51 protein-coding genes, 1 pseudogene and 1 riboswitch (2 of these 53 only partly in view) are annotated in these 56,941 nt (G+C 65.4%); of the genes and pseudogenes, 33 read left to right on the top strand and 19 right to left on the bottom strand.

What is annotated here, in order from left to right:
- The 3 genes from ACVMB0_RS12350 to ACVMB0_RS12360 form a co-directional block, all read right to left on the bottom strand.
- A protein-coding gene (locus ACVMB0_RS12350; protein ID WP_461346396.1) for a hypothetical protein crosses the window boundary here: on the bottom strand, positions 1-98 show its 5' portion. The gene continues 706 nt to the left of window position 1, outside the view; only the first 98 of its 804 coding nucleotides appear in the window; the start codon lies at positions 96-98; its stop codon lies beyond the left edge, outside the window.
- Positions 79-1,557: an AAA family ATPase gene (locus ACVMB0_RS12355; protein WP_461346397.1), complete on the bottom strand. Its 1,479-nt coding sequence runs from the start codon at positions 1,555-1,557 to the stop codon at positions 79-81. The genes ACVMB0_RS12350 and ACVMB0_RS12355 overlap by 20 nt, the downstream gene beginning before the upstream one ends.
- Before the next feature lie 811 nt (positions 1,558-2,368).
- The gene (locus tag ACVMB0_RS12360; RefSeq protein WP_461346398.1) at positions 2,369-4,012 is read right to left on the bottom strand and encodes a hypothetical protein; all 1,644 of its coding nucleotides are present in this window, start codon (positions 4,010-4,012) and stop codon (positions 2,369-2,371) included.
- 737 nt (positions 4,013-4,749) lie between these two features.
- Between ACVMB0_RS12360 and ACVMB0_RS12365 the strand changes: the two genes are divergently transcribed.
- Positions 4,750-4,959, top strand: a complete 210-nt coding sequence (locus ACVMB0_RS12365) for a hypervirulence associated TUDOR domain-containing protein (RefSeq protein ID WP_456750512.1) — start codon at positions 4,750-4,752, stop codon at positions 4,957-4,959.
- Positions 4,960-4,970: 11 nt separating this feature from the next.
- Positions 4,971-5,519, top strand: coding sequence for a DUF488 domain-containing protein (locus tag ACVMB0_RS12370; RefSeq protein ID WP_461346399.1), 549 nt, complete (start codon positions 4,971-4,973; stop codon positions 5,517-5,519).
- A gap of 37 nt (positions 5,520-5,556) precedes the next feature.
- On the opposite strand, the gene ACVMB0_RS12375 is transcribed toward ACVMB0_RS12370, so the two are convergent.
- From ACVMB0_RS12375 to ACVMB0_RS12390, 4 genes are all read right to left on the bottom strand, one after another.
- A complete protein-coding gene (locus ACVMB0_RS12375; RefSeq protein ID WP_461346400.1) occupies positions 5,557-6,018 on the bottom strand; it encodes a hypothetical protein in 462 nt (153 codons plus the stop codon).
- Complete coding sequence (locus tag ACVMB0_RS12380; RefSeq protein ID WP_461346401.1) at positions 5,987-6,508, bottom strand: hypothetical protein; 522 nt, start codon at positions 6,506-6,508, stop codon at positions 5,987-5,989. Before ACVMB0_RS12380 ends, ACVMB0_RS12375 begins: the two co-directional genes overlap by 32 nt.
- A 475-nt stretch (positions 6,509-6,983) precedes the next feature.
- Complete coding sequence (locus ACVMB0_RS12385; protein WP_461346402.1) at positions 6,984-8,138, bottom strand: caspase family protein; 1,155 nt, start codon at positions 8,136-8,138, stop codon at positions 6,984-6,986.
- A 73-nt stretch (positions 8,139-8,211) separates the two neighbouring features.
- Complete coding sequence (locus ACVMB0_RS12390; RefSeq protein ID WP_456750509.1) at positions 8,212-9,444, bottom strand: hypothetical protein; 1,233 nt, start codon at positions 9,442-9,444, stop codon at positions 8,212-8,214.
- 207 nt (positions 9,445-9,651) lie between these two features.
- On the opposite strand from ACVMB0_RS12390, the gene glf reads away from it, so the two are divergent.
- Positions 9,652-10,860: a UDP-galactopyranose mutase gene (glf, locus tag ACVMB0_RS12395; RefSeq protein WP_461346403.1), complete on the top strand. Its 1,209-nt coding sequence runs from the start codon at positions 9,652-9,654 to the stop codon at positions 10,858-10,860.
- Positions 10,861-10,926: 66 nt separating this feature from the next.
- Positions 10,927-12,198 (top strand): serine hydrolase domain-containing protein, encoded by a 1,272-nt coding sequence (locus ACVMB0_RS12400; RefSeq protein ID WP_461346404.1) that lies wholly within the window; start codon positions 10,927-10,929, stop codon positions 12,196-12,198.
- A 101-nt stretch (positions 12,199-12,299) separates the two neighbouring features.
- Here ACVMB0_RS12400 and ACVMB0_RS12405 read toward each other — a convergent pair whose 3' ends face one another.
- Positions 12,300-12,587 (bottom strand): hypothetical protein, encoded by a 288-nt coding sequence (locus ACVMB0_RS12405; protein ID WP_456750506.1) that lies wholly within the window; start codon positions 12,585-12,587, stop codon positions 12,300-12,302.
- Positions 12,588-13,027: 440 nt separating this feature from the next.
- Between ACVMB0_RS12405 and ACVMB0_RS12410 the strand changes: the two are divergent.
- Positions 13,028-14,330: pseudogene (locus ACVMB0_RS12410) on the top strand (PQQ-dependent sugar dehydrogenase).
- Positions 14,331-14,344: 14 nt separating this feature from the next.
- On the opposite strand, the gene ACVMB0_RS12415 reads toward ACVMB0_RS12410, so the two are convergent.
- Both ACVMB0_RS12415 and ACVMB0_RS12420 read right to left on the bottom strand, forming a co-directional pair.
- Positions 14,345-15,199, bottom strand: a complete 855-nt coding sequence (locus tag ACVMB0_RS12415) for an alpha/beta fold hydrolase (protein ID WP_461346405.1) — start codon at positions 15,197-15,199, stop codon at positions 14,345-14,347.
- Between the two features lie 39 nt (positions 15,200-15,238).
- Complete coding sequence (locus tag ACVMB0_RS12420) at positions 15,239-15,943, bottom strand: alpha/beta fold hydrolase (RefSeq protein WP_461346406.1); 705 nt, start codon at positions 15,941-15,943, stop codon at positions 15,239-15,241.
- Positions 15,944-16,106: 163 nt separating this feature from the next.
- Between ACVMB0_RS12420 and ACVMB0_RS12425 the strand changes: the two genes are divergently transcribed.
- From ACVMB0_RS12425 to ACVMB0_RS12455, 7 genes are all read left to right on the top strand, one after another.
- Positions 16,107-16,712, top strand: coding sequence for a CGNR zinc finger domain-containing protein (locus ACVMB0_RS12425; protein WP_461349641.1), 606 nt, complete (start codon positions 16,107-16,109; stop codon positions 16,710-16,712).
- Between the two features lie 281 nt (positions 16,713-16,993).
- Positions 16,994-17,353, top strand: coding sequence for a hypothetical protein (locus ACVMB0_RS12430; protein WP_461346407.1), 360 nt, complete (start codon positions 16,994-16,996; stop codon positions 17,351-17,353).
- Positions 17,354-17,697: 344 nt separating this feature from the next.
- Positions 17,698-19,167 (top strand): phenylacetate--CoA ligase family protein, encoded by a 1,470-nt coding sequence (locus ACVMB0_RS12435; RefSeq protein WP_461346408.1) that lies wholly within the window; start codon positions 17,698-17,700, stop codon positions 19,165-19,167.
- A gap of 23 nt (positions 19,168-19,190) precedes the next feature.
- Complete coding sequence (locus tag ACVMB0_RS12440; RefSeq protein WP_461346409.1) at positions 19,191-19,988, top strand: ABC transporter permease; 798 nt, start codon at positions 19,191-19,193, stop codon at positions 19,986-19,988.
- Positions 19,989-20,000: 12 nt separating this feature from the next.
- Positions 20,001-20,825, top strand: coding sequence for an ABC transporter ATP-binding protein (locus ACVMB0_RS12445; RefSeq protein WP_461346410.1), 825 nt, complete (start codon positions 20,001-20,003; stop codon positions 20,823-20,825).
- Positions 20,825-21,418 (top strand): GNAT family N-acetyltransferase, encoded by a 594-nt coding sequence (locus ACVMB0_RS12450; RefSeq protein WP_461346411.1) that lies wholly within the window; start codon positions 20,825-20,827, stop codon positions 21,416-21,418. The genes ACVMB0_RS12445 and ACVMB0_RS12450 overlap by 1 nt, the downstream gene beginning before the upstream one ends.
- A 157-nt stretch (positions 21,419-21,575) precedes the next feature.
- Positions 21,576-23,522 carry a DEAD/DEAH box helicase gene (locus ACVMB0_RS12455; RefSeq protein ID WP_461346412.1) on the top strand — a complete coding sequence of 649 codons (1,947 nt, stop codon included), beginning with the start codon at positions 21,576-21,578 and terminating at the stop codon, positions 23,520-23,522.
- Between the two features lie 233 nt (positions 23,523-23,755).
- Here the strand turns inward: ACVMB0_RS12455 and ACVMB0_RS12460 are convergent, their stop codons facing one another.
- Complete coding sequence (locus ACVMB0_RS12460) at positions 23,756-25,249, bottom strand: sensor domain-containing diguanylate cyclase (RefSeq protein WP_461346413.1); 1,494 nt, start codon at positions 25,247-25,249, stop codon at positions 23,756-23,758.
- A 116-nt stretch (positions 25,250-25,365) separates the two neighbouring features.
- Between ACVMB0_RS12460 and ACVMB0_RS12465 the strand changes: the two genes are divergently transcribed.
- The gene (locus tag ACVMB0_RS12465; protein ID WP_456750495.1) at positions 25,366-25,623 is read left to right on the top strand and encodes a DUF7662 domain-containing protein; all 258 of its coding nucleotides are present in this window, start codon (positions 25,366-25,368) and stop codon (positions 25,621-25,623) included.
- Between the two features lie 159 nt (positions 25,624-25,782).
- Here the strand turns inward: ACVMB0_RS12465 and ACVMB0_RS12470 are convergent, their stop codons facing one another.
- Positions 25,783-28,659 (bottom strand): EAL domain-containing protein, encoded by a 2,877-nt coding sequence (locus tag ACVMB0_RS12470; RefSeq protein WP_461346414.1) that lies wholly within the window; start codon positions 28,657-28,659, stop codon positions 25,783-25,785.
- 120 nt (positions 28,660-28,779) lie between these two features.
- Positions 28,780-29,778, bottom strand: a complete 999-nt coding sequence (locus ACVMB0_RS12475) for an NAD(P)H-quinone oxidoreductase (RefSeq protein WP_461346415.1) — start codon at positions 29,776-29,778, stop codon at positions 28,780-28,782.
- A gap of 287 nt (positions 29,779-30,065) precedes the next feature.
- Here ACVMB0_RS12475 and ACVMB0_RS12480 point away from each other — a divergent pair, with 287 nt between their 5' ends.
- From ACVMB0_RS12480 to ACVMB0_RS12500, 5 genes are all read left to right on the top strand, one after another.
- Positions 30,066-30,257, top strand: coding sequence for a DUF1192 domain-containing protein (locus ACVMB0_RS12480; RefSeq protein ID WP_461346416.1), 192 nt, complete (start codon positions 30,066-30,068; stop codon positions 30,255-30,257).
- A gap of 481 nt (positions 30,258-30,738) precedes the next feature.
- Positions 30,739-31,251: a protease adaptor protein RcdA gene (gene rcdA, locus ACVMB0_RS12485; protein WP_074128824.1), complete on the top strand. Its 513-nt coding sequence runs from the start codon at positions 30,739-30,741 to the stop codon at positions 31,249-31,251.
- Positions 31,252-31,285: 34 nt separating this feature from the next.
- On the top strand, positions 31,286-31,879 hold the full coding sequence (locus ACVMB0_RS12490) for a hypothetical protein (RefSeq protein WP_461346417.1): 594 nt from the start codon (positions 31,286-31,288) through the stop codon (positions 31,877-31,879).
- A gap of 173 nt (positions 31,880-32,052) precedes the next feature.
- Positions 32,053-32,679 carry an FMN-binding negative transcriptional regulator gene (locus tag ACVMB0_RS12495; RefSeq protein WP_461346418.1) on the top strand — a complete coding sequence of 209 codons (627 nt, stop codon included), beginning with the start codon at positions 32,053-32,055 and terminating at the stop codon, positions 32,677-32,679.
- Between the two features lie 199 nt (positions 32,680-32,878).
- Positions 32,879-33,493: a LysE family translocator gene (locus ACVMB0_RS12500; protein WP_461346419.1), complete on the top strand. Its 615-nt coding sequence runs from the start codon at positions 32,879-32,881 to the stop codon at positions 33,491-33,493.
- A gap of 34 nt (positions 33,494-33,527) precedes the next feature.
- On the opposite strand, the gene ACVMB0_RS12505 is transcribed toward ACVMB0_RS12500, so the two are convergent.
- The 3 genes from ACVMB0_RS12505 to rpmE all read right to left on the bottom strand — a co-directional run bounded on the left by ACVMB0_RS12505 (position 33,528) and on the right by rpmE (position 36,309).
- Positions 33,528-34,022: a hypothetical protein gene (locus tag ACVMB0_RS12505; RefSeq protein ID WP_461346420.1), complete on the bottom strand. Its 495-nt coding sequence runs from the start codon at positions 34,020-34,022 to the stop codon at positions 33,528-33,530.
- Between the two features lie 432 nt (positions 34,023-34,454).
- Positions 34,455-34,961 (bottom strand): GNAT family N-acetyltransferase, encoded by a 507-nt coding sequence (locus ACVMB0_RS12510; RefSeq protein WP_461346421.1) that lies wholly within the window; start codon positions 34,959-34,961, stop codon positions 34,455-34,457.
- Positions 34,962-36,081: 1,120 nt separating this feature from the next.
- Positions 36,082-36,309, bottom strand: coding sequence for a 50S ribosomal protein L31 (rpmE, locus tag ACVMB0_RS12515; RefSeq protein ID WP_016845230.1), 228 nt, complete (start codon positions 36,307-36,309; stop codon positions 36,082-36,084).
- A 194-nt stretch (positions 36,310-36,503) separates the two neighbouring features.
- Between rpmE and ACVMB0_RS12520 the strand changes: the two genes are divergently transcribed.
- From ACVMB0_RS12520 to ACVMB0_RS12540, 5 genes are all read left to right on the top strand, one after another.
- The gene (locus ACVMB0_RS12520) at positions 36,504-38,360 is read left to right on the top strand and encodes an ABC transporter ATP-binding protein/permease (protein ID WP_461346422.1); all 1,857 of its coding nucleotides are present in this window, start codon (positions 36,504-36,506) and stop codon (positions 38,358-38,360) included.
- A gap of 169 nt (positions 38,361-38,529) precedes the next feature.
- Positions 38,530-40,020 carry an amidohydrolase family protein gene (locus tag ACVMB0_RS12525; RefSeq protein ID WP_461346423.1) on the top strand — a complete coding sequence of 497 codons (1,491 nt, stop codon included), beginning with the start codon at positions 38,530-38,532 and terminating at the stop codon, positions 40,018-40,020.
- A gap of 1 nt (position 40,021) precedes the next feature.
- Positions 40,022-40,945 (top strand): CobW family GTP-binding protein, encoded by a 924-nt coding sequence (locus ACVMB0_RS12530; protein ID WP_461346424.1) that lies wholly within the window; start codon positions 40,022-40,024, stop codon positions 40,943-40,945.
- A 53-nt stretch (positions 40,946-40,998) separates the two neighbouring features.
- Positions 40,999-41,194, top strand: a riboswitch (cobalamin riboswitch).
- A gap of 107 nt (positions 41,195-41,301) precedes the next feature.
- The gene (locus ACVMB0_RS12535; RefSeq protein ID WP_461346425.1) at positions 41,302-43,584 is read left to right on the top strand and encodes a TonB-dependent receptor; all 2,283 of its coding nucleotides are present in this window, start codon (positions 41,302-41,304) and stop codon (positions 43,582-43,584) included.
- 2 nt (positions 43,585-43,586) lie between these two features.
- The gene (locus ACVMB0_RS12540) at positions 43,587-45,086 is read left to right on the top strand and encodes a PepSY domain-containing protein (protein ID WP_461346426.1); all 1,500 of its coding nucleotides are present in this window, start codon (positions 43,587-43,589) and stop codon (positions 45,084-45,086) included.
- A 6-nt stretch (positions 45,087-45,092) separates the two neighbouring features.
- Here the strand turns inward: ACVMB0_RS12540 and ACVMB0_RS12545 are convergent, their stop codons facing one another.
- Positions 45,093-45,620: a tetratricopeptide repeat protein gene (locus ACVMB0_RS12545; protein WP_456750481.1), complete on the bottom strand. Its 528-nt coding sequence runs from the start codon at positions 45,618-45,620 to the stop codon at positions 45,093-45,095.
- A gap of 22 nt (positions 45,621-45,642) precedes the next feature.
- Complete coding sequence (gene gspD / locus ACVMB0_RS12550; protein WP_461346427.1) at positions 45,643-48,030, bottom strand: type II secretion system secretin GspD; 2,388 nt, start codon at positions 48,028-48,030, stop codon at positions 45,643-45,645.
- A gap of 322 nt (positions 48,031-48,352) precedes the next feature.
- Between gspD and ACVMB0_RS12555 the strand changes: the two genes are divergently transcribed.
- The 10 genes from ACVMB0_RS12555 to ACVMB0_RS12600 are packed head-to-tail and all read left to right on the top strand — an operon-like array spanning position 48,353 to position 56,569.
- Positions 48,353-50,029, top strand: a complete 1,677-nt coding sequence (locus tag ACVMB0_RS12555) for a GspE/PulE family protein (protein ID WP_461346428.1) — start codon at positions 48,353-48,355, stop codon at positions 50,027-50,029.
- A gap of 4 nt (positions 50,030-50,033) precedes the next feature.
- Positions 50,034-51,245 (top strand): type II secretion system F family protein, encoded by a 1,212-nt coding sequence (locus tag ACVMB0_RS12560; RefSeq protein WP_456750478.1) that lies wholly within the window; start codon positions 50,034-50,036, stop codon positions 51,243-51,245.
- A 17-nt stretch (positions 51,246-51,262) separates the two neighbouring features.
- Positions 51,263-51,781 carry a type II secretion system major pseudopilin GspG gene (gene gspG, locus ACVMB0_RS12565; protein ID WP_461346429.1) on the top strand — a complete coding sequence of 173 codons (519 nt, stop codon included), beginning with the start codon at positions 51,263-51,265 and terminating at the stop codon, positions 51,779-51,781.
- A gap of 22 nt (positions 51,782-51,803) precedes the next feature.
- Complete coding sequence (locus tag ACVMB0_RS12570; protein ID WP_461346430.1) at positions 51,804-52,268, top strand: prepilin-type N-terminal cleavage/methylation domain-containing protein; 465 nt, start codon at positions 51,804-51,806, stop codon at positions 52,266-52,268.
- On the top strand, positions 52,201-52,653 hold the full coding sequence (locus tag ACVMB0_RS12575; RefSeq protein ID WP_461346431.1) for a prepilin-type N-terminal cleavage/methylation domain-containing protein: 453 nt from the start codon (positions 52,201-52,203) through the stop codon (positions 52,651-52,653). The genes ACVMB0_RS12570 and ACVMB0_RS12575 overlap by 68 nt, the downstream gene beginning before the upstream one ends.
- Positions 52,650-53,360 (top strand): PulJ/GspJ family protein, encoded by a 711-nt coding sequence (locus tag ACVMB0_RS12580; protein WP_461346432.1) that lies wholly within the window; start codon positions 52,650-52,652, stop codon positions 53,358-53,360. The genes ACVMB0_RS12575 and ACVMB0_RS12580 overlap by 4 nt, the downstream gene beginning before the upstream one ends.
- On the top strand, positions 53,360-54,292 hold the full coding sequence (locus ACVMB0_RS12585; protein ID WP_461346433.1) for a type II secretion system minor pseudopilin: 933 nt from the start codon (positions 53,360-53,362) through the stop codon (positions 54,290-54,292). The genes ACVMB0_RS12580 and ACVMB0_RS12585 overlap by 1 nt, the downstream gene beginning before the upstream one ends.
- Positions 54,292-55,365, top strand: coding sequence for a PilN domain-containing protein (locus tag ACVMB0_RS12590; RefSeq protein WP_461346434.1), 1,074 nt, complete (start codon positions 54,292-54,294; stop codon positions 55,363-55,365). Before ACVMB0_RS12585 ends, ACVMB0_RS12590 begins: the two co-directional genes overlap by 1 nt.
- Complete coding sequence (gene gspM, locus ACVMB0_RS12595; protein ID WP_461346435.1) at positions 55,362-55,925, top strand: type II secretion system protein GspM; 564 nt, start codon at positions 55,362-55,364, stop codon at positions 55,923-55,925. The genes ACVMB0_RS12590 and gspM overlap by 4 nt, the downstream gene beginning before the upstream one ends.
- Positions 55,925-56,569: a hypothetical protein gene (locus ACVMB0_RS12600; RefSeq protein WP_461346436.1), complete on the top strand. Its 645-nt coding sequence runs from the start codon at positions 55,925-55,927 to the stop codon at positions 56,567-56,569. Before gspM ends, ACVMB0_RS12600 begins: the two co-directional genes overlap by 1 nt.
- 7 nt (positions 56,570-56,576) lie before the next feature.
- Here ACVMB0_RS12600 and ACVMB0_RS12605 read toward each other — a convergent pair whose 3' ends face one another.
- Positions 56,577-56,941, bottom strand: the 3' portion of a protein-coding gene (locus tag ACVMB0_RS12605) for a prepilin peptidase (protein WP_461346437.1). It continues 247 nt past the right edge of the window; 365 of the gene's 612 nt are visible here — the last part of the coding sequence; its start codon lies off the right edge, out of view; it ends in the stop codon at positions 56,577-56,579.

The raw sequence follows: 56,941 nt of genomic DNA on the forward strand, positions 1-56,941 counted from the left end.
GACTTCTTGGCCTCATAGGCCTTGGTCTTGAAGTCGGACAGCGTCTTGTCGATGCCGTGCAGCAACGCATCAGCGTCGTTATGCGGCTTTTCGGTCATGGGCGATCCAGTTCGACGTGAAATTGCGGCTCGCGGCATCGAAGCCGATGTCGAGCGTCCCGCTGAAGGCGGCATCCGCCATCGTCTTCTCGACGATCATGGCCTCGATGCGCTTGATGCGCCCGGGCAGGCCGCGGGCTCCGATCTCGGGCGAATAGGTCTTGTCGCAGAACTCGCGCAACTGGGCCTCGGGGAAACGAACCTCGATCGATTGCGCCGCATAGAAGGCGTTGATGCGCGAGATCTCGCGGAACACGATCTTCTCGATCGTCTCCATGTTGAGCTTGTGGAACAGGATGATGTTCTCGCGTCCCTCGAAGCGGTTCAGGAATTCGGTCCGGAACGACTTCTTGAGGTCGCGGATGGTGAGCTCATAGGCCTCCTCCTGGGTCAGATCGCCGGGACCGGTGCCGACCCGCAGCGCATGGTCCGCGCCGATATTGGTGGTCATCGGCATCACGACGTCGCCGAACTCGACCTTGCGGCCCAGATTGTCGCGGCAGCGGCCGTCGTCGAGGATGTTGAGGCAGATGTTGAAGATGTCGGGGTGAGCCTTTTCGATCTCGTCCCACAGCATGACCTGATACGGATTGGCCCGCACCGAGTTGGTCATCTCGCCGCCGGCCGCGAAGCCGTCATAGCCCGGAGGCGCGCCGATCAGCTTGGTGACGTCGTTCTTCTCCATGAACTCGCCCATGTCGTAGCGGTTCAGCGCCTTGTCGGTGTCGAACAGCGCCTCCGCCAATCCCTTGGAGACCTCGGTCTTGCCGACGCCGCTGGCGCCGCAGAACAGGAACGGCAGCGGCTTGTCGGTGCGCCGGCCGCGCCGCCAGACCTTGACCGCACGATCGACATGATCGAGCACCGCGTCCTGGCCGAACACGCGCCGCTTCAGCGAGCCGTGCAGATTGAGCAGCTTGACGGCGTCGTTCTGCTTCAGCTTGGAGGCGTCGATGCCGGAGATCAGCGAAAACTCGTCGATCACCATGTCTGCGGTAAACAGCAGCCGATCGTTGATCTCCTTGGTGACGGCCTTGTATTTCACCCGGTTCTCGTCGACGGCCGTCTGGGTCCGCGCGATCTCGCCGCGCAGCTGGAGAATTTCGGGCGTCGCATAGCCGGACGCCCTGGCGATCAGGTCGAAGTCGGCATCGCCGGCGGAGGCCTTGCCCGCGGGTTCGTCGAGGTGCCGCTTCTTCTCCTCTTCCTCGAGGGTGCGCAGCTGGGCCTCCATGTGCGCGATCGACTTCTCGCCCTCGCGTTGCGCCGCGTAATAGCCCTTGATCCTGGCCTGGTGTTCGGCGAATTCGGCCTTGTGGCGGGCGATGGCCGCGCGCACGGTGGCGGCCTTTTCTTCGTTTCCTGAAGCCGATCCGCCGGCCGTGAGGCGCGCGAGCTCGGCCTCCAGCTCCGCGAGCAGCGGCGGCGTCGAATGCGCCCGCAACAGATAGCGCGCCATGCCGCGGTCGAGCAGGGGTGCGGGTGCGCGCGGGCTGCGCCGCGGTGAGGCCGGTGTCGAGCGAACGGTACTTGCTCGACATGTCGATCGCCGCCCTGACCGCCGCCGGATCGATCCGGACCCCGTAATTCTCCTCGAGGTCCTTGGCGCCGTGCAGCGCGATCTCCTCCAGTTCGGCGCCGACCGGCTCGGTCAGGTCCATCAGCGTGAAGTGATCGCGGAAGTCGGAATGACATTTGAGGACCTGGGTCAGGTCGGCCTCGCGCACCTCGAGGAAGACCTGCGTCTTCTTCGCCTTCACCATCGCGGTCAACGCGTTGACGATGTGCATCAGCCCGCTGTTGCGCAGCGCGTCGATCAGGTCGAGCGTATCCTCGACGATCAGGACGCTGTCGGGCGTGCGGTTCAACCTCGCGAAGATGGTCTTGAACTGCTTGACGATGGCGTCGTTGTCGCCGAGGCCGAACAGGCCGTCGGTGTCGAGCCAGAACAGCCGCTTGTTGACGATGTCGAACGGCGCGTCGGGGTCGGCCTTGCGCGCCTGCAGCGCCTGCGCCAGGGTGGTGATGCCGACGCCGCTCGGACCGGACACGATCACGCTGTTGGCCTCCATCCGCGTCAGGATGGTGCACAGTTCCTCGAACTTGTCCGCGCAGCCAACCAGCTTGAAGTTCTTGCGCTCGGCGAGCTTCTCGCTTCCGGTGATCAGGAAGTTGTCGGCCATTGGGATGTCCATCGGTCAGGCTTGCACATCAAGGAGGCTTGCACATCAAGAAGGCCGGACCGGCGCTACCGGTCCGGCAGGCGGGCCTCAGATCCGCCCGAACGTGATCTCCTTGTCGTCGACCGGTTTCGGCGTCGCGGCAGCGGCCGGCGCGCCGGCATCCTTGGCGTCCATGCCGATGCTCTCCTGCAGCCGCGCCCGGACGGTCGCGGTGACGTCGCTGAGCTCTCCGAGCCGGCTCTGGATGTTGGAGAGCCCGTCTTCCCGCAGCTTGTTGGCGGCCTGCAGCGATTCGGCGATGTTCGACATCGACTCGACCTTCTCCATGATCCGCTTGGATGCCTCGTCGACCTGCAGCGCCTGGCGGATGACCTCCTTGTTGGCGACGTCGTCGGTCACCGCATTCATCGCCCGCATCGAATCGCGCACGCTCTCCGAGGCCTCGTTAAGCGCCGAGTTGTTGAGCGCCTGGATGGTGGTGTTCAGGCTGGTGGCGATGCTCGCGATGCCGTCGCTGGAGAGCTCGCGCAGGTTGACGTTCTGCTTGCCGAGCGCGTCGTGGAAGGTGTTGGCGTCGACCGCGTCCTTTTCGAGATCGGCCACGGTCTTCTTGGTGCCGCGGCCGCTGTCCAGCAGCGCGGTGACGTGGCGCTCGAAATCGTTCTTCTTGCGCTCGCGCTCGAGGCGGGCGAGCGTATCCTCGCCGTCCTTTGCGGTCGACAGCGCCTGCACCTTCTCCTTGTTCGCGGTGCAGGCGAGATCGATGCCCTTGTCGAGGATCGCGACCACCGTGATCATCTGCGAGTTGATCTTGACCAGCTTGTCGGCTTGCCCCTCGATGCCGCCGAGCTCGTCGCGCAATTCCGAGACCGTGACCTGCGACTTGTCGATGTAGTCGAGCGCCGCCTTGATGATGCCCTCGACGCGCTTGACGTGCTCGGGGCCGGAGATGTCGAGCATCTTGCGGACCTGGTCCTTCTCGGCCTTGAACTTGCCCTGCTTGGCGTCGTGCTCGGCCTTCTCCGTGACGATCGCCTGCGCCTTGTCGCGGCAGCTCTTCAGGGCCTCGATCCCCTTGGCGATCAGCAGTTCCTTGCCGGCGATTTCGGCCTGCGCGGATTTCTTGATGCCGCCGAACAGGCCGGTCTGGGTCTTCAGCTGCGCGATGTCGCGATCGAGCTTGTCCTTGTCGGAGTTGATCTGCCGCGCTTCGGACTCGACCTGCGCGGTACGGCGCTCCCAATCGGCCTCGCGCTTGCGATCCTCCTCGATCTCCGCGAAGGTATCCAGCACGACATTGTCGCCGGCGGTGCGCAGCGTGTAGAGCGCATCGAGATTGTCGACCAGCGGCCGGATCATCTCGCGGAAATCGAGCACGCCCTTGTTCATGTCGGCGAAGGTCTGCTTCATCTTGGCGAACACGGTCGTCGACGACAGCTCGATCAGCTTGCGTTGCATCAGCGTGCGCTGCTGCGCCAGATATTCCTTGTAGCTCTCGAGCTGCTTGATCGACGCCTTGCACTCCTCGGCGAGGTCCGGCGAGAGCAGCGCTCCGATCTGGCGGCTGCGCTCTTCCGGCGCGGCATCGGGATTGAACACGATCTTGGCGACCGGATTGGCCGTGATGTCGACCGGGGCTGCCTGCGCCGCCTGCTTCGGCGCCATCCGCGCCTTGACGGCCTCATTGAGCGCGGTCGATTCGGCGAGTTTCGGGGATGCAGAGGTAGACATTGCAGTCGTCTCCTGGTCTGGCGGTTCCAAAAGGGAGCCGCATGGGCAGCGCGGGCGTGAACGCCGCGCTGCGCGAAAAAATCGTCCTTAGGCAGCTAACATGAGAAATCCGGCCGATGCGGAAACTAGATGCAGCTCTTCAGCCGCACAACCATAGGGAGGCCCAATTCGAGCGGTTAACCAAACCAAGTCGCGACATTGTTTACGCATCGTTCTGCGGTTGCTGAGTGTTTCAGCCCGGAAGGAAGCTCATTGATTCATTTCGCTGGCTGATTTGTCCGCTTCGCGCCCTGTCCGGTTCGATTGAATCTTCGCGGGCCGGTCCTGAACTGATCATGGGTTGATCTGAGGCACACTTTGCGTTGGTCACCCAGGAGATGCGCTCTCGCCTTGTCGCCCGCAAGGGTCGACAGCGATTTGAAGTGAAGTCGGCGTGGCGCGCGGAAGCCGCGCGCCCAGAGCCTAAATATTTGAAACAGCTTCGGAAATGACCTCTTTATCCGGCTTTCGTCGACCGGTTGTCGACGCGAGAAAATCGCAGCGAGTTCAATGATATGCGGGTTCGAGATTTTATTTTGAATGGCGCATCATCGATGTCACGGCCGCCGTTTGGCGACAGGCGCGAGGGGCAGGAACCTGCATCGGATCCGCCGATTGTCGGGAAGCCAGATATGTCGGGGCGGTTAGGTTGGCCCGCCACGGCGGCCGGCATGCTCGATCAAGCTGGAGCGTACGACATGGCCAGGAGATTCAAGGTCGGCGATCACGTCGGATGGAATTCCGAGGCCGGCCGGGTCTCGGGCACCATCATCGCGGTTCACACCAGCGATTTCGATTACAAGGGTCACACGCATCGTGCCTCGGAGGCCGAGCCGCAATACGAGATCAAGAGCGACAAGACCGATCACGTCGCGGCCCATAAGGGCAGCGCTCTCCGACATGTGTAGCCGAGGGCGGCGTGGCGCTTCCGTTCTTCACGATCGGCCATTCCAACCGCGATCTTGAGGATTTCGTTGCGCTCCTCACCGAGGCCGAGATCGACCGTGTCGTCGACATCAGGACGGTGCCGAGGTCGCGAACCAATCCGCAGTTCAACAAGGACACGCTGCCCAAGCCGCTGGCCGCCGCGGGCATTTCGTATGAGCATTTGGCCGATCTTGGCGGGCTCCGCGGCAAGGCGCGCAGCGTGCCATCGTCCGTCAACGGCTTCTGGAGCAACGAGAGCTTTCACAATTATGCCGACTATGCGCTGTCCCCGCAGTTTCATGCGAGCCTGCAGCATCTGCGCGACGAGGGCCACCGGCAACGCTGCGCGATGATGTGCTCGGAAGCGGTGTGGTGGCGCTGCCACCGCCGCATCGTCGCGGATTATCTCATCGCGTCAGGAGAAACCGTCATCCACATCATGGGGGAAGGGCGCCTGGAGCCCGCCCGCCTGACCGAAGGCGCCGTCGTGCAGAGCGACGGCACCGTGGTCTATCCGGCAACGGGTGAACTGGGTTTTTGAGGGGATGGCGAAGCTTGCGATCGCCCCTTCGTGCGGACTAAGGTCTCTTTCCAAACGTTCTGGCCCAGCCGGGTGAGCTCTCGATCGTGTACTTTCTGATCTTATTTTCAGATTTCGCGCACATCATCTGCGTTTGATTGACGGGTTCTTCCACCCAGAGAACCTGCTTCGACTGCCGAGCAATGGTGATGGTCGTCTTGAAGCACCCAAACGAACCGTCATCGCCAGCAACAATCTCGCTTGAAGACCACTTCTTGATTTCATACGCGTATGGAGTGTCCATTCTTCCAATTTGCAATGCTCCGATGGCTTGCGCAGAAGTCAGCCAACACTCCTTTCGGTCTTTGAAGCAGCCGATGCTGTACGTGTTGTTTGGATATCCGATGCCTTCTCCGGATAGCGTGCCCGAAACAGTTACCGTATCGGCGGTCTCATAGTAGAGCTTGTCTGCGAAGACAATATCCATTTCACCAGCGCTTTTGTGCTTGCCCAGAAGCACGTATGCCGTACCTCCGGCGCCACTCGCACAGCCGATGATCAAGCCAATCAGGAAGAAAAGCCACCTCATGCGAAAATCCGCGCGACCTCTGTTCGCTAACTTCCTCCACGAACCAACAGCTAGGCTTGTCATGGAGGGTTGCTCTGTCGCCAGTCAAGCGTTCTCGTTCGTCGCCGATTGCTCGAATTGCAATCCGCGCCATAGTGGCGGCGTCCGAAAATTCTTTGCATAACGCGTTGGCATAATTGATCTTGAAATTTACGTCGGTGTAGAAATTGCGCTCCGTCGGTTGGGGGACTGGATTTTTCTGAAGCTTGTAACGATCTTCCTTGAGCATCTCTTTGGTGAGGTGGATGGGATGGGCGGAGTAGTTTACCGCTCGAAGAGCATTTGCGAGGCTGTCGCATATGGTCTCCATATTGACGCCCATCGGGCCAACAATTCCAAAAACTAACTCTGGCAAATGGCTTACTTTTTGCGTATCGGGCATTAGGAACTCAATTTTAACGGTTGAATTAGATTGTAACAGTGCGAAGTTCAGTGTTTACTGATTCGTGCTTCTACCGGGAGGAGAAGATGGCCAAAGTATCAATCCGGAAAGAAGATCTTGCTCGTGTACTACAGGTCGCTGAACGGACTGCACGGCGAACCAATGAGCGAGTCGTGGTTGCCCACGATCGTGTTGAGCTTCAGGCCGAGGAGCCCATCGAAGAACCATCGGGCTCTCAACGAACCCAAGGCTTAAATTTGCTTTGATTTCTCGGCCCAAGGGGCAGTTTGATTGCCTTGCTCTTGAGTCCTCGTCTTCGACGACAGTCGTGGTTCTTGTCAGAATTACTATAACCTTCCTGGTGGTTTAGGAGTTCATTCAATACAACCACGAGAGGAATGGATTGTCGAGGTTTGAATTGGAACTCGCCGCCGCTTTGCGTCGACCAGCCTGAAAACGATACCGTACAAAGTCCTCACTCCACGCTGCGTTTCCAGTAGCCCGTGCCGAGCTTGCCGGTGATCGCGGCAATGCTGTCGCGGACTTCATAGGAGCCGGCGTCGCTGTAGTTCCTCAGTCCCTTCAACGCATGCAGCGTCCAGCGGCCGTTGACGAAGGTGACGGTGCCTTCGTGGGCTTGTGCCGAGCGGAACGGCTCGGCGTGGAATTTGTAGGTGCCGTCGGCGATGATCTGCCATATCCAGCGTGACTGCCCGCGGCCGCTCGCCACCATGATCTCCCAGGTGCCGACGAGTGCTGGATCGATGGCGCCGACCGGGGTCGCCGGTGGTGGCGGCAACGCGGCGGCCACGGCGGCTGGCGCGGCGTTCGCCTGTTTCGCCGTCTCGGCCGGCGGCGCGCCCGCCAGATAGATCGCCTTGCGCGACAGCGAGCCGTACACGAACGGCTGCTGCTCGTTGCGGGTCGCCTCCATCACGTCGTCGCGGACGTTGCGGAACATGAAGGTGACCTCGACGCCCGGCGTCTCGATGTTGCGCAACAGCGCCGCGGCGAACGGGCTGTTGCGGCCGTCGCCGTCGAGCGCGGTGGTGCCGTCGCGTGCGGCATAGGCGACCAGCACGTTGCCGACCGGCTCGATGCGGCCGAGCCCGCTGGTTGTCGCCGCACGCATCGCGAGCGAGCGGCTCATCTTCGCCGCGAACGGATTGTTGCGGCAGGCATCGAGGATGACGAGGCCGAGACTTCCGGTGCTCGAGACCTGCAGCATCACGCTCTGCAGGCTGATCGCTTCATTGGCGGCATCGGTGTCGCGCTTCAGCTCGGCATCGACCGGGATCAGCCAGTTGTCGCCGTTGATCTCCATGCCGTGGCCGGCGAAATATACCGCGGCCATGTCGGCGCCGGCGGCATTGTGCCCGAACGCGATCAGGCCGCGCCGCATCTCGTCGAAGCTGCCATTGGTGATCAGCGTCACCGCGAAGCCGAGGCGCTTCAGCGCCGCGGCGATGTCGCCGGCATCGGTCGGTGGATTCGATAGCGCCGGCACGCTTTTGTAGGCGCCGTTGCCGATCACCAGCGCCACCCGCTTTCCGTCGGCCGCCGCCGGTGCGGCAAGGCCCGCGAGCGCCGCGACAACAGTCAGTCCCGAAACGAACGCGCGGCGGTTCATGCTGGACCCGATCGGAGGTGACCGGCACAGGGTATCGCAGCCGGCGCGCCGCGGCCATGGAAATGGCTGGCGGTCAGGCCGCCTGCTTCGGGGTCCAGACGCCGGCCGGCACCGGCTCGGCCGGCAGCAGATTGGCGCCGGCGGCACCCGCGATCGACATCGTGATCTCGTGGATGTCCTGCACCGAGCGCTGCATCGAGAAGCGCGGATAGAGTTCGCGCATCGTGGTCGCGGTCGCCGCCTGCGCGCTTGCGGGATCGGTCAGCACGGCCTCGACGGCGGCGGCGATGCTCGTCGTCTCCCGACCGAAGCTGTAGGGCGCGAGATGCGGCATCTCCCTGGTCGAGAAGCGGTTGGCGTCGAACACCGGCACGGTGCCGGCGCCGAGCGCGAAGAACACCCGATCGTGCACCGACCCGTCGATATTGGGATTGAGCGAGACCGCGCCGAGATAGCTGCCAAGGCCTTCGCGCATCGCATCGAAGGTCATGGCGCCGAGCACGCGGGCCGGACGGCCGCTGACGTCGAGATCGCTCCAGCCGCCGCCGATGAAGTCGACCGGATAGTCGGCGAGCACCGCACCGACCTCGCGGGTGCGCACGCCCCTGGTGTAGTTGTCGAGCCGGGTCAGGATCACATTGAACAGGTCGCCGCCCGGCTTCAGATAGACCAGATGCTGCGCGGCGACGTCGACGATGATCCTGGGAAACGCGCCGCAGGTCTTGCCTTGCGCCTCGGCGATCGCGTCGAACAGCAACGCGAACAGCTTTGGCGGCATGGTCTTGCGCCAGCTGCGCTCGAGCGCAACCGGATTCCAGCCCGACTTGGCGAAGATCAGCCGGCCGTTGCGCTGCTCCGGCGGCAGGCCGCCGAAGAAGCCGGGGTCGGGAATGCCCATATGGGTCGCGAACACGCTGCCGTTTGCGCCGAGGTGATCGCGGTTGAACGCCGCGTGGTCCGGGAACACGTAGCCATGTGCGGCATAGCGGCTCTCGAGCCCGTGACGCTTGGCGAAATAGCAGGGATGGTCGCAGAACCAGGTGAAAACGGGGATCTGCGCGACGTCCCAGAACAGCCGGCCGTCCTTGGTATGGATGTCGAGCCCGATGCCGGAGAAGCCGAGCGCCATGGTCTCGGCCTTCCGCGGCAGCAGCGCATTGAGCCGGGCCGAGAAATCCGGCGCCAGCAGATCGAGCATCTTGACCTCGTGCCCGAGCCGGTCGAGCTCGGCAGCGGCCATCGCGAGGATGCCGCGCAGCGAATCATAGGTGGTGTTGCTGGAATACAGGACGCAGATCACGGACATGAGGTCCTCGCGCAAAATGCTGTCGCTCGGCGCGCGGGCAAATCCGGTCGCTTCGCATGCTGTCAGTTCAACGGCCGAGCCGCCGGTTCCGGGCACGGAATTATCGTGGCCTTAACCAAATTCTTCGCCGGAAGTCGGCTCCAGCGCCGTTGAAGCTCCGTCGGGATGTCGCGGCGGGCTATCGCCCGGGCCCGCGTTGGGGGCCAGATGCAGCTTGAAAGCTTTGACGTCGTCGTGGTGGGCGCGGGCTTCTTCGGCGCCGTGATCGCCGAGCAGGTGGCGAACAAGCTCGGCCGCAGCGTCTGCGTCCTCGACCGTCGGCCGCATATCGGCGGCAACGCCTATTCGGAAGTCGATTCCGACAGCGGCGTCGAGGTGCACCGCTACGGCACCCATATCTTCCACACCAATTCCGAGACGGTCTGGCGCTATCTGCAGCGCTTTACCTATTTCACCGACTACCGCCACCGCGTCTTCACGGTGGCGAACGGCCGCGTCTATTCGATGCCGATCAACCTTGCGACGGTGTGCGCCGCGTTCGGCCGCATCATGACGCCGGACCAGGCGCGGGCGGTGATCGCGGCGGAGGCGGCGGCGCATGGCGCGACCGGGATCGGCAATCTCGAGGACAAGGCGATCGCCTCGGTCGGCCGCACGCTCTACGATCTGTTGATCCGCGGCTATACGCAGAAGCAGTGGCAGACCGATCCGCGCGAGCTCTCCGCCGACATCATCGGCCGCCTGCCGGTCCGTCTCACCTTCGACGATCGCTACTTCGCCGACCGCTACGAGGGCATGCCGGTCGACGGCTACACCGCGATCTTCCGCCGGATGCTGGAGCATCCCAGGATCGCCGTCGAGCTCGGCGTCGACTATTTCGATGTCGCCGACCGCATCAACCCGCGGCAGCTCGTGATCTATACCGGGCCGATCGACCGCTTCTTCGGCTATGCAAGCGGCCATCTCGGCTGGCGCACCGTCGACTTCGCGCGCGAGGTGCACGACGTCGCCGATTTCCAGGGCGCTGCCGTCATCAACTATGCCGACGCCGAGGTGCCGTTCACAAGGATTCACGAGTTCAGGCACCTGCACCCGGAACGCGCGCATGCCGGGGCGCGGACCACGATCTACCGGGAATATTCCCGCTTCGCCGGCCGCAACGACGAGCCGTATTATCCGATCAACACCGCCGCCGACCGCGCCATGCTCGCCTCCTATCACGCCATGACGGCGGCGCACCCGAACGTCATCTTCGGCGGCCGACTCGGCTCCTACAAATATCTCGACATGCACCAGGCGATCGGCGCCGCGCTGAAGACGTTCGAGCACGAGGTCGAGCCGGCCCTCGCCCGCGGAGGCATGCAGCCCGGCGACGCGGCCGCGCGCAGCCACGCCTTGTCGGCTTTGTCGGCGTGATCTAATCCTGCCGGAAGCGGGCAGCGAATTGCATAACCATCGCCCGCGGTCTCCGGTGAGGAAACAATGCGACCAATCGTCATTGCCGCGGCTGCCGCCGCCACTTGTTTTTCGTTCAACATCGCTCGCGCGGCGCCGCCGCTGCCGGAAGCATCCGCGCATCAGGTTGGCTTTTCGGACCAGGGGCTGGCGCGGCTCGACGACTTCTTCGCGCGCGAGATCGCGGCCAAGCGGGTGCCCGGCGCGGTGGTGGCGATCGCGCGTGACGGCAAGCTCGTGCACTACAAGGCCTATGGCCAGCTCGACCCGGTCAAGGGCACGCCGATGCCGATCGACGCGGTGTTCGCGTTGGCGTCGATGACCAAGCCGATGGCGGCGGTCGCGGGGCTCACGTTGATGGAGCAGGGCCGGTTGCCGTTGCAGGCCAAGGTCGCCGAGTACTATCCGGCGTTTGCCGACATGAAGGTCGGCGTGCAGCAGGCCGACGGATCGCTCAAGATGGAGCCGCAGGCGCAGCCGATCTTCATCCACGATCTCTATCGCCACACCTCCGGCCTGATGTATGGCGGCCGGCCCGACAGTTCGAGCGCGCTGGCGCGGCTCTATCCCGACGGCACGGCGCCTGCAGTCGAGGGCGATACCCAGGCCTTCATCGATCGCATCACCCAGCTGCCGCTGGTGCATCAGCCCGGCACCGAATTCGAGTACGGCTTCTCGATCGACGTGCTCGGTGCGGTGGTCGAGAAGGTGTCCGGCCAGCGTCTCGGGGACTATCTCGCAGCCAACGTCTGGAAGCCGCTCGGCATGACGGACGCGACATTCCACCCGGCCGATGCCCAGCGCGCCCGGCTGGCGCGCCCCTTCCCCAACGATCCGCTCACCGGCAAGCCGCAGGCGATCAAGCTGCTCGACACGCCGACCAAATTCGACTGCGGCGGCGCCTGCTCGTTCGCCACCGTCGGCGACTATCTGCGGTTCGGGCAGATGCTGCTGAATGGCGGCGAGCTCAACGGCAAGCGCATCCTCAGCCCGAGCACCGTGCGCCTGATGACGTCGAACCATCTCGGGCCCGAGATCAAGAACAACGTCGCTGCGGTCGAGCCGCATCGCGCAGGCTTCGGCTTCGGCCTCGCGGTCGCGGTGCGGACCAGCGAGGGCCTGTCGTCGGTGCCCGGCGATCCCGGCGAGTTCACCTGGAACGGCGCCTATGGCACGCAGTTTGTTTGCGATCCGAAGGAGCGCCTCGTCGTGGTGGTGGGAACCGCAGCGCCCGGCGAGCTGCGCAAATATTATCGTGAGACCGTGCAGGACATCGTCTACGGCGCGATGGTGAAGTGAAAGCGTCCTGAGCGGCGTAATCGTCAGCAATGACGGCCGAGTGAGGAACAGCAAAAGGCCCGCCGCTCAATCCGAGCGGCGGGCCTTCACATTTGCGTGGGCTACCACTGCCGGTAGACGCCGGTCAGCGTGCCGTTGTTGTTCCCTTCAGGGCCGACGTCCCCCTGCGTCGAGCTCGGCGTCGGATGGTTGGTGCCATTCATCGCGCCATACCAGCCCGGTTGAACCTGATTGTACATCACCTGTGGCTCGTAGGTCTGATAGCGCGGGCCGCCATAGTACCGCGGGCCGGGGTTCCCGTAAGGATAGTAGCCTTGCGCGAACGCACCTGCCGTCGTTGCGATCAGCGACGCCGCGGCCAGAGCCATGATCTTGGTGTTCCGTTGCATTCTTACACTCCTTGCTGGTGTCGCGACCAACGGATGCCGCGGACCGGCGTTCCTGATCTGCCATGCGGCTGACGAAGGTGAATTTGCGCGGAGGTGGGATCAGGATTTGGTGAGGGGGCTTGCGTTCCGCGGGCCGCGCCGTCGCTCTGCCCGGTAGAATGCGTAGCAGGCCCGCTATGCTTTTCCGGCTATAACGTGCCGCGGCGGGCTGCGCCCGCGGGCCTGGAAAGCCGGGCGCTTCGGAAAAGGAAGCCCGCCGACCGGGGCGGGCAAGGTCTCAGGGAGGAAAACGCTCTGACAAGGGAGCGTGCGGTCAGTCTCCCCGATTCGGGTGCGGCTGCGAAGATCGTATAACTACTGTCATCAGGGCCGGCATTATGCCAATGCTGCTTGCCGGCCGACAACGCGCAAGCACAAAGCGCGACCAAGAGGGGAAGTACATGAGCACGTCTGGAGTTTTTGCCCGCGTCGTCGCGGCGATCGGGGCCGGCGCCGTGGCGTGGCGGCGGATGCAGGGCGCACAGCCCGCGCCCGCCTGGGGCAGCGCGCCGCAGATTCCGGCGGCGAAGTCGCAGGGCGGGATCCCGACGCTGAAGATGCCGACGGCGCGCGGCTGGGACAAGGGCCAGCTTCCGACCACAGCACCCGGACTCAAGGTTAACGCGTTTGCGTCAGGGCTCGATCATCCGCGCTGGATCAACGTGCTGCCGAACGGCGATGTGCTGATCGCCGAGGCGACGCAGATCGCGGGCACCCCGCGCAGCGTCTTCCATTATGCGATGCAGGCGACGATGCGCCGCGCCGCAGCGCTCGGCGTCAGCGCCAACCGCATCACGCTGCTGCGCGATCGCGACGGTGACGGTGTCGCCGAAAGCCGCGGTGCCTTCATGGAAGGATTGCGCCAGCCGTTCGGCATGGCGCTGATCGGCGATACCTTCTATGTCGGCAACACCGACGGCGTGGTGGCATTTCCCTACGCCGCGGGCCGCCGATCGCATCACCGCGGAGGGACGTAAGCTCGTCACCTTCAAGCCCGACGGGCACTGGACGCGCAGCCTGCTGCCGAGCGCCGACGGCAAGAAGCTCTATGCCGGCGTCGGCTCGCTCAGCAACATCGCGGAGAACGGCATGGAGGTCGAGCAAGGCCGTGCCGCGATCTATGAGCTCGATCTCGCCGCCGGCACCAGCCGCATCTTCGCCGGCGGCCTGCGCAATCCGGTCGGGCTCGCATGGGAGCCGAACACCAATGTGCTGTGGACCGTCGTCAACGAGCGCGACGGCATCGGCGACGAGACGCCGCCGGATTATCTGACCTCGGTGCGCGACGGCGGCTTCTACGGCTGGCCCTATTGCTACTGGGGGCAGACGGTCGATGACCGCGTGCCGCAGGATCCGGCGATGGTCGCCAGGGCGATCCAGCCGGACTACGCGCTCGGCGGCCACACTGCTTCGCTCGGCCTGTGCTGGATGCCCAGGGGCACGCTGCCCGGCTTCCCCGACGGCATGGTGATCGGCCAGCACGGCTCGTGGAATCGCTCGACGCTGTCGGGCTACAAGGTGGTGTTCGTGCCGTTCGAGAACGGCCGTCCGTCAGGGCCGGCGCGCGATATCCTGTCGGGCTTCCTCGCACCCGATGAGAAGGTGTCGTACGGCCGTCCGGTCGGCGTCGCACTCGGCCCGGACGGATCGCTGCTGGTCGCCGACGATGTCGGCAACGTGATCTGGCGCGTCACGGGCGCGTAGCGGCGCGAGGTGACTCAGCGGCTCAGGAATTCGCGGATACTCTGCGCGATTTCCGCCGCGTGCGTCTCCAGCGCGAAGTGGCCGGTGTCGAAGAACTTGACGACGGCGTTCGGATTGTCGCGCTTGAACGCTTCCGCCCCCGGCGGCAGGAAGAATGGATCGTTCTTGCCCCACACCGCGAGGAATGGCGGCTGGTGGGTACGGAAGTAGGACTGGAAGGCCGGATAGAGCGCGACGTTGCTCTTGTAGTCGCCGAACAGATCGAGCTGCACGTCATGCGCGCCGGGCCGCGCCATGTAGTAATTGTCGAGGTTCTGTCCGTCCGGCGACACCGCCTGCGGATCCGAGGTGCCGTGGGTGTACTGCCAGCGCGTGGTCTCCGGCGTCAGGAAGGCGCGCAGCGCATCGCGGTTCACCTGCGACGGGTCCTGCCAATAGGCCTTGATCGGGCTCCAGCCGTCGCTGAGGCCTTCTTCATAGGCGTTGCCGTTCTGCGAGATGATCGCGGCGATCCGCTCCGGATGCTTGAGCGCGAGACGGAATCCGGTCGGCGCGCCGTAGTCGAACACATAGACCGCGTAGCGGTCGAAGCCGATCACCTCGGTGAAGCGATCGATCACGCCGGCGATGCGGTCGAAGGTGTAGCTGAACGCGTCCCGCGGCGGCATGTCGGACAGGCCGAAGCCGGGCAAGTCCGGCGCCACGATGTGGAATTTGTCCGCGAGAAGCGGAATCAGATCGCGGAACATGTGTCCCGCGGTCGGGAAGCCGTGCAGCAGCAGCAGTTTCGGCGCGCCGGGTGAGCCGGCTTCGCGATAGAACACCTTGACGCCGTCGACATCGGCGGTGCGATACATGATCTCGGACATCTGTCACTCCCTGTGGCCGTGATGTGGTGGGATTTGGAATTACGACTTGCTCTGCGCGGAAACCGCGCTGACCGCTTCCCGGATGATGTCGGTGACGAGCGTCGGCGCCGTGACGATCGGCGTGTGATCGACCGGATGTGAACGCACGACAGCCTGCATCCGCGCCGCCATGCTGCGCTGGGTCTCGGGCGCGATCATCCGGTCCTCTTCGGCAACCAGGAACCAGCTCGGGACGTCCTTCCAGAGCGGACGGCCGACCGGCACGGTGATGCAGGCGGGGGAGATCGGCCGCTGCACGGCGGCGAGCACCGCGAGCTCCTCGGCGCGCGCGCCTTGCGCGAAGGCCGATGCGAAGGCGGACTCGGGCAGCCAGATCAGGCCGTTGGCATCGGGTGCGAGCTTCGGCGCGAACGGATGCGGCGGTGCGCGGTAGAATACGTCGGCGACGGTCTCGCCCTGGTCTGGCGCCAGCGCCGCGACATAGACCAGCGCCCTGACGCGTGGTGCGCGGCTCTCGGCGATCACGGCGCCGGCATAGGCATGGCCGGCCAGCACGACCGGTCCCTCGACGCGGTCGAGCGTGCGATTCAGCGCAGCGACATCGTCGGCGAGCGAGGTCAGCGGCAGTGGCGCTGCCACCGCGGTGATGCCTTCGGCGTCGAGCGCCGTGATCACCCGCGCCCAACTCGAGCCGTCGGCCCACGCGCCGTGGGCAAGCACCACGCTGACATCCTTGTTCGACATCGTCCGCTCCTCGGCTCTATTGTAACCAGTATAATTGTATTTGACAGGTTACTAGACTCATGATCCAGTGTGCGTAACTTGTCAAGAGGCGATTAGGCGGTTATTTCCGATCGGATAAAAAAGGCCGCCAGGAGGTCCAGCCGTGCAACCCCACCCACCCGCGATGTTCATCGCCGATAGTTTGGGTCTCGATTTCATCAATTCGATCGCGACCCCGGTCGACACGCCGGTGGACTGGATCGCCGACGGTAATGGCCTGTTGCGTTGGCTCGCGCAGGCGAAATTGGTGCCGTCGGATGTGCTCGACGCGCTCAAGGCCCGCGCGAAGCCGGGCGAACTCGATGATGTCGCCGGCCAGGCGCGAGACCTGCGTGAATGGTTCCGCGGCTTCGTGCGCAAGCATATGGGCAAGCCACTCGCGCCCCGGGCATTGAAGGAATTGGAGGCGCTGAACCGGCTGCTCGAGAGCGATCAGGCGTTCAGCCGAATCGTGCCGCATCGTCACGACGATCACGACGGCTTCGCGCTGGAGCAGACGCGGCGCTGGCGCTCGGCGGAAACATTGCTGGTGCCGATCGGCGAAGCGATGGCCAAAGTCGTCTGCGAGGAAAGCTTTTCCGACATCAAGGCGTGCGAGGGCCCGGCCTGCACTTTGATGTTCGCCGATCACACAAGGGCGCGTGCGCGCCGCTGGTGCAGCATGGCGATCTGCGGCAACCGCGCCAAGCAGGCCGCGCACCGCAGCCGGATCAAGGACAGGGGAGCATGATCCGGAAACGTGCGAAGCGGTTTTCCGAAAAGATCATGCTCAAGCAAAGAAGCCAAACCCGAGCAAACGGGCCGCTATGACGCCAAAGGGTAACGGTCGTTGACGCATTACACGCCGGAGGGAACTCAAAAATCCCTCCGCGCCCGATCGCTCGGAAGCGCCTAAAACCGGAATGAAATCCATAGCGGTTTTCAACCATGCCCCTTGAGCCTTCCTCAACTTCCGCAGCCGATGCTTCGCCCGCCCAAAGGACCGACCAGGGATCGACAAGGAGCTTGAGCATGCCGGCCAAGGCAAGAACGACGGCAAGAACGACCGCGACCAACGCCACCGCGCAGGGGCGCGAGGATATCCTTAACGCGCATGCCATCAGCACGCTGGGCGCCGGCGTCGTCAGCGCGATGAGCGCGGTCGGCGCCGCCGTCATCAAGAAGAACAAGCCGGCGCTCGGCAAGAGCCCGGACTGGTTCTGGCACATGTTCGCGAAATGCGAGGCCAAGGCCGCGCGTGTAGCCGAGCAGGCCGCGCGCGATCCGGAGGCCTGCGGTGACGCGACCTTCATCGAGGTCTATGCCGCGCAATTGCCGAAGCTGATGGCGTCGGCGCTCGAGAGCCACGAGAAAGCACTGAAGGCGAAGTGACGTTGGCCGGTTCGGGTCAGTTCTGTCGGGCGGGTTAGTCTTACTGCGTTACAAGCGTCTTTCCCGCCGGTCCTGCGAGACTGCGAACGATTCCAGTCGTCATTGCGAGCGAAGCGAAGCAATCCATCTGTCCGCGAATGCGGTTGGATGGATTGCTTCGTCGCTATCGCTCCTCGCAATGACGGCGGAGGCAGACTCGTGACGCAGTAAGTTAGCTAACCCGGCTGCGATGCTTCCGATGCGGCTGGAGCACCGTGTGACGCCAGTCACGGCAGCCACGCACGCCGCACGCCATTGATAGCGCCATGAAACGGGCGGTCCTCCCGTCAATCATGGAGCTGAAGATGACGTCCACGCTTGCAATCAGCACTTCCGATGACAGCCTTGCTCCGGTGCCGGAGCACGATCAGGCCGCCGCGTCCCTGGTGCCCGCCGCGGTCGATAGCACCAGCGTGCCGCAGCGCCAATTCTGGGAGACCGAGCACACCCGGCCGGATTTCCAGCCGTCCGACGATGCCGCGCCCGAGCTGGTCGCCGCGACCGCGAACTATCTCGGCGAATGCATGCGGCATCCCTATCTGCCGGTATCGGACATCCGCGCGCGGCAATTCGCCCGCATCAAGCAACTGGTCGAGCTCGCCTATCGCGACATCCCGGTCTACCGCGCCAAGTACGATGCGGCCGGCTTCAAGCCGGAGCATCTGCGCGACTACGACGACATCCAGAAGATCCCGGTCATCACCAAGCCCGAGCTGGTCGCGGCGTTTCCGGACCGGTGCGTCAACAGGAAGTACAAGCCGGAAAACCTGTTTCCGACCCGCTCGTCGGGCTCGTCGGGCCAGACCCTCTTGATCCGCGTCGACTACGACGCCGTGATCACCGACACCATCCAGGGCGTCCGCCAGTTCGCGATGCAGAGTGGCGGCAACTACCGGGCCGAAGACCTGCTCGCCCATGTCTACACCGTGCCGTGGTGGTTCGATTCGATCGGCGGTGATTATCCGACCGCCTTCATCTCGAACCTGATCCCGCCGGCGCGCGTCGCCCAGCATCTGCGCTATCTCGGGCCGAAGATCCTGTCGCTCTATCCGTCGAGCCTCGATGCGCTGATGCCGCATGTCGACGAGTTCCGCTCCTCGCTCAATCTCGCGGTGACGCATTCGGAATATTCCTCGCGGGCTGCCCGCCAGGAATGGTCGCGCCAGCTCGGCGTGCCCGTGCTCGACGAATATTCCTCCGAGGAGGCGACGCGGATCGCGCTCGAAATGCCCAACGGCCAGTATCACGTCTGCGAGGACACCGTGCACCTCGACGTGCTCGATCCCGTCACGATGCAGCCGCAGGCTGCCGGGCAGTCCGGCGTCGGCGTGATCACCAACCTGCTCAACGAGGCGATGCCGTTCATTCGCTACGTGCAGGGCGACTACATCACCCAGCCGGTCAACCCCGCGCCGTCCGATATCAACTGGTCGCAGATCGCGAGCATCGACGGCAGGCTCAACGACGCCTTCGTCAACCGCGACGGCCGCAAGGTTCCGGCCGGCAGCATCCTCGATGCGACCTATCGCTGGATGTTCGACTGCAACCTGCACCTGGCGCAGTTCGAGATCGTGCAGCGCGGCGTCGACCTGGTCGAGGCGCGCGTCGTGCTCGGCCAGGATACGCCGCTGGGCCGGTTGCACGGCTCGGTCGCGCATCTGGAGGATCTGCTCAAGGCCTGCCTCGAGCATCCGGTCCGGGTGCAGGCTCACGCGCTGCTGGCGTTTCCGCCCAAGGTCGGCAAGCGCCGCCCGATCCGCCGCGAGTTCGATTGATCGCAGCAAATAGGGTGCGTGCCATGACACAGTCACTGAATCGCATCGCCGCCATGACGGCGCGTTATTACTACATCCTGCGCTCGTCATGGCTGCGGCTGCTCGAGATCGTCTACTGGCCGGCGATGCAGATGCTGGTGTGGGGTTTCCTCTACACCTACCTCTATGACAGCAAGTCGGCGATGGCCTCCACCGCCGGCCTCTTGCTCGGCGCCGTCCTGCTCTGGGACGTGCTGTTTCGCGGCCAGCTCGGCTTCACCTTCACCTTCCTGGAGGAGATCTGGTCGCGCAATCTCGCCAACCTGATGATGAGCCCGTTGCAGCCGTCCGAGCTTGCGGCCTCGCTGATGCTGATGAGCCTGATGCGGCTGGTGATCGGCACGCTGCCGGTGCTGCTGCTGACCTGGTTGCTGTTCGGCTTCAACGTCACTGCGATGGGGCCGGGGCTGATCGCGTTTTTCCTCAATCTCGTGCTGACCAGCTGGGCGATCGGGCTCGTCGTCGCCGGCCTCGTGATCCGGCAAGGTTTTGGCGCCGAGAGCCTTGCCTATTCGATCATGATCGTGCTGCTGCCCTTGTGCTGCGTCTACTATCCGGTCGCGGCGCTGCCGCTCTGGCTGCATCCGGTCGCCTGGTCGTTGACGCCGACCTATGTGTTCGAGGGCATGCGCGCCGTGCTGCTCGACGGCACCTTCCGCACCGATCTGATGCTCGAATGCCTCGCGCTCAATGCCGTCTATCTCGGCATTGGCTTCACCACATTCGTCGCCCTGCTGCACAGCGCCCGCCACAAGGGCGGCCTGCTCACCATGGGCGAGTAAGGGGAGAGATCCATGAGCCGCATCGAACGCTTCCTGCCCCGCGGACATCTGACGCCAGTTTTGGCAAACGCTACGCCCGCGCAGGGTAACTCGGACCGGCCCAACCTCGATGACACGCCAGCCATCGCCGTCGAGGATCTCTGCAAGAAGTACCGTACCCATTGGGCGGTCGACGACGTCAACTTCATCGTGCCGAAGGGCTGGACCGTCGGCCTGCTCGGCGGCAACGGCGCCGGCAAGACCACCACGATCTCCATGATCATGGGCCTCGTGGTGCCGAGCTTCGGCCGCGCCATGGTGCTGGGCCACGACATGGCGACCGAGCGTCACAAGGTGCTCAGCCGGATGAATTTCGAGAGCCCCTATGTCGCGCTGCCGGGCCGGCTCACCGTGCGACAGAACCTGACGGTGTTCGGCCGGCTCTATGGCGTCGCCAATCTGAAGGCCCGGATCGAGCAGCTGATCGAGGATTTCGAACTCGGCGACGTGCTCGACCGGGTCACCGGGCGGCTCTCCGCTGGGCAGAAGACCCGCGTCGCCGTGGCCAAGGCGCTGATCAACGATCCCGACGTGCTGCTGCTCGACGAGCCGACGGCATCGCTCGATCCCGACCGCGCCGAATGGGTGCGCAGCCGGTTGCGCGCCTATCAGAAGCGCCGCGGCGCCACCATCCTGCTGTCCTCGCACAACATGACCGAGGTCGAGCAGCTCTGCGACTTCGTCGTGATCATGAGCCATGGCCGCGTCGTTGCGATGGGGCGTCCGCAGGAGTTGGCCGAGCGCTTCAGGTGCCGGGACCTTGACGAGGTCTTCATCTATCTGGCGAGGGTTGCGTGATGTCCTCATCTGGTTCTCCGAACGACAAGCCGGTTGCGATCCGCAGGGAACGCCGTTCGGACGTGGCGGCGCGAGACAGTCTGCTCGACGCTGCATTCGGTCCTGGCCGTTTCGCCAAGACCTCGGAGCGGCTGCGCGAGGGCCGCAAACCTGCGCGCGGCCTCGCGTTTGTCGCGCGCCGTGGCGGCCGCCTGGTCGGCACGTTACGGCTGTGGCCGGTCATGACCGCGACCGGTCACACCTGCCTGCTGCTCGGCCCGCTGGCCGTCGCCGAGGATGCCCGACGTCTGGGCATCGGCGCCGCGCTGATGCGACAGGCGCTGGCGCGTGCGCAACTGCTGGGCCACCGCGCCGTCATCCTGGTCGGCGATGCCGCCTATTACGGCCGTTTCGGCTTCTCGGCTGCGACAACCGGCGCGCTCCGCATGCCCGGGCCGTATCAACGCGAGCGGCTGCTGGCCTGCGAGTTGGTGCCGGGCGCGCTGCGCGGAGCAGGCGGCCTGATCGCCGCCGCCGGCCCGCGTCCATCGCGATTGTCCGGACTGATGGACCGGATTGCCGGAAGCCGGGCCCCGATCGGACAGCCGGCCTGATCCGCGGCGCCTTTTCTGCCACGGAGGCATGGCGATTTGGCCGGTCTTGGCGTAAAGCACGCCAAATCGTCATGCGGCTGTGCCGCTTGCCGGGGTCGCAGCTTCAAGTCGTCCCGCTCGACGTTCTGCGCCCGGACCAATCAAGGTTTCCCATCTCGTGCCCTTTCCGACCACCAGTTCGCCGCTCGCCCGCGCCTTGGCTGAGCGCAACTACGAACAACCGACCCCTGTCCAGCTCGCCGTGCTGGCGGAGGATGCCGTCGGCCGTGACCTGCTGGTCTCGGCCCAGACCGGCTCGGGCAAGACCGTTGCTTATGGATTGGCCATGGCCAAGGACCTGCTCGGCGACGCCGAGCGGTTCGAGCAGGCCGCCGCACCGCTGGCGTTGATCGTGGCGCCGACGCGCGAGCTCGCCTTGCAGGTGCAGCGCGAGCTTGCGTGGCTCTATGAACATGCCGATGCCCGCGTGGTCTCCTGCGTCGGCGGCATGGACCCGCGCCGCGAGCAGCGCGAGCTGGCCGCGGGCGCTCACATCGTGGTCGGGACGCCCGGCCGGCTGTGCGACCATTTGCGGCGCGGCCGCCTCGATATCTCGGGATTGCGCGTCGTCGTGCTCGACGAGGCCGATGAGATGCTCAATCTCGGCTTCCGCGAGGACATGGAATTCATCCTCGAAACCACGCCGGACAGCCGCCGCACGCTGTTGTTCTCGGCGACGTTCCCGCGCGGCATCGTCGCACTGGCCAAGCAGTACCAGCAGCAGGCGTTCCGGATCGAGGTCGCGGGCGACGAAGGCGGCCATGCCGACATCGAGTACCGCGCCATCCGGGTGGCCGCCGACGACGTCGAGCACGCGGTCGTCAACGTGCTGCGCTTCCATGAGGCGCCGAGCGCGCTGGTGTTCTGCAACACCCGCGAAGCCGTCAGGCATTTGCAGGCGGCGCTGCTGGAGCGCGGGTTTTCCGTCGCCGCGCTGTCGGGTGAGATGACCCAGAACGAGCGGACCCAGGCGTTGCAGGCCTTGCGCGACGGTCGGTCCAGGGTTTGCGTCGCGACCGACGTGGCGGCGCGCGGCATCGATCTGCCGAGCCTCGATCTCGTCATTCACGCCGACCTGCCGAAAGATCCGGAGGTGATGCAGCATCGCTCGGGCCGCACCGGCCGCGCCGGCCGCAAGGGTGTCAGCATCCTGTTGGTGCCGCCCGCCCGGCGGCGGCGCGCCGAGTTGCTGCTCGATCTCGCCGGCATCGATATCGTCTGGGGCACCGCTCCGCAGGCGGACGAGATCCGCAAGCTCGACCATGATCGCTTGCTGAAAGACGCCGTGTTCTCCGAGGAGGCGACTCCGGACGATCTGGCGCTGGCGCAGGCCTTGCTCGCCGAACGCTCGCCCGAGGCGATCGCCGCGGCGCTGGCCCGGCTCTATCGCGCACGGCTGCCGGCGCCCGAAGACATTCTCGATCCCGGTGAAGCCCGCGGCCGCGACCGCGGCGATCGCGCCGCGCGCCGCGAGGAGCGTGCCGCCGGGCCGCGCGCGAAGGCCGGGAAGTCTCCGCGCCACGGCATGGAGGAGGCGACCGTCTGGTTCCGCGCCGCGATCGGGCGGAGGAAGAATGCCGAAGCGCGCTGGCTGCTGCCGATGATCTGCCGCCGCGGCGGCATCGACAAGCGGGACATCGGCGCCATCAAGATCATGGACACCACCACCGAGTTCGAGATCGCCGCGCGGGTCGCAGACTCATTCTCCGTCAAGATCAAGCGTCCGGACAAGGAAGACAGCATCCGCATCGAGCCGCTGGCGGAGGCTCCGCAGCGGGAGACGCACGCGGAGAAGCCGGCCCGCAAGCCGAGGCACGAGCCCTGGCGTGATCAGGACGATGGCGGGCACCGCGCACCGCGCAGCGACGAGCCGCGTAATCACGCGGCCGCCAAGCGGCGCGGCAAGCCGGACCGCGAAACGAGCGTCAAGATCGACGGCGAGCCCAGGTTCGGCAAGAAGAAGCATCGCAGCAAGTCCGGCTACGCCGGGCACACGCAATGGCCGGACGTGTCGACGGCGAAGCCGAAGTTCGGCAAGAAGCCGAAGAAGAAGCGGCGCGGCTGAGTTGGCGGCAGCCGCTGCTACGCGCTCAGCTTGCTGATGCGACTTAGGGTGACACGCTGATGTCCGCCACCGTCATCCTGAGGAGCCGCGAAGCGGCGTCTCGAAGGATGAACGGCCCGGCCGGTGGCCGTGCATCCTTCGAGGCTCGCTCCGCTCGCACCTCAGGATGACGGATTTGATTGCTTTGCGGGGACGATGATGCGGTGAGAGTTGCGCGACTAACGCGACTGCCCTCACGCCACCAGCGCGATCTTCGGCACGGTGGCCAGCGCCGACTGGTTGCGGCCGTTGGCCTTGGCGGCGTAGAGCGCTTTGTCGGCGGCTTCGATCAGGTCGGCCCATGGCTGGCCTGCGGCCGGTCGCATGCTGGCGACGCCGATGCTCACCGTCGTGCTGAGCTCGCCCTCGCACCATTGCTGCACCTTGCCGCGGATGGTCTCGGCCAGCTTGAAGGCTTCGAGCGCGGTCATGTTGGGCAGCAGCACGGCGAATTCCTCGCCTCCGAAGCGCGCCGGGCAATCGCCGGCGCGGCGCACCGCGTCCGAAATGCAGATCGCGATCCCGACCAGCACCTGGTCGCCGGCCTGATGGCCGTAGGTGTCGTTATAGGCCTTGAAATGATCGGCATCGATCATCAGCAGCGCGACCGGCTGGCCGTAGCGGCCGGCACGGCGCCATTCGCGCTCGATCTCGGCATCGAATTTGCGCCGGTTCTTCAGGCCGGTGAGGGCGTCGGTCGTCGCCATCTCCTCGAGCTTGTCCTCGGCGTCGGCGCGGCGGACGATCTCGCGGGCGAGCACCAGCGTCGCGCTGAGCACGAACAGGATCAGGACGGCCATGATCGCGCCGATGCGGATCGCCTCGGTGCGCCAGAGGTTGAACACCGCTTCCAGCGGCTTGCCGACCACCACATAAAGCGGCCCGGAGCTGCTGCGCCGGACATAGAGCCGCGGCGTATCATCGACCGGACCCTTGCCGGAGAAGGCGCCGCCGACCTTCAGATTGTCGGCCTTCCAGTCCGATTGCTCCGCGAGGTTCTTGCCGATCACGTCGAGATCGAACGGCGTGCGCATGATGATGGTGCGGTCGTTGCGCAGCACGGTGATGGTGTCGCCGGGCACCAGGTTCAGCCGTCCGAACAGATCGTGGAAATAGCTGAAGCGGATCGAGCCGACCACGACGCCGAGGAAGCGGCCGTCGTCGGCGGAGATGCGCCGGCTCAGCACGATGGCGTAGGCGCCCCGATGCAGCATCGGCCGGCTGACATAGAGGCCGGTGTCCGGATGGTCGCGCTGGATGGTGAAATACTGCTCGTCGCTGCGGTTCTCCGGGCGCGGGTCGAGGCTCGCGGCGTCGATGGTGAGGTTGCCTTCCGCATCGAACACCTGGATCGCGCCGAAATGCTGCGCGGTCGCGGCGTGATCGAACAGGATCAGCTGGCGCAGTTCCTTGCTGACGTTGCGGATCTCCGGCATCTCCAGATTGCTGGCGACCGCGCGCAGCGACAGATCGTAGAGCTCGATGTTGCGGCTGATGTCGGCCTCGATGCCTGAGGCCAGATTCTCCAGGGTCCGGCGCGCCAGTTCCTCCTCGCCGCGGCGCATGTCGAACATCACGCCGGCGCAGACCGCGGAGAAGCCGAGCACGGTGGCAATCGACGCCGCGATCAGCAGCTTTGCCGATAGCCGCCAGCGCCGCTTAGCCTCGTTTCCCCGTCGAAATGGCATTTTCAGCTCCAATGCGCCGTCATGCATCGGGAAATCTTGTCGTCGCCTTAAATGGCGACAGCGGCCGCCGAATGGGTTAACGGGTGGTTGCCGGAATCCTGAGCCTTGAGGACGACGTGAACGACTACGACCCACTGCGGGACTACCTGAAGAAGCAGCATCTTCCCGAGTTCGTGCTGACCTTCGAGCAGATCGAGGAGATCATCGACGCGGCGCTGCCGCGCGCCGCGCAACGGGCGTCGTGGTGGGAAACCCTGCGCAGCCCGCAGGAGAAGATGCCGCAGCGCGAAGCCTGCCTCGAGGCCGGCTACATCGCCACCCGCCAGGCCGACGGCAAGAGCGTCAAGTTCAAGCGCATGCCCAAGCCGCGCTAGAAGAGGCAACACTCCAGGTCGTCATCGTCCGCGAAAGCGGGCGATCCAGTATTCCAGAGACGTCAGAGTGATACGGATAAGCCGCGGCGTACTGGATACTCCGCTTTCGCGGAGCATGACATTCGTGAGCGGGGCAGGCAGAGTGCCCCCGGCCCCCGCCTAACTCGCGGCTTCCAGCCGTTCCTCGGTGAGCAGCCGCGTGGCGGCGTCGGCGTCCATCGGCTCGCCGAAGGCGAAGCCCTGCGCGTATTCGCAGCCGAGCTGGTAGAGCTCGACGGCATCCGAATCGGTCTCGGCACCTTCCGCGACCACGTCCATGCCGAGATCGTGCGCCAGCGCGATGATCGATTTCAGGATCACCGGGCGGGTGCCGCGGCTGGTGGTGCGGACAAAGGACTGGTCGATCTTGATGGTGTCGAACGGGAAGCGCTGCAGATAGGACAGCGAGGAGTGCCCGGTGCCGAAATCGTCGAGCGACAGCCCGGTGCCGAGCTCGCGGATTCGCGCCAGCATCTGGGCGGCGTGCTCCGGGTTCTCCATGACCAGCGATTCCGTCAGCTCCAGCTTCAGCGTGCCGCGCGCCACCGAGGAGCGCGACAGCACGGTGCGGATGTCGTGGATCAGATCGTGGCGCAGCAACTGCCGCGAGGAGACGTTGACCGAGGCGAAGATCGGCTCGCGGGCGCGCATCGCGCGCTGCCACACCGCGAGCTGGCGCGCGGTCTGGTCCATCACGAACATGCCGAGATCGACGATCAGGCCGGTCTCCTCGGCGACGGTGATGAATTCCGACGGCGACATCCGGCCGAGCTTCGGATGATCCCAGCGCGCCAAGGCCTCGAAGCCGGCGATCGCGCGATCCTCCAGCCGCACGATCGGCTGGTACAGGATCGTGATCTCCTGGCGCTCGATGGCACGGCGCAGGTCGCTTTCCAGGGTCAGGCGGTCGGTCTTGCGTGCCCGCATCGCCGGCTTGTAGACGTCGATGCGGTCGCCGCCGATCCGCTTCGAGTGATACATCGCAAGCTCGGCGTCCTTGATGATCTCGTCGGTCAGCGGCGCCGCCGGGTCTGACAGCGCAAGGCCGATCGAGGCGGTCAGGAAGATCTCGCGGTCGTTGAAGGCGATCGGGGCGCGGATGGTCTTGCGGATGGTCTCGGCGAAATTGGTGATCCGCGCCGGGTCCTGCTCGGACAACAGGATCAGGCCGAACTGGTCGCCGGCCATCCGGGCCAGCGTGTCCTGCGGCTTGAGGATGCGGGTCAGCCGGCGCGCCAGCGTCAGCAGGATGGAGTCGCCGACCGCGATGCCGACGGAATCGTTGACCTGCTTGAAGCGGTCGAGGTCGATCACCATCAGGGTCGGCCGCAGGTTCGGCATGGTCTTGGCGAGGTTCGCCACCGCGCTGAGGCGATCCATGAACAGCTTGCGGTTGGGCAGGCCGGTCAGGTTGTCGTGCACCGAGTCATGCAGCATCCGCTCTTCGGAATTCTTGAACTCGGTGACGTCGGTCAGGGTGCCGACCACGCGCGAGACCTCGCCGTCGGAGCCGACCACCGGGCGCGCCTTCAGCGCGAACCACATGAAATGGCCGTCGGGCGTGCGCAGCCGGAAATCCTGCACCAGGCGGCCGCGGCGCTGGTCGAGCACGCTGTCGAGCGCGGCGCGGAAGCGGTCCTGATCGAGCGGGTGCAGCACCTCGAGCCATTTCGCCGCCGGGCCTTCCAGCGTGCCGCGCTTCAGCCCGAGCAGGGCTTCGGTCTCCGGGCTGGTGAACACCTTGTCGGCGGAGACGTCCCAGTCCCAGATCAGGTCGCCGGAGCCGGTCAGCGCCAGTGCGCGGCGCTCGACATCGGAGACCACGCCGGTGGTGGCGCCGCCGCCGGCGAAGGCGTGCTGCATGACAGTAAATCCGATCAGCATCACGATCAGCACCAGGCCGCCGAGCAGCGCCGGGCCGACGATGTCGTTGGTGACGGAGCCCGCGACCGTCATGCCGGCCGCGACCACCCAGACCACCAGCAGGAACCAGGTCGGGATCAGCAGCACCGCGCGGTCGAAGCCATGGGTCGAGAGATAGACGATCAGCGCGAAGCCGGCGAAGGCGATCATGACCAGCGACATCCGCGCGATGCCGGAGGCGACCGCGGGATCGAACAGCGCCAGCGCCACCAGCGAGCCGAGGAACACCAGCCAGCCGATCGTGATGTGCGAGTAGCGCACGTGCCATCGGCTGAGGTTGAGATAGGCGAACAGGAACACCAGCAGCGTCGCCGCGAGGATCGCCTCGCCCGCCGCGCGCCAGACGCGCTCGGCGTTGTTCGACATGTCGAGTACCTTGCCCCAGAACCCGAAGTCGACGCCGATATAGACCAGCACCGCCCAGGCCAGCGCCGCGGCGGCCGGGAACATGATGCTGCCCTTGACCACAAACAAAATCGTGAGCACCAGCGCGAGCAGGCCCGAGATGCCGATCACGATGCCCTGGTACAGCGTGAACGAGTTGACCTTGTCCTTGTAGGCGTCGGGTTCCCACAGATAGAGCTGCGGCAGCTTGTCGGTGCGCAGCTCCGCGACATAGGTGACGACGGCCCCGGGATCGAGCGTGATGCGGAACACGTCGGCGGTCGGACTCTCCTGCCGCTCCGGACGATCGCCGACCGACGGCGTGATGGTGGCGATGCGCGACAGGCCGAGGTCGGGCCACAGCAGGCCCGACGACACGATGCGATAATGCGGCGCGACGATCAGGCGGTCGAGCTGGTCGTCGGTGTTGTTGGCGAGCGCGAACACCACCCAGTTCTGGCCGCCTTCGCGCGCGCGCACCTCGATGCGGCGCACGATGCCGTCGGTTCCGGGAGCGGTCGAGACCTGGATGCGGTCGGTTTCACTGCGCTGATGGTCGAGCACCGCGGTGAGGTCGATCGCCGGTGCATCGCTGCGCACGCTGACCGCGTCGATCGCATACGCGGCAGGCGCAGCAGCAAACATCATGAGGCCCAGCGCCAGCAGCGCAAGGCACCTGATCAGACGCAATGTCAGTACTCCGCGATCGACAAACTGCCCGGGCCCGGCGACCGGCCCGGAGGTGGCGCGATAAATGACACGAAAGCGAAGGGAATCAAAGGGTTTCCGCCCTTCCATCCGCTGCGAGAGTTAAACCACCAACACAATTTTGCCAATATGTTCGCTGGTCTCCATGCGGCGGTGCGCGTCGGCGGCCTTTTCCAGCGGGAATGTGCTGTCCATCAGCGGTTTGACGCGGCCGTCGCGCAGCAATGGCAGCACCTTGGCCTCGATCGCCGCGACCATCGCCGCCTTGTCCGCATTACTACGGGGGCGCAAGGTCGAGCCGGTGTGGTGCAGCCGCTTCACCATCAGCTTGGCGAAATTGGCTGACGCCTTCGGTGTTCCCGACAGGAACGCGATCTGGACGATGCGGCCCTCGACCGCGGCGGCATCGTAGTTGCGGTCGATATAGTCGCCGCCGACCATGTCGAGGATCACATTGGCGCCGGCACCGTCGGTGGCCTTCTTCACCGCCTCGACGAAATCCTCAGTCTTGTAGTTCACGGCGTGATCGGCGCCGAGCTTGAGGCAGGCATCGGCCTTGTCCTGCGAGCCGACGGTGACGATCACCTTGGCGCCGAACGCCTTGGCAAGCTGGATCGCCATCGTGCCGATGCCCGAGGAGCCGCCGTGGATCAGCAATGTCTCGCCGGCTTGCAGCGCGCCGCGCTCGAACACGTTGTGCCACACCGTCATCAGCGTTTCCGGGATCGCGCCGGCTTCCTGCATCGTCAGTGAGGCCGGCACGGTCATGGCCTGCGCGTCCTGCGCGATGCAATATTGCGCGTAGCCGCCGCCGGCGACCAGCGACATCACCTTGTCGCCGATCCCGTGCTTGGCGCCTTCGCCGAGCGCGACCACTTCGCCTGCGATCTCGAGACCGGGCAGGTCGCTCGCGCCGGGCGGCGGCGGATAGGAGCCGGAGCGCTGCGCGACATCGGGGCGATTGACGCCGGCGGCCGCGACCTTGACCAGGATCTCGCCGGCCTTCGGCACCGGCACCGCGCGGGTCTCGGGCACCAGCACCTCCGGGCCACCGGGCTTGCTGATGGCGACGACGGTCATTTGCGCGGGCAGGTTTGGCATGGTTCGTCCCTGGTCGGTGAAGAGGATTGCCGGATGGCATACCCCCTTTTGCATCGAAGCGAAACGCCATTAAGCCCCGAACCGGGCCGCCAGATGCGCGGCTTTTTCAGGGCTGATTTTCTCGACCGGCGGGGGACGCCTTGCGGCCGGAGTGAGCCATTGGGTCAGCGCGGCACGGATGCGCGTCAGATGTTGCACGCACGGCAAAGTCGCTGCAAAATTCTCCTGCGCGCGGATATTCACCTTCTCCGGGTGCGCGACATCGGATCACATCGCCGGGAGGACACATGCCGATTGAGGATGAGGACCGGCCGCGAAAGAAGATCAGCCACGAGATCGGGCAGGATCTCTATCTCTTGTCGGTCGAGGAATTGGCTGAGCGCATCGCGCTGTTGCACGCGGAAGCGGACCGCCTGAAAGAGGCGATGGCGAAGAAGAGCGCATCGAAGGACGCGGCCAACAGCATTTTCAAGTCGTAGCGCGCGAAGCGATCTCCTTCGTAGCCCGGATCGAGCCAACGGGTCGCGCGAACGCGCGCCCGATGACAGGCTCCGCGTAATCCGGAGGCGTCGTGTGCGTCTGCACCGGCCCCCGGATTACGCTGCGCTCCATCCGGGCTACGCAGCGGCGTGACGCCACCTGTCCCAAACTAGGTCAATGGCCGACATGGCAAACAAAGCCTGAAGAAATCCGCTCATTTACGGTCGGTTAAGCTTTCTCGATTATGACTGCATTGTCCTCGTTTGGACACCGAGTGGCTCCTGTCCACTCTGTTTGACGCCTCCCTGTTATCAACTTCAAAGCCGCCGGAAACGGCGGCTCTTTTTTGTTGCGTCCGCGGCTGGAAACCATAAATCCGGTTGCGGCTGGACTCTTCGGCGCGCCCGCGCAATGATTTGTTCATCATAAGCTGGCGCGTGAGATGCCGGCGGGCGTTACGATGGTGTGAGGGCGTTAACCATGGCCGATCGTTCCCAGAACGAAGCCGGGCTTGTGCTGTTCAGTGAACGGCTGACCAATTCTGCGGCATTCGGCGTGCTGTTCCGGGAAGGCATGGACCTGGTCGAGCAGACCGCCGCCTATCTCGACGGCGACGGCCGTGCCGAAGCCAAGGCGCTGGAACGGTCCGTCAGCCTGACCTATGCCACCGAAAGCATGCGCCTGACCACGCGGCTGATGCAGCTCGCGTCCTGGCTGCTGCTGCATCGCGCGGTCAAGGAAGGCGAGATGACGCTGACCCAGGCCAATCGCGAGAAGACCAAGGTGAAGCTGTCGGCCGCCGATCCCGGCCCGGCCGACATGGTGATGAAGCTGCCCGAGCAATTGCAGCAGCTGATCGCCCGCTCGATGGATCTGCAGGCGCGCGTCCGCCGCCTCGACACCACGATCCACGCGCCGGCGCCCGATCGCTCGTCGATCGGCAACCCGCTGGTGCCGCAGCTCAACCGCCTCAAGGCCGCGTTCGAGCAGTAAGTCCAAGCCGTTACATCGGCGTGAAGCTCGCGATGTGGAGACGGTCACGGTGCTTTCTTGGCGATACTCGCTGATAGCGGCAGCCGCTTCGGTACCGCTTCTTGTCGCCGCAATTGGCAAAGCTGGCAGCCAGACGACCAGTCATCCGGAGCTCAAGACGCCTGCGGAAATGGCCGAGGCGATTGCTCATTCCATCGACGCGATGGCTCGCGCGTTCGATGCGAAGCGGGAGAAATCGGTGACCCCGCCGATTGCCTTCCAATCCGCGACGTCGCACGACAACGTCGTCGATGTGCATTACAGGGCGAATGATGCGGGAATGCTTCCTCGCAACAAGGCTGAAGGCGAGGAGCAGCGACTTGGATTTGCCGGCAGGTTTTGCTTTGATCGCCGCGTATCGCTGTTTCAAAAGAATGGAGTGGTGATCCATCGAGTCCTTTTCGCGCCCGATGATAGCGCCCCCTTCGAATTCACCATCGATCAATCGACGTGCGCCGCGCTGATAGAGGCCGCCAAAGCGCGCGCCGAATCCCCCAAGCGAGCAGCAGGGCCGGCGCCGAACTCGCTCACCGAGCCGAAGCGCGTGCACACGATGACCATTCGGCCGGAGCAGGCCGAACAGAAATAGCTCAATCGGCATCGAGCCGGCGCTGACCAGTCCATGCCCTGGTCTGCCGCGCACGCGGTCGACCGCTGATCGTGGCACGGAGGCGGGCATAGTGGACCAATCAGTTTAATCGAAAGTGGCCCTTATCCTAAGCCACTTTGGCGCTATCATGCGAGCAATCGAAGAGGTCCGTCATGTACCTGCCGCCGCATTTCAAGATGGAAGAGCTCGGGCCGATCCACGCCGCGATGCGGGCGTCAAGGCTGGCGACGCTGGTCAGCGCGACCGCCGACGGGCTGATTGGCACGCCGCTGCCGCTGATGCTCAACGCGGACGAGGGCGCGTACGGCACCCTGTACGGTCACGTCGCGCGGCCCAATCCGCAGTGGAAGCTGCCCGCGATCGGCGAGGCGATGGCGATCTTCATGGGCCCCGACGCCTATGTGACGCCGTCCTGGTATGTGACCAAGGCCGAGCACGGCAAGGTGGTGCCGACCTGGAATTACGTCGCCGTGCACGCCTATGGCGCGGCCGAGTTCTTCGAGGATGCCGACCGCCTGCTCGACGTCGTGACCCGGCTGACCGTGCTGCACGAGAGCTCGCGCAAGGAGGTCTGGCAGGTCAGCGATGCGCCCGCCGATTTCATCAAGGCGCAGCTCCGCGGCATCGTCGGCGTGCGGATGCCGATCACGCGGATCGACGCCAAGAAGAAGATGAGCCAGAACCGCAAGCTCGAGGACCGCGCCGGTGTGATCGCGGGGCTCGGCGAAAGCGACAATCCGGTCGATCGCGAAGTCGCAGCGATGATCCCGGCGAACTGAGGCGTGATGAACGAACGCAGCTCGTCATTGCGAGGAGCGACAGCGACGAAGCAATCCATCCATCGGCATGTGCGGGCAGATGGATTGCTTCGCGGAGCCTGTCATCGGGCGCGCGTTCGCGCGACCCGTTGGCTCGCAATGACGGCGGAGGAAGTCGCGTCCGTCCAGCCCCCTCGTTGTCCGGAGATTGAGTCTTCACATGGAATTGTATCTCGCCTTTGCGATCACCACCGCGACCTTCGCCCTGATCCCGGGACCAGCCATGCTCTACGCCGCGGCTCGCACCTTGGCGGGTGGCCGGCGTGCGGGACTGATGGCATCGCTCGGCCTGCATCTCGGCGGCTATGTCCACGTCATCGCCGCAGCCGCCGGCCTCGCTCTGCTGTTTCATGCGGTGCCGCCGCTCTTCATGGCGATGAAGTTTGCGGGCGCGGCCTATCTGGTCTGGCTCGGGCTGTCGCTGTTTCGCGATCGCGGCAGCAAACGTCTTGAGCTGGCGCCGCTCTCCGCCGAGCGGGCCTTCGCGCAGAGCATCGTCGTCGAGGTTTTGAATCCGAAGACCGCGATCTTCTTCCTGGCATTCCTGCCGCAGTTCGTCGATGCGTCGGCCGGCGTTCCGGTCTGGGCCCAGCTGGTCCTGCTCGGCACGATCGTCAACCTGACCTTCTCGGCGGTCGATATCGTCTGCGTGTTGTTCGCCAGCGCGGTGATGGCGAAGCTGGAGCGCTCGCGGAGGTCGCAGCGGATCATGCAGCGGATCGGCGGCAGCATCCTGGTCGCGCTCGGCGCGCGGCTGGCGTTCGGGGATCGTTAGGGTCAACCATTGTTCATCAGCGTGACGGCGTCACTCAACGCTTCGCCGCCGGCGCTTCGAACGGCGTCTGCAGACCAGGCGTGTATCGGTCCCGGAAACGCCCGGCCATCGTCAGAAATATCCTCAACCCTCGGTAGCGCAACTCGCGATCTATGCTACCGTGCCCTTCTCGGGACGGCTGTTCCGTCCCGGATTTGGGAGGGCAAGTCATGAGATTGTCGCCAGGCTTTGTCGCGCCTTCAGCTGCCGCCGTCTTGTCGACCGTCTTGTTGTGCGGTCCGGCAGCGTCACAAACCGATTCCGCCAAGCCGCTTCCGTCCATCACGGTCGAAGCGCCGAAGCCGGCGGCCCGGCCAAATCGTCCGACGCAGGCGGCGACCACCGGGGTATCGCACCGCGGATCGAGAACCGCCCAGACGAGATCGTCAACCGTGCGCGCGCCGTCGCCGGCGCCGGATACGGTGCTGGGCAGGATTGCCGCGCTGGAGAAGGTCGCCAGCAATTGCAACGGTGGTTGCGAGTCGAGCATGCCGCACGGCAAGGACCCCTGGGTCGGCTGCAGCGAGTCGACGGGCGGACATACATATGGACCGTTCTCGGCAACCTGCCGGGACAACCTGACCTACAAATCATATGTCGATTGCGTCGAGACCAAATGGTTCCTGGGCGAGTACCGAAACCGAGCCTGGTGGCTTTGCAGCAGCCTGCAGGCCGCGGGGAAGTTCAAGGTCGCCGAGCTCAAGCGAGCAAGGCATTCGCGATAAAGCGTGATCAAGCGGCAGCCCGTAGGATGCGTGGAGCGAAGCGATACCCATCATCTTGCCACGCGGTTGCAGCCTGATGGGTTTCGCGGAGCTTATCATCGGGCCGCGCGTTGCGCGGACCCGTTGGCTCTACCCATCCACAGACAAGAACGCGACGACGATTCAACCGAAGCTCATCGCGCCTTAGCGGCGTGTGCTCATAAGATCCGGGGCCCGAAGTCGAGGACCATGAGCTCCTCATCGTAATACGTGTCGTCATACTTTGAGGCCTTTGTCTCCACGCCATATTCTCGAAAGCCCACGCTTTTATAGAGGTGTCGGGCAGGTTGGTTGTCTCGGACGACGCTCAACTGGACGAGTTCGACATTTTCACGCGCGGCATCCAGCACCGCGTTCAACAGCAGACGTCCGATGCCGAGGTTTCTTGAAGTTGGTCGAACGTACATGCCGAACAGCCTGCCCTTGTGAGCATTCGGTCGCCCCTCCTGGACGGCGAAGCCTGCTGTCCCGACAAGTTCGTCGTCTCGAAACGCCCCCATGATGTGCGCGTTTTCAAGCCGGCTCGCGAACCATGTCACGTCCGACCCGTCCTCCAGCTCAAAGGTGCTTCGCAACAATTCTGGATTTGCTCTGAGCGCTTCCAGGCGGATTGCCTTGAAAGACGCCGCATCGCCTGACCTCAGGCGTCGGATCGCAGCGTTCATGCACGAGCCTTCCATTTCGCATTTCGTCATTCGCGACCTTAGCGGGCAACGACTGGCGGTCACAAGGTCGGGACAACGTCGCGTCTTGGCCCATCGCGACATGGCCGCGGCTGCGTAAAGGCCGGCCGGTGTCGGAGCGAAGCAGACATCGCCGAAGATTCGGGGGAACGTTCACTTGCTGCGTGCGACCTCCGCAGCCTTGCGCCAGCAATCCCGATGCGGCGGGTGAGACAAAACAACCCGACGGGCAACTCAGCAAAAACGCGTCAAGGGCTCGCTACAAAAATTTTTCGCTTTATCCGAAGAGCAATTCGGTGTATGAATTTTCCCGTCTCGCCCGACATGAGGGGCGCTTCGCGGTCGTCACGAACGCGGGTCGAGATGCGGTGGACGCGGATTGTGCAGTCGACGAATGCGCATGAAGCGGACGGTGAAATCGTGCAGGCCTGACGCCCTAGCGGTAGGTGTCTCTTCCGATTGCGCAAATGCGCGTTGTGAAGACGGTGACAACAAAGCCAAGTCTCGCCGGGGAGAGCACGTATAAGCCGTAAGCCATCGCGCAGGGAAAGCCGGATTGCTCCGGTTACACCTGTGGTCCTACCCCCGAGCTTTCTACCCATTGCTCGGGGCCCATGGGTGCGATCGGCACCCGGCTTTCCCTGCGCCCTCTGTGAGAGGAGGGCGGAACGAAATCAAAAGCTCGGACAGATCGTGTCGCGAGAATGCGAAGCTGTATCCAAACTCAAACTGTCATCGCCCGGCTCGACCGGGCGATCCAGTACGCCGCGGCCTTTCGGCTCAAGCACTGCGGCCTCTCGAATACTGGATCACCCGCTTTCGCGGGTGATGACAGCACGTGGTGTGGGCACGAATCGCGAACCGTCCCTACCGTCGTCCTGGCGAAAGCCAGGACCCATTACCCCGGAATGCGCATTGTTGCGCGCGCTGGGGCCACAATCCCGTTCATCACCGAATGTGGTGGTTATGGGTCGCCGGGACGACGGCGTGGAGGGAGTGGCGCGCTTGTCCATCCAACCGATCCGGACCGCCCCCAAAACAAAAACGCCCCCGAGACGGAGGCGTTTTGCGTTCGACCACGAAGGCGATCCCGAAGCGGACTTCAGTCCTTCTTGAGGAAGCCCGAAAACTTCTTCTGGAAGCGCGAGACGCGGCCGCCGCGGTCCATCAGCTGCTGGGTACCGCCGGTCCAGGCCGGGTGCGACTTGGGGTCGATGTCGAGGTTCAGCGTGTCGCCTTCCTTGCCCCAGGTGGAGCGGGTCAGGTACTCGGTGCCGTCGGTCATGACGACCTTAATCGTATGATAATTCGGATGAATATCGGCTTTCATGACAGTTCCTTCGGCGCGCCGGCGCCCATCTCAAGACATTCAGGTACGGGATTTGGCCGGCTCTATAACCCATGGAGCCCCCCAAAACAAGCCAGGAAAGGGCTTTAAGCCCATCACCGGATTGGGACTTTACCGGATTTGCCAGCCGGGGGTCGGCGGGCCTATGTGGGGGGCGATAGAACCGGTCTAGATTGATGAGCATAGCCGAACAGCTTGAGACCCCGCACGGCGCCCCGCAGCCGCCGCGCGACGCATTGCTCGATGAGGAGGGCTTCATCGAGAGCCAGATCACGGAGCCGGCGAAGAGCCGCGCCCGCCTGCGGCCGCTGCTGGCGCTCGCGCCCTATGTGGCGCGCTACAAGGGGCGGGCGATCCTGGCGCTGATCTCGCTGACCATTGCGGCGATCACCACGCTGATCGTGCCGGTCGCGGTGCGGCGGATGATCGACATGGGCTTCACGCCCGAAGGCATCGCGATGATCAACAGCTATTTCAGCGTGATGATCGCGGTGGTCGCGGTGCTCGCCGGTGCCAGCGCCTCGCGTTACTACCTGGTGATGACGATCGGCGAACGCATCGTCGCCGATATCAGGCGCGACGTGTTCGCGCATCTGATCTCGCTGTCGCCCGCGTTCTTCGATTCCGCACGATCAGGCGAACTGGTGTCGCGGCTCACCGCCGACACCACCCAGATCAAGTCCGCGGTCGGCGCCTCGGTCTCGATCGCGCTGCGCAATCTGATGCTGTTCTTCGGCGCCGCCGCGATGATGGTGATCACGAGCCCGCGGCTGTCCGGCTTCGTGCTGCTCGCGATCCCGGTCATCGTGATCCCGCTGGTCGCGTTCGGCCGCTGGGTGCGGCGGCTGTCGCGCACCGCCCAGGACACGCTGGCCGATGCCAGCGCCTATGCGAGCGAGCTCGTCAACGCGATCCGCACCGTGCAGGCCTATACCGGCGAGCGGCTCGCCAGGACACGCTTTGCCGGCGAGGTCGAGCAGGCCTATCAGGCCGCGCGCAGCTCGACCAAGGCGCGCGCGGTGCTGACGCTGATCGTGATCTTCATCGTGTTCGCCAGCGTCGTCGTGATCCTCTGGGTCGGCTCGCATGACGTGCTGGTCGGCACGATCAGCCCGGGCCGGCTCGGCCAGTTCATTCTCTATACCGCGTTCGCGGCGAGTGGCCTCGGTCAGCTCAGCGAGGTCTGGGGCGAGGTCTCGGCTGCATCGGGCGCCGCTGAGCGGCTGTTCGAGATCCTGCGCGTCAAGCCGCAGATCGCAGCCCCCGCGTCGCCGCGCGCGCTGCCGCAGCCGGCACGCGGCGATGTCGGCTTCGACAATGTCAGCTTCGCCTATCCGACCCGGCCCAATGCGCTGGCGGTCGACGGCGTCTCGCTTTCGGTTCGCTCCGGCGAGAAGGTCGCGATCGTCGGCCCGTCCGGCGCCGGCAAGAGCACGCTGTTCCATCTGCTGCTGCGCTTCTACGATCCGAAATCCGGCACCATCTCGCTCGACGGCGTGCCGATCCGGCAGGCCGATCCGGCCGAGGTGCGGGCGCGGATCGCGCTGGTGCCGCAGGATTCCGTGGTGTTCGCGGCCAGCGCCCGCGAGAACATCCGGTTCGGCCGGCCCGACGCCACCGATGCCGAGGTCGAGCGCGCCGCCGATCTTGCGCACGCCACCGAATTCCTGCGCCGGCTGCCTGAAGGTTTCGACGCCCAGCTCGGCGAGCGCGGCGTGACGCTCTCCGGCGGCCAGCGCCAGCGCATCGCGATCGCGCGCGCGATCCTGCGGGACGCACCGCTGCTGCTGCTTGATGAGGCGACCTCGGCGCTCGACGCCGAGAGCGAGACGCTGGTGCAGACCGCGCTCGAGGAATTGATGCGCCACCGCACCACGCTGGTGATCGCGCATCGCCTCGCGACCGTGCTGTCCTGCGACCGCATCCTGGTGATGGACCACGGCAAGATCGTCGAGCAGGGCACCCACGCCGAGCTGGTCGCCGCCGGCGGCCTCTACGCGCGGCTGGCGCGGCTGCAATTCGAGGGAATCTAGCGAATTGGGGCGCCTATGCGCGCCGCCGATGCGATCCATATGCGCGGCGCGGCGGACATTCCGCCAGAGCATGTCGCCACAACCCTGACCCGGTTGCTGTGATCAGCGCGATGCGCTTCTCTGTGCTCGGAAAGCGACCGATCGGTTTCGGAATGCGGGGAGTGGCGAGATGGGTGGTTTGGTGATCAGCGGCGGCCGGGTGGTGGATCCGGCCAGCGGGATGGACGCGATCGGCGATGTCGCCGTCGTCGACGGCAAGATCGCCGCGGTGGGCACCGGGCTCGGCGGCGCGGAGCGGCAGATCGACGCGACCGGGCTCGTGGTGGCGCCGGGCTTCATCGACCTGCACGCGCATGGCCAGACCATTCCGGCCGATCGCATGCAGGCGTTCGACGGGGTGACGACGACGCTCGACCTCGAGGCCGGCGTGCTGCCGGTGGCGTCCTGGTACAAGCGGCAGGCCGAGAAGGGCCGGGTGCTGAACTACGGCGCCGCCGCCAATTGGGCGTTCGCGCGGATCGGCGCAATGACCGGCTCGAATTCGGAGAGCTCGCTGGAATCGTTCGGCGCCGCGATGCGTGATCGGCGCTGGATCGAGAACGTCGCGACCGAGGGCGAGGTCGGCGGCATCCTCGAGCGTCTCGCCAATGGATTGAACGAGGGCGGCATCGGCATCGGCATCCTCAACGCCTATGCGCCGGGCGCCGGCGTGCAGGAATTGACCGCGGTGTGCCAGCTCGCGGCCAATCATGCGGTGCCGACCTTCACCCACGTCGCCTACATGTCTCGCATCGACCCCGAGAGCGCGGCCGAGGCCTATATCCGCCTGATCGGCTATGCCGGCGCCACCGGCGCGCATATGCACATCTGCCACTTCAACTCGTCGAGCAAGACCGACATCGAGCGCTGCGTTGCGCTGATCGCGAAAGCGCAGGCGCAGGGCCTGCCGATCACGGTGGAAGCCTATCCCTATGGCACCGGCTCGACCGTGCTGGCCGCGACCTTCTTCAGCGATCCGAAATTCGAGGAGCGCAACGGTCTCGGCTACGACTCAGTGCAGCGCGTGACTGACGGTCACCGCTTCGGCAGCCGCGAGGAGTTGCTGGCGGCGCAGGCCGCAGATCCCTCGGCGCTGGTGCTGTGGCATGTGCTCGATATCGAGAACAATTCGCATCATCGCGATTTGCTCGACATGGCGGTGCTGTATCCGGGCGGCGCGATCGCCTCCGACGCGATGCCCTGGACGCTGTCGGATGGCCGTCCCTATAGCGGCGACGCCTGGCCGCTGCCGGACGATGCCACCTCGCATCCGCGCTCGGCGGGCTGCTTCACCCGCTTCATCCGCGAATGGGTGCGCGAGCGCAAGAAGCTGTCGCTGCTCGAGGGCATCCGCAAATGCGCGCTGATCCCGGCCGAGATCCTGTCGGCGAGCACGCCCGCGATGCGCGCCAAGGGCAGGCTGCAGGCCGGCGCCGACGCCGACGTCGTGGTGTTCGACTACGAGACGCTGAGCGACCGCGCGACCTTCTCTGCGATGAATCGCCCGGCGGAAGGCGTGCGCCATCTCGTGGTCAGCGGCCAGCCGCTGATCAATGATGGCGTGCTCGACGTCGCGGCGCGTCCCGGCCGGCCGGTGCGCCGGCCCGTCACCGGAGGCTGAGGTGGCGGTCCCGATCCTGCTGGTCGCGGGTTTTCTCGGGGCGGGCAAGACCACGGTCGTCAACCATCTGCTGGCGCATGCGCAAGGACGGCGCATCGCCGCCGTGGTGAATGATTTCGGCGCGATCAATATCGATGCCGAGCTGATCGCGGGCGCCAGCGACGGCGTGGTCAGCCTGAGCAATGGCTGCATCTGCTGCACGCTGGAGGGCGACCTGCTGCGCACGCTCGCCAGTTTGCTGCGGCGTGATCCGCGTCCCGAGTTCATCGTGATCGAGACCAGCGGCATCGCCGATCCCGCGGACATCGTCCGCAATCTGATGGATCCCGTGATCTGGAAGGAGGCGCCGCTGGAGACCGTGCTGTGCGTGGTCGACGCCACGCAGCCGGTCGCCGCGCTGGACGATGCGCTGCTGCGCGCGCAGCTGCGGGCGGCCGATGTGGTGGCGCTGAGCAAGGTCGATCTCGCCGATGCAGCCGCGTGCGCCGCGATTCGCGATGCCGTGCGCGTGGTGCGTCCGGCGGCTGTGATCGTCGATGCCGTGCATGGCGAGGTGCCGGCGGAGCTGCTGTTTCCGGCGGATCTCGATCATCTGCCCGCGCCGCGCGAGACCGCGCCGCGACGGCCGGTGTCCGACCGGTTCGAGACGCTGAGCTGGACGTCGGAGCGGCAGGTATCGCTGCCGCGCCTGCAGCAGGCGATCGGCAAACTGGCGCCGAAGCTGGCGCGCGCGAAGGGCTTGTTCGAGACGGTCGAGCAGCCCGGACGGCTGACGGTGTTTCAGCTCGCCGGCGGCCGCGCGACCTTGGCTGCCGGCGGCGTGCCGGCGCCCGGCGTGCCACGCACGCGGATCGTGTTCATCGCCGAGATGGGCGCGCTCTCGCGTGCGGAGATCGATGAGGTGATGCAGGGATGCGTCGCGTGACATGAAAGCATGCGTGCGACAATCGCATCGAATTGACAGCCATGCCGACTGCACCTATCGTTTTCACCGACGGTTCCCTTCGGGGATCAAAAGGGAATGCGGTGCGAGGGTAACCCCAATGCCGCAGCTGTCCCCGCAACTGTAAACGGCGAGCCTTTCGTCAAATTTGCCACTGGGCTATCCGCCCGGGAAGGCGTCGACAGGCGATGACCCGTGAGCCAGGAGACCTGCCGTCAGTCGTGGTCACACGCGAGCACATCGGGCGGGGGCGTCCTGGTGGGATCGGAGCACTGCCCTTTCGGCGATGCGCCAGTCCGCGTTCGCGGTGACGTGCCACGTTACCGCGAGTCGTTTTCATGTCTCCGTCCTCTCCCGTTGCGCGCAAATGGCGCCTCGGTCTCGTCTGCTCCCTGTCATCGTTGCTGCTGCCGGCTGAAGGCTCGGCACAAACAGCTCCAACCACAAGCCTCGATCCGATCGAGGTGTCGCCCTCGGCGTCCGCAAAGCCCAGGCCCGCGGCGCGCAGCAGCAATACCGCCGCGTCGTCGCGGCCGCGCGCGAGACCCGCAGCGTCAGCGGCAGCGGGCGGCACGCCGCACGCCGCGGCGTCGGGCACATCGGGGACGGCATCGCCGACGCTCAACGCCAACACGCCGGGCGGCACCGGCAGCCGTCTCAACCTCACGCCATTACAGACGCCGGCCAGCGTCGAGATCGTCACGGCGCAGACCATTGCCGAACGCGGCCAGCACAATGTGCTCGATGCCGTCACCCAGGACGCGGCCGGGTTCATCGCAACGCCGGCGCCCGGCAATGGCGGCCTGTCGTTCAGCACCCGCGGCTTTGCCGGCAGCAACTCGGTGATGACCTTGTATGACGGCACGCGCTTCTATGTCGGCTCCGGCACCTTGACGTTCCCCTACGATACCTGGTCGACGCAGCGCATCGAGGTGCTGCGCGGTCCGGCATCGGTGCTGTACGGCGAAGGCGCGATCGGCGGCGTCATCAACGTGATCCCGAAGAAGCCGCTCAACACATCGTATAACGAGGCCGAGGTCTCGCTCGACAGCAACATGACGCGGCGGCTTTCGGTCGACAGCACCGGTCCGATCAATCCCAATGTGTCATACCGGATCAACGCCACCGGCAACATGTCGGACGGCTGGGTCGATCGCGACAAGACCTCGAATGCGGTGGTCTCCGCAGCCGTCCGAGTGCAGGCGTCGGACAATCTCGCCTTCACGCTGTCCGAGGATTATGGCGACCGCAGCCCGTCGCGCTATTTCGGCACGCCGCTGATCAACGGTTCGATCCAGGACGCGCTGCGCTTCAAGAATTACAACGCATCAGACAGCGCGATCCGCTACCAGGACAGCTGGACCCAGTTCAGGACCGAATGGGATGTCGCCGACGGCATCAAGCTCAACAACACGCTGTATTATCTGACCAGCGAGCGGCACTGGCGCGACATCGAGAACTACAGCTGGAATCCGAACACCCGGCTGATCGATCGTTCGAGCTATATCGAGATATTCCATGACCAGAAGCAGCTCGGCAACCGGATGGATGCGACCTTCAGCGGTCACATGTTCGGGCTCGCGAACCAGGTCGTTGCCGGGTTCGATGTCAACCGGATCGACTTCACCCACATCAACAACTCGCCCTATGGCGGCGCGTCATCGGTCAATCCCTACGTGTTCGATCCCGGTTCGTTCTTCGCGACCACGACGGCGACGACGCCGGGCTTCAACGCGGTCGTCAATCAATATGCGCTGTTCGCCGAGGATCGCCTGTCGCTGACCGACCAATTGTCGCTCGTGACAGGCGTCCGGTACGACCGGCCCGAGGTCGATCGCACCGACTACAAGACGCCGGCGAACAGTTTTGAAACCACGCTGTCGGGAACCAGCTGGCGCACCGGGCTGGTGTACGAGCCGATCAAGAACCTCGCATTCTATGGCCAGTATGCGGTCGGCGTCGATCCGGTCAGCAACCTGATCTCGCTGCCCGTCTCGCAGAAGACCTTCCAGCTCGCGATCGGCAAGCAGACCGAGATCGGGGTCAAGCAGTCGTTCTGGGGCGGCCGCGGCGAGTGGACGCTGGCTGCTTACGAGATCGTCAAGACTGGCTTGACGGTTCCTGATCCCAGCAATCCGACCGCCGGCCTGGCATTGCAGATCGGCCAGCAATCATCCCGCGGCGTCGAAGGATCGATCGGACTCGCGCTGAACGACGGCTGGCGTGTCGACGCCAACCTGGCGCTGCTGCGCGCCCGGTACGACAACAACAGCCAGGTGGTCGGCGGCAAGATCGTCAGCTACAACGGCAATGTCCCGGTCAATGTGCCGCAGCAGGTGTCGAACGTCTGGCTGACCTGGGATTTTGCGCCCAACTGGTCGGTCTATGGCGGCGTGCAGCTCGTAGGCGCGATGTACTCCGATCTCGCCAACAGCCAATTGCGGCCGGGCTACAACGTGGTCAATGGCGGCATCAGATGGAGGCCGGATGACCGCAACACAGTGGCGTTCCGCGTCTACAATCTGTTCGACAAGGTTTACGCGGCGACCTCGAACGGCACCGGACAGTGGCTGCTCGGCATGCCGCGCACCGCCGAACTGTCCGTCAACGTGAAGTTCTGATCATGCGCAACGCTCTGATCCGGCGAGCGCGGCGATGGCTCTATGTCGTCCATCGCTGGATCGGCATTGCGACGTGTCTGCTGTTCGCGATGTGGTTCATCTCCGGCCTCGTCATGATGTATGTGGCGTTTCCGCGCCTCACCGACAGCGAGCGCCTGTCTGCGCTCCCGGTCATTTCGTGGGGCAAGGTGCAGGTCGCACCCGATCGCGCGATGGCGATCGCGGGGATGGAGCACTATCCCCGCGATCTCCGCCTCTCGATGATGGACGATGTTCCGGTCTATCGCGTGACCGGCTGGAAGGGAGGCTCCGTTACGATCTCGGCGATCGACGGTGCTGTCATCGACCATGTCTCGCCGGATCAGGCACTCGCGGTCGCTCGCCATCATCCGCATGCGGTGCGGCCGCAATTGCTCGATACGGTGACACGCGACCAATGGTCGGTCACCGCACGCTTCGATCCGCTGCGGCCGCTCTATCTGATCGGCCTTGGTGATCCCGATGGCACCGAGCTCTACGTCTCCTCACGTAGCGGCGAGATCGCGCTCGACACCACGCGGCGCGAGCGGATCTGGAACTGGATCGGCTCGATCCCGCATTGGATCTATCCGACCGTGCTGCGCAAGGACGGGGCGCTGTGGCGGGATGTCGTGCTGTGGATCTCGGGCGTCTGCCTTGTGGTCGCGGTCACCGGCTTCTGGATCGGCATCCTCCGCCTGCGGCTGACGCGCCGCTACGCCGACGACGCCGTCTCGCCCTATCGCGGCTGGATGACCTGGCATCACGTCGCCGGCCTGATCGGGGGCATCTTCGTCCTGACCTGGATGTTCAGCGGCTGGCTGTCGCTCAATCCCGGCGGCGCGTTCTCCGCTCGCGGCATCACCCGCGAGATCGCGAGGAACTATAGCGGCCACGACGCGCCGGACATCGTGGCCGACTTTCAGTCGACGCCGTCAATACCGGCGGTGGAGGCGCGCTTCGTCTGGATCGGCGGACGCCGGCTGATGCTGCTCAGTGACGGCAACGGCGGCCGGAGCCTCGCCGATCCCGTGACCGGTGCGCCCGCGACGCTCGCGCAGGACGAGATCATCGCCGCAGCGCGCCACGCCATGCCGGGCGCTGTGATGATATCGGCGCGACGGCTCGATGAGCCGGATGCCTATTGGTACACGCTGCACCAGGCGCGCGAGCTTCCCGTGCTGCGCATCGTCTTCGACGATCCCGCCCGCACCTGGCTGCACGTTTCCCCCATCACCGCCGAAATCCTCGATCGCAGCGACGACAGCCGCCGTTCCTATCGCTGGCTGTTCAATGCGCTGCACAGCCTGGATTTTCCGTTGCTGCTGCGCATCTCGCCGGCGCGCGATGTCGTGGTGTGGCTGTTGTCGGCGGTCGGCATGATCATCTCGATCAGCGGCATCGTGATCGGCTGGCGCCGGTTGCGGCGGCCGAAGCTGCAAAGCAGGCGCGTGTCTGCGAGCCCCGCGCGGTCGAGTTCATAGCCGCAGCTACTTGACCGTCAGGTGCACGTCCCGACCGGGCAGTTCGGGGGTCCATTCCAGTGCAAATCGCTGGGCGGCAATGATCTCATAGGTCGAAAGCTTGCCTGCGACCGCATCGCGGAACCGAACATAGGCCTCGCGTTGCCGCCCGCCAGTGCGGGCCGCCGCCAGATTGAGCCATTTGTAGGCCAGCACGTAGTCGTTCGGGACGCCGTGGCCCTTGTCGTACAGCAGGCCGAGCATCGCTTGCGCGAACGGGTCTCCCAGCATCGCGCCGCGATAGTAGCAATCGGCGGCGGCGGCGTAGGCCTGCGGCACGCCGAAGCCATGCTCGTACATAAAGCCGAGCAGGCCGAGGGCTCTTGCATTGCCGCGTTCGGCGGCCGGCGAGAGCTCGCGAAACGCCTGGGCATAATCGCCGCGATGGAAGGCGGCCGTCCCGCGCGCCGCGATGTCGGCGCTCGCGGCTGAAGCGGTCAAGGCCCAAAGCGCGATCGCGGCAGAGGCGCAGTAGCTGGTCCGTTGCGCACACATGCGGAGCATCCTGTCGTCCGGCTCAGTGATAGCTGGTGGTGATCGGTGCATTGGTCGATGTCGTGGCGATGCTGCCACGCAACTTCGATCGCAGCTCCTCGGCCACGACCTGGGCGTCGGTGCCGTTGCGGATGATCTGCGGGCGGATGAAGATGATCAGCTCGGTGCGCTGGGTACCGTTGCTCTGATGTCCGAAGGCATCTCCGAGGCCGGGAATCTGGTCCAGCACCGGAAGCGCATTGCGGGCGCCGCTTTGCTGTTCGCTGATCAGGCCCGCCAGCAGCACGGTCTGGCCGTTGGCCACCGAAATCTGGCTCTTGACCCGCCGTTCCGACACCGTCGGCGTCAGGTTCACCGTGCTGCCGCTGCTCTGGGGAACGTTGCTGATCTCCTGCTCGACATCGAGCCGCACCGTGCCGTTCACGCTGACGCGGGGCGAAACCTTCAGGATGATGCCGGTGTTGCGATAGTCGATGGTGTTGACCACCGTGTTGCTGGTGGTCAGCACCGTCGCGCTACCGGTCGACACCGGGACGACGTCGCCGACCTGCAAGGTGGCGACCTGGTTGTTGATCACGACCAGCGAGGGATTGGACAGCACCTTGACGCTGGTGACGGCGTGCAGCGCGTCCAGGATCAGGCTCGGCTGCGTCGCGTTTCCGATCAGGAAATTGAAGCCGGGAAAGGCCTGGTTGATGTAGGCATTGGTGAGCGAGCCCGCGGCGCTGACCACCCCGGTGGTCGCATCCGTCGTGGTCGCGGGCGCCGCGGTCGCCTGGGTGCCGAGGATCGAGCCGGTGTTCGGCTTCAGCCCGAGGTTCTGGCTGGTGAGGTAGGTCTGCACGCCATAGGACAGGGTATTGTTGAGCGTGACCTCGGCGATCGTGGCGTCGATCGCGACCTGGAGTTGCGGCTCGTCGATTTGCAGCAGCGTCGCCTCGATGATGCGATAGTTGGCCTGGTCGGCATAAATCAGCAGATTGTTGTTCACGACGTCGGGCGTGATCCGCACGTCCTGCATGACCGGCTGACCGTTGCCGCCGCTGGCGCCACGGCCGCTATCCAGCGCGGCGTTGTTGCCCTGACCTTGATTGTTGGGATTATTCGATTGGCCGCCGGCGCCAAATCCCTGGCCGAGACCCTGGCCCGTCGAGCCGGTCCCTGACGTGCCGCGGGATGCGAAGCCGCCCATGCTCGAATTCGAGCCGTTGTTGTTGTTGAGCGACAGGCGGTCGGCGACGCTCGAGCTCGACGAGGTGCCGGAGCCGGGCGCGAGCTGGCTGTCGGCGCTGTCGAGCAGATTGCCGGACGAACCGCCGAGGAACATGTCGGTCAGGACCCGCGCGATCTGGCGCGCATCGCCGTATTTGACGCGATAGACATGGACCGTGGTGCGCGCGGTGTCGTTGCGGTCGAGCCGCTTGATCCAGGTCGCGGCCGTATGCAGCATGTCCGGCTTCTTGGTCACGACCAGGATCGCGTTGAGGCGCGCAATCGGCATGAACTTGATGACGTTCTGGCTGAGCCCGTTCTCGCCGGAATCGACGATCTTCTCCAGCTCGGCGATGACGGGCGCGGGCGAGCCGCTCGAGATCGGGAAGATGCCGACCGATTGGCCGCGCATCCAGTCGACGTCGAAGCTGAGCACGGTGTCGACCGCCGTGCGGCGCTCGGCGCCGGTGCCCTGGATCAGCAGCAGGTTGCGGGTCGTGTCGGCGCGGATCGCGCCCGCCCTGGTGGCGAAGCTGTCGGTCAGCTTCAGCAGGGTCTGGGCCGACACATATTGCAGCGGAACCACCGAGATGCCGAAGCCGGGTTCCGGATTGGCCGCCGCGGCATCGACGCGGCCGCCGCCGACGGCGTCGCCGAGCGGCGTCAGACGATAGCCTGCCGTATCCTTGAGCAACACCACGCCGCTGAGGCGGAGCGCATTCTCAAGCACGAAAACCATGTCGGATTTCGGCACCGGGCGGACCGACACCAGGCTCACCGTGCCCTGCACCCGCGGGTCGATGGTGTAGCCGACATGCAGGATGTCGCCGAGCACGACCTTGGCGACGGTCGCCACCGGCGTGCTCTCGAAATTCAGGTCGAAGCCATTGCCATTCGATGCCGGTTGCGGCCGCGCGTCGACCACCGCGGTGACTTCGCTGCCCTCATACATCGCGGCGCGGACGCTGCCGTTCTGGCTGCCCTGTGTCCCTGCCAGCGCGTTCACCTGTTGCGGCTGGCGCGGCAGCAGATCCAGCGAGCGTACCTTGTCGGTGACGTCGAGCTGGGACGCATCGACGCTTTCGCTGACCGTCGCGGAATTGCACGACGCCAACAACCCCATTGACGCCAAGGCAAAAATGGCTGCCAGGCCGCCACGGATCGTCGGGCAGCGGCCCACTGTGCCTACGCGTTGCATGAAGGCCCTTCGCTCTTACTAACTGATATTGCGATTGTCTGCGACGATCGGTCCTACCCCGCAGGGACTCTTAGCGATCGAACATGACAGAAATAAATTGGTTACATGATTGTCGTTCGCGACCCTCCCCACGCCCCGCACCAAAATCGTGCACCGTGTCCGCGATGCCACGTCAAGGTTTCTTGAGTGCGGCGAGCGATCTGACTTCGCACAGCTGTCACACTTCGGATCGATAACCGCAGAACTGCCGGGAGCCGAATGCGGCGGCACGCAGCGGCCCTTGGCACGGACTGATCCGGGATAGTGTGGCGGGATATAGGGAATGGCCAACGACCTGTCCGTTCGGTTCGTGGATTATCTGCGTCAGAACAATCACCTGGCGCCGGTCGACGGATCGGCTGAGCGGACCGGGCCGGGGGCCGACGTCAGGCAGCTGAAGCTGTGGGAGATCACCAGTCTCTCACCGACCGAATTCGCAGACGAGGCCGCGCGTTTCTTCGCGCTCGGCCGTCTGACGCTTCAGGACATGACCTCGGCCGAGCCGCTGGTCGGGTCGTTCTCGCCGCGTTTCCTGCGTGAGACCATGGTCTATCCGTGCCGGACGGCCGGCGAGGTCACCGTGCTCGCCGTCGTCGATCCGACCGACCAGGCGACCTTGCGGGCGGCACAGATCGTGCTTGGCGCCGGCATCGAGGTGAAGGTGGCGTCGTCGGAAGACGTCGCCATCGCGCTGAACAACTCCTCCAGCGCCGAGGAGGCGGAAGGCGCCGATCCGGCGGCGGCGCTGCCCCGCGAAGACGACATCGAGAGCCTGCGCGATCTCGCCAGCGGCGCACCGGTGGTGCGCGCGGTCAACGATCTGATCGAGAAGGCCGTCGAGCTCCGCGCCAGCGACATCCATATCGAGCCGTTTTCCGCGGGCCTCATGGTGCGGTTGCGGATCGACGGCCTGCTGCGGCCGGTCGCGGCGCTGTCGGGCGTGCTGCCGCAGGCGGTGATCTCCCGCATCAAGATCATCGCCAACCTCAATATCGCCGAGCGTCGTCTGCCGCAGGACGGCGCAGCGCGGCTGCGGGCAGGTCGTACCGACATCGATATCCGTGTCGCGATCATGCCGACGCAGCATGGCGAGTCCTGTGTCATCCGCATCCTGCCCAAGGATCGCGGCCTGCTGGTCGTCGAGAAGCTCGGATTCTCGGAGTCCGACGAAGCCAAGCTGCGTCGGCTGTTGAAGCTGCCGCACGGCATGGTCGTGATCACCGGGCCGACCGGCAGCGGCAAGACCACGACCTTGGCGACGATCCTGTCGATCCTCAACGAGCCGAGCCGCAAGATCCTGACGATCGAGGATCCGGTGGAATACGAGCTCCCCGGCGTCAACCAGTCCCAGATCAAGCCGGCGATCGGCCTGACCTTCGCCACCGCACTGCGTTCCTTCGTCCGCCAGGACCCTGACGTGATCATGGTCGGTGAAATCCGCGATTCCGAGACGGCGCATGTCGCGGTGCATGCGGCGCTGACCGGGCATCTGGTGCTGACGACGCTGCACACCGAGACCGCGGCTGCCGCGGTGCCGCGGCTGCTCGACCTCGGGGTCGAAGGCTATCTGCTGCGTTCGGTGCTGCGCGGCGTCATCGCGCAGCGCCTGGTCCGGCAATTGTGCGAGCGCTGCAAGACGGCGCGGCCGCTGGCCCCCGCCGATTTCACCGAGGATCCCCGGCTCGCGGCGATCGGCTTCAAGGCCGGCGAGATCATTCACGAGCCTTGCGGCTGCGAACGGTGCGGTGGAACCGGTTATCGCGGCCGCCTCGGCGCATTCGAATTGCTCGAGCTGTCCAATGAATTGCGCGAACTGATCGGGGAGCGGACTGACGGGCTGAAGATCGACACCATGGCGATCCGCTCGGGCATGACCACGATGCTCGATGATGGGGTCGCCAAATGCCGCGCCGGATTGACCTCGCCCGCCGAGATCCTCCGCGTCGCGACGGTGCGGTGACGCCGTGCCGAATTATCGCTATCGCGCGTTGACCCAGGCCGGCGAGATCGTGAACGGCACGATCTCCGCCCCGACCGCGGCCGAAGTGGCGCGGCGGATCGAATATCTCAAGCTGCTGCCGATCGAAACCACCGAGGACAGGCGCGCGTCCGGCGCCGCCGGCGGCCGCAGCCTGTTCGGCGGCCCGAGCGCCGCCGAGGTCACCACGTTCACGCGCGATCTCGCGCTGTTGCTGAAAGCCGGCGCGCGTCTCGACGATGCGCTGGAGCTGTTGTCCGGCGATGCCGACGTCGGACGGATGCGTCCGGTGGTGGCGAAAATCCGCGCCGCCCTGCTCACCGGCGAGAGCTTTGCCGACGCGGTGGCGGATCATCCGACCCTGTTCCAGCCGATGTACATCGCTCTCGTTCGGGTCGGCGAAATCTCGGGCACGCTGGATTCCGTGCTGGAGATGCTGGGCACCGAACGCGCGCGCTCCGAGCAGATGCGGCGCAAGCTGACCGACGCGATGCAGTACCCGGCCTTCGTGCTGGTCGCGGCGTCAGGCGTGATGCTGTTCTTCCTGCTGTTCGTGCTGCCGCAATTCTCGACCGTGCTGGGCGACTTCGGCGGCAAATCGGATACCGCGCTCGCGAGCTTCATCGCGGTGTCGGACTTCCTGCGCGCCAATGCCACGGCGGCAAGCTTGATCAGTGCGGCGACGATCGCACTTGCGTGGTGGCTGCTGCGGCAGGCCCGGGTGCGCGCCGCGCTGGTCAACGGCATTTCGCGGGTGCCGGGCATCAGCAGTGCCTTCCAGTTCTACCGTGCCAGCCTGTTCTGCCGCAATCTCGGCGTCCTGCTCGGCAGCGGCGTCAATCTCACGGCCGCATTGCGCATCCTGGTCGACATCATGGCGGTGACCGGGAGCGAGGCGAACTGGACGGCCGCCGCCGACCGCGTCCGCCATGGCGGAAAATTATCGGAAGCGCTCGCGGTGGCGGACAGCCTGCCGCCGATGGCGGTCCGCATGCTGCGGCTCGGCGAAGAGACCGGCCAGCTGCCGGTGCTGGCCGGGCGGGTCGCGGAATTCTACGAAGCAAAATTGCAGCGCAGCCTGGACCGGGTCGTCGGCATCGTCGGTCCGCTGGCGATCATCACGATCAGCACCGTGGTCGGCGGCTTGATCGTGTCGGTCATGACGGCGCTGCTCTCGGTCACGCAGCTAGTCGGTTAGAGCAGAGGTCATCGGACATGATATCGCGGAACAGCACCATCGAGGCATATTCCACGCGGGCGGCACGCAATCGCGCCCGATCGCAAGCGGCAAGTCGTTCGGGCGAGGCGGGCTTCACCCTGGTCGAGATGCTGGTCGTGATCGCGATCATCGGCCTCATCATGGGGCTGATCGGGCCGCGCGTGCTCAACTATCTCAGCGAGTCCAAGGTCAAGACCGCGCGCATCCAGTTGCAGAGCTTCTCCAGCGCGCTCGACCTGTTCTATCTCGACGCCGGACGCTTCCCGTCGACGGCCGAGGGACTTGCCGCGCTGGTCCGGCGCACGCCCGGTGTCGCGGCCTGGAACGGCCCGTATCTGAAGGGCGGCAACGTCCCGAACGATCCATGGAATCACCCTTATCTCTATCGCTCGCCCGGCGAGCACGGGCCCTATGACATCGTCTCCTATGGCTCCGACGGTCAGGAGGGTGGCAGCGGCACCTCGGCCGACATCTCGCTCGAGAAGACCACGGCCTCCAACAACGACCAGCAGTGACGGATAAGGATGCACGCCAAGCATGAATGACGCGACGCAGCGCGGATTCACCCTGCTCGAGATGGTGTGCGTGCTCGCCATCATCGCGCTGCTTTCGGCCGTGCTGCTTCCGTTCATTCCGCACCAGACCTCGCGGTCGCGGTTGCAGGCCTACGCGCTGCAGGCCGCGACGCTGCTGAAGGCCGACCGCAATGCCGCGATCGAGCGCAGCATCAGCGTCGCGACGCTGGTCGATGCGCCGAGCCGGGTGATCCACTCCGGCGCGTCGCGCATGACGGTGCGGATCCCCGATGACGTGCGGTTCGACGCCGTGCTGCCGCAGAGCTGTCAGCGCCGCGCGGCACTGTCGACCATCCGCTTCTTCGCCAATGGCGGTTCCTGCGGCGGCTCCATCGCGCTGACGCGGCTCGATGCAGGATATGAGGTCCGCGTCAACTGGCTCACCGGAAGGGTTGAAATCGTTGCTCGCGACGTCGCCGTCAACTAACCGCAGGGATGCGGGATTCACCATCATCGAAGTGCTGGTGGCACTGGCGCTGGTGGCTGTCTCGATCGTTGCGATCGGCGCCGTGATGGGGGTCAAGACGCGCGGCGTAAAGGCCATGGAGCAGCACGTCGCGCTGATGCAGGCGGTGCGCACCTTGATGACAATCGGCATTCCGCCGCGCGCCGAATTGCAATCGGGCAGCTCGACCGGGCAGGCGGAGGGCTATCGCTGGACGATCGACGTCAGTCCGCTCGGCGGCGAGTGGACGGTGCCCGAGGGCAACGTGCCCTGGGCCCCGGAGCTGGTGCGGATTCGCGTCAAATCGCCGGGCGGTGCGTTGTCCGACATCCGCACCGTACGCCTGATGCCGAGGTCCACGGAATGACCCGCGCCGGCACAGCACAGCGCACGGGTGAGCGCGGCTTCACGCTGATCGAGGCCATCGTCGCGTTGGCGCTGATGGGGCTGCTGTTGTCGGCGCTCGCCAGCATCACGGCGCAATGGCTGCCGAGCTGGAACAAGGGGCTCGACCGGATCCAGCGCAGCGAGTTGATCGGGATCGCGCTGGAGCGGATCGGCGCCGACCTCGCCGCGGCAGAATTCGTCGCTGCCAATCGCGATACCCACAAGCCGCTGTTCGACGGATCGGAATTGTCGGTCACCTTCGTGCGGACGTCGGTGGGGCCGAACGCCGGGCCGGGCCTCGACGTGGTGCGTCTCGGCGAGGTCAGGGATCGCGGCGAGTTCGTCACGGTTCGCACGCAGACGCGCTTCACGCCGCTTGCTGACGGCGTGTCGCTGTCGGAGCAGGTGCATCTCGGCAGCCCGGTCGTGCTGCTGCGCGCGCCGTATCGGCTGTCCTTTGCCTATGCCGGGCCTGACCGGGCCTGGAAGGGCGCGTGGAAGGATGCCGAGAAGCTGCCGGCGATGATCCGACTGACCGTGCGTGACGCGGCGAGCCAGCGCGTGCTGTCGGTGTCGACCATCGCGCCGCTCCACGTCCAGATTCCGAGCGACTGCACCAAGCCCGACGGCAATTGCGGCGACAAGCCAAATTCCGATGCTGCTGCCACCGACCAGGGGAAGACGTGATGCGCACGTGCGGCAATCGCGGCCGATCACCGGCCGATCGTGGCTTCGTCATCGTCGCGGTGCTGTGGATCCTGCTGGCGCTGTCGTCGCTGGCGATCATCTTCTCGGCCTATCTGGCCGCCTCGGCGCGCGCGCTGGCGGCCAGCGACATCTCGTTGCAGACCGAGGCGCTGGTGTCGGCCGGGCTCGAGCTCACCGCCTACCAGCTGACGCTGACCGACGACAAGACGCGGCCGCAATACGGCGCGTTTCATTTCGGGCTCGACGACGCCAGCGTCACTGTCAGCTTCACGTCGGAGGCCGGCCGGCTCGATCTGAACTACGCGTCGAAGGAGATGCTGAGCGGGCTGTTCGTCGTGCTCGGGGCCCGGAAGGACGCGGCCAGCGAATATGCCGACCGGATCGTCGGCTGGCGGACCCGGCCCACGCCGGGCAGCGAGAATGTCGAGGCCGCGCGCTACAATGCGCTGGGCTATGCGCCGCGGCAGGGCCTGTTCACCCATGTCAATGAGCTGGCGCTGGTCGCCGGCATCCCCGAAGCCTTTGTCGATCGGGTGCTGCCGTTCGTGACGGTGTTCAACGGCAGCCCGGATGTCGATCCGACCATCGCCGCGCCGGAACTCGCGCTCGCCGTGGACAAGGCATCGGGCAAGCAACCAGACGGCTTCGGCTCGGCTGCTCTTGGGGCGAGCGCTCCTTCGCCGAACGGCGGCCTCCAGGCCGGATCGCAGGCGCCGAACCCTCAGACTGCGGCCTCGACGGCGCAGAGCCCGTGCTACCGGATCGCCGTGTCGATCCGATTCCGCAACGGTCATCGCACCGATTCCGAGGCGGTGATTGCACTCGGCGACAAGGCCGAGCCCTATCGTGTGTTGTCCTGGCAGAACGATGTCGAACCGCGCGTGACGGTTCTGCAGCGGGGGAGAGGTTGATGGCGATACTTGCCGAGACACGGCATTGGTTCGAGCAATGGATTGGCGCGGTTGCGACGGCCGTCGACGGCGTCGCGGGCCGGTTCATGCGCCGGCGCAGCGTCGAGCTCGACGAGAATGGCGACGGCAGCTTCACCGCGCGCCTTGCGGCGGCGAAGGACGGCGCGCCGTCGACGCCGGTTTCGTTCCGCCTCGACCATGATGTGCCGCAGCCACCGCTGCCGGCGGAGTGGAAGACCGCGTTCGACGGCAGTCGCATCGAGGTGCGCTTGCGCTCCGATCACATCGTCGGCCGCGTGCTCGATTTCCCGAGCCAGGCCGGCGACTTCCTCGATGGCATGATCCGCGCCCAGGTCGACCGGCTGACGCCATGGACTGCCGCCGATGCGGTGTTCGGCTGGGGCGAGCCGCAGCCGATCGCCAATGACCGCATCGAAGTTGCGTTCGGTGCGACCGCGGCGGCCAAGGTCGATCCGCTGGTTCGGATGGCGCGGCAGCTCGGCGCCGCTTCCGTTGCGGTCTCGGCGCCGGCGGCCGGCAGCGACGGCGCGCCGCAGCAGGTGATGCTGCTCGACAAATCGCTGCGCGGCCTGGCTGGACCTCAGGTTCCCCGCCTGTTGCGCATCGGGCTGATCTCGACGGCGGCGGCCGCGGCGGTCTCGCTGCTGCTCAACATCTATTTCGGCGGCTGGCTCCAATCCGAGCAGGAGGACCTGCAGCACCGGATCTCGCAGCGCCGCGCCGCGTTGCGTCTCGATACCAACGGCGATTCGTCCGGGCTCGGGCTGCTCGCCAAGCGCAAGCAGACCACGCCGTCGAGCGTCATGGTTCTGGAGGCGATCTCGCGCGTGCTGCCCGATACGACCTATGTGACGGAGCTCCGCATCGAGAACAACAAGGTGCAGGTGGTCGGACTGACCCAGGATGCGCCATCGCTGATCCGCTTGCTGGAGCAGTCGCCGCAATTCACCCGCGCGACGTTTTTCGCGCCGACGACGCGCGCGGCCAATGAGACGGCGGAGCGGTTCCACGTCGAGGCCAACATCTCAGCCTATTTTGGGTCCGGCTCATGAGCGCAGCATCCCGATCGCTGACCGCCGTCAGCACCGCGCCGCTGGTCGCGAGCGCGAGCTATCTCGGCCTGTTCGTGCTGCTGCTGTTCGTCGTCATCTCGTCGCTCTCTGACATCATCGGCCTGCGCAGCGATGTTGCGGCATCGGCCGGACTGCTGGAACAGCTGGAGGGGCGGTCCAAGGCGAACACGGCGCCCGGCCAGCCCGCGATGCCGACCGGATCGGCCTATCTCGAGGGCGCGACCGTCACGGTTGCGGGCGCCACCTTGCTGCAACGCGTGTCGGGCGCGGTGATCAAGGCCGGCGGGAACGTGCTGTCGACGCAGCTCGACGTTCCGAGCGCGCCGGCCAAGGCCGGCTTCATCAGCATGGTCGCGAGCTCCGAGATCGAGCAGGCGCAGTTGCAGCAGGTGCTCTACGATCTCGAGGCCGGCATGCCGTTCCTGTTCATCGACCAATTGGTCGTGCAACCCGTCGCCGACGAGGCCGCCAAGGGCGCCGATCCCGGCAAGCTGCGCGTGCTGCTCGGCGTATCCGGACAATGGCGAGGAGCCAAATGATGCGACGCTTTGCAGCGACCATCCTGCTGTTGGCCGTGTCGGCCTCTTCTGCGCCGGCGGCCGTGCCTGACCGGGCCGGCGACGCCCTGGACGCCGGCATGCTCGACGACACCCGTCTGGGTGGACCGGTGCTGAGTTCGCCGCCGCCTTCCGAACCGGTGACGTCGGTCCGGGTGGCGCCCGTGCCGGCCCCGACGCCGCGGCCGCTCAGCGCAAATCCGCTGTGGGGGATTCCGCTCAAGATGCTGTCCAACACGCGCGACCGTCCGGTGTTCTCGCCGTCGCGGCGGCCGCCGCCGGCCGTGGTCGCGGAACCGGAAGTCAGCAAGCCACCGCCGCCGCCGCCGCGCAAGGTGGCGGCCGAGCCGCCGCCGCTGTCGCTGGTCGGCACCATCGCCGGCGACGACGAGAGCTTCGGGATATTCCTCGACCAATCGAACAAGACCGCCTTGCGGCTGAAGCTCGGCGACGAGTTCCAGGGATGGAAGCTGCGCACCATCAAGGGGCGCGAAGTCACGATGCAGAAAGACGAGCAGGGGGCGGTGCTCACACTGCCCGAGCCCGGCGGTGACGAGAACGGCGATGCCCGCATCGTTCCGGTCAGCACCGAGAGGATGCCGCTTGCCGCGCGGCGCCAGAAGTGATGGCGCGCTAGGTCGCCAACCCGAGCCAGTTCTGAAGGGCTGGCGTCAGAAGAAGCCCGAGCGCAAGGAACGGACCGAACGGAATCGAGGTCTGGCGCTTCATTTCACGTCCCGCAAGTTGCAAGCCGCCGGCAACGCCAAGGGCCGCGAGCGCCGCGATCAGCAGCAGCGTCGGAATGCCTAAGGCACCGACCCAGATCGTCGCGGCGGCGAGAAACTTGACGTCGCCCAGTCCCAAGCCGTCCACGTGCCGTAGGACGAAGTAAAGCCGCTGCAATAGAAAGAACAGGACGCCGACGAGGACGGCGATCCCAAGCGCGCTGAAGGCGGCTGTCGTGCTGTCCGTGATGACGACGTTCGCCAGCCCGAGCG

The organism is Bradyrhizobium sp. USDA 4451 (assembly GCF_054822585.1).

Coding starts and splice junctions, on each gene's coding strand:
- ACVMB0_RS12545 (WP_456750481.1), bottom strand. CDS start 45,620: ATGTGTGCGCAACGGACCAGCTACTGCGCCTCTGCCGCGATCGCGCTT.
- ACVMB0_RS12385 (WP_461346402.1), bottom strand. CDS start 8,138: ATGAACCGCCGCGCGTTCGTTTCGGGACTGACTGTTGTCGCGGCGCTC.
- ACVMB0_RS12500 (WP_461346419.1), top strand. CDS start 32,879: ATGGAATTGTATCTCGCCTTTGCGATCACCACCGCGACCTTCGCCCTG.
- ACVMB0_RS12575 (WP_461346431.1), top strand. CDS start 52,201: ATGAGGTCCGCGTCAACTGGCTCACCGGAAGGGTTGAAATCGTTGCTC.
- ACVMB0_RS12400 (WP_461346404.1), top strand. CDS start 10,927: ATGCGACCAATCGTCATTGCCGCGGCTGCCGCCGCCACTTGTTTTTCG.
- ACVMB0_RS12405 (WP_456750506.1), bottom strand. CDS start 12,587: ATGCAACGGAACACCAAGATCATGGCTCTGGCCGCGGCGTCGCTGATC.
- ACVMB0_RS12580 (WP_461346432.1), top strand. CDS start 52,650: ATGACCCGCGCCGGCACAGCACAGCGCACGGGTGAGCGCGGCTTCACG.
- ACVMB0_RS12415 (WP_461346405.1), bottom strand. CDS start 15,199: ATGTCCGAGATCATGTATCGCACCGCCGATGTCGACGGCGTCAAGGTG.
- ACVMB0_RS12480 (WP_461346416.1), top strand. CDS start 30,066: ATGCCGATTGAGGATGAGGACCGGCCGCGAAAGAAGATCAGCCACGAG.
- ACVMB0_RS12360 (WP_461346398.1), bottom strand. CDS start 4,012: ATGTCTACCTCTGCATCCCCGAAACTCGCCGAATCGACCGCGCTCAAT.
- rpmE (WP_016845230.1), bottom strand. CDS start 36,309: ATGAAAGCCGATATTCATCCGAATTATCATACGATTAAGGTCGTCATG.
- ACVMB0_RS12495 (WP_461346418.1), top strand. CDS start 32,053: ATGTACCTGCCGCCGCATTTCAAGATGGAAGAGCTCGGGCCGATCCAC.
- gspG (WP_461346429.1), top strand. CDS start 51,263: ATGATATCGCGGAACAGCACCATCGAGGCATATTCCACGCGGGCGGCA.
- gspM (WP_461346435.1), top strand. CDS start 55,362: ATGAGCGCAGCATCCCGATCGCTGACCGCCGTCAGCACCGCGCCGCTG.
- ACVMB0_RS12525 (WP_461346423.1), top strand. CDS start 38,530: ATGGGTGGTTTGGTGATCAGCGGCGGCCGGGTGGTGGATCCGGCCAGC.
- ACVMB0_RS12450 (WP_461346411.1), top strand. CDS start 20,825: ATGTCCTCATCTGGTTCTCCGAACGACAAGCCGGTTGCGATCCGCAGG.
- ACVMB0_RS12585 (WP_461346433.1), top strand. CDS start 53,360: ATGCGCACGTGCGGCAATCGCGGCCGATCACCGGCCGATCGTGGCTTC.
- ACVMB0_RS12425 (WP_461349641.1), top strand. CDS start 16,107: ATGTTCATCGCCGATAGTTTGGGTCTCGATTTCATCAATTCGATCGCG.
- ACVMB0_RS12540 (WP_461346426.1), top strand. CDS start 43,587: ATGCGCAACGCTCTGATCCGGCGAGCGCGGCGATGGCTCTATGTCGTC.
- ACVMB0_RS12435 (WP_461346408.1), top strand. CDS start 17,698: ATGACGTCCACGCTTGCAATCAGCACTTCCGATGACAGCCTTGCTCCG.
- ACVMB0_RS12600 (WP_461346436.1), top strand. CDS start 55,925: ATGCGACGCTTTGCAGCGACCATCCTGCTGTTGGCCGTGTCGGCCTCT.
- ACVMB0_RS12555 (WP_461346428.1), top strand. CDS start 48,353: ATGGCCAACGACCTGTCCGTTCGGTTCGTGGATTATCTGCGTCAGAAC.
- ACVMB0_RS12520 (WP_461346422.1), top strand. CDS start 36,504: ATGAGCATAGCCGAACAGCTTGAGACCCCGCACGGCGCCCCGCAGCCG.
- ACVMB0_RS12460 (WP_461346413.1), bottom strand. CDS start 25,249: ATGCCATTTCGACGGGGAAACGAGGCTAAGCGGCGCTGGCGGCTATCG.
- rcdA (WP_074128824.1), top strand. CDS start 30,739: ATGGCCGATCGTTCCCAGAACGAAGCCGGGCTTGTGCTGTTCAGTGAA.
- ACVMB0_RS12420 (WP_461346406.1), bottom strand. CDS start 15,943: ATGTCGAACAAGGATGTCAGCGTGGTGCTTGCCCACGGCGCGTGGGCC.
- gspD (WP_461346427.1), bottom strand. CDS start 48,030: ATGCAACGCGTAGGCACAGTGGGCCGCTGCCCGACGATCCGTGGCGGC.
- ACVMB0_RS12380 (WP_461346401.1), bottom strand. CDS start 6,508: ATGCCCGATACGCAAAAAGTAAGCCATTTGCCAGAGTTAGTTTTTGGA.
- ACVMB0_RS12535 (WP_461346425.1), top strand. CDS start 41,302: ATGTCTCCGTCCTCTCCCGTTGCGCGCAAATGGCGCCTCGGTCTCGTC.
- ACVMB0_RS12430 (WP_461346407.1), top strand. CDS start 16,994: ATGCCGGCCAAGGCAAGAACGACGGCAAGAACGACCGCGACCAACGCC.
- glf (WP_461346403.1), top strand. CDS start 9,652: ATGCAGCTTGAAAGCTTTGACGTCGTCGTGGTGGGCGCGGGCTTCTTC.
- ACVMB0_RS12505 (WP_461346420.1), bottom strand. CDS start 34,022: ATGCTCGACTCGCAACCACCGTTGCAATTGCTGGCGACCTTCTCCAGC.
- ACVMB0_RS12365 (WP_456750512.1), top strand. CDS start 4,750: ATGGCCAGGAGATTCAAGGTCGGCGATCACGTCGGATGGAATTCCGAG.
- ACVMB0_RS12510 (WP_461346421.1), bottom strand. CDS start 34,961: ATGAACGCTGCGATCCGACGCCTGAGGTCAGGCGATGCGGCGTCTTTC.
- ACVMB0_RS12390 (WP_456750509.1), bottom strand. CDS start 9,444: ATGTCCGTGATCTGCGTCCTGTATTCCAGCAACACCACCTATGATTCG.
- ACVMB0_RS12570 (WP_461346430.1), top strand. CDS start 51,804: ATGAATGACGCGACGCAGCGCGGATTCACCCTGCTCGAGATGGTGTGC.
- ACVMB0_RS12590 (WP_461346434.1), top strand. CDS start 54,292: ATGGCGATACTTGCCGAGACACGGCATTGGTTCGAGCAATGGATTGGC.
- ACVMB0_RS12475 (WP_461346415.1), bottom strand. CDS start 29,778: ATGCCAAACCTGCCCGCGCAAATGACCGTCGTCGCCATCAGCAAGCCC.
- ACVMB0_RS12445 (WP_461346410.1), top strand. CDS start 20,001: ATGAGCCGCATCGAACGCTTCCTGCCCCGCGGACATCTGACGCCAGTT.
- ACVMB0_RS12440 (WP_461346409.1), top strand. CDS start 19,191: ATGACACAGTCACTGAATCGCATCGCCGCCATGACGGCGCGTTATTAC.
- ACVMB0_RS12355 (WP_461346397.1), bottom strand. CDS start 1,557: ATGGCGCGCTATCTGTTGCGGGCGCATTCGACGCCGCCGCTGCTCGCG.